Genomic DNA, 57,671 nt, shown 5'->3' on the forward strand with positions numbered 1-57,671 from the left:
CTCATGACCCGCCGCCTCACCGGCGAAACCACCCCGAACTGGCGCGGAGCCTAAACCCCAGGACCAAACACGAATCAACGGACCAAACGCTCAGTAAGTCCTCATCACACGGCCGCCCCTCGGAGTGCTAGGCAGAACGGGCCGAGGGGTGCGCGTATCTCGAAGACAGTGACCTGCAGACGGGCGACGCACCCAGGCCTCGTCGCTGCGCCGGCGTCGGCGCCCTGGACGTGGTGGTCACCGAACCGCATCTCACCGGGGTCGCCCCGATCGGCTGTGGGCCTGTCCCGGCTTGCGGCGACGGGAGTCGGCTACGCCTGCGCGCCGACCCGGGGGCTCCCTTGGCCTGTGCGGGATACTCGCCCGGGTCAGGAGGTACCAGATGCACCAGTCGGACAGCCTCAGCAGCACTGCCCTGCACGGCTCGGCTCCCCGGCCGGAAGTGGATCCGGCGCGGATCGCTCTGCGCAACGCGCGGGCGGACGCCCGCTACAGGTGGTCGCCGGCCCGCGGCGTCCGGGCGCTGCCGAGGCATAGGCGGCGCTCACCGCCGGTTGTCCTGAAGACGGTGGTGGAGGAACTCGCCGCGAGGATGGGACAGGGCGTACTGCTCAAGGCCACGCTGTTCGCGCACTGGTACGAGGTTGTGGGGTCGCTGGCCGATCACATCAGCGTCGTTGCGTTCGACCAGGGCAGGGGCGAGCTCGTGCTGCGGGCAGATTCGAAGGCGTGGACGACGCAGATCCAGATCCTGGCACCTGTGCTGGTCCAGCACCTCAACGCGCGCATGGCCGATGAGGTTGTGCGGTCGGTCCGCGTACTGGCGCATGGTCCCGCGCGGCCACCGCGTCCCGCGGCCGAGATCTGGTCCGACGGCAAGGGCGCCCCGCCGGCCCTCCGGCCCGCCGCGCGGGTCGCCGGGCCGCCGCCGGTGGATGCGGCGGTCGAGGCGGCCGACGAGCGGCAGGCCCGTTGCCTTCCCCGCGAGCCCACTGGCCGCTTCAGTGGATCCGTCCGTGGCATGCTTCCGGACGATGCTGGATTCCGCGGCCGCCGGGCATCGCTCGACGCGGTGCTCGTCCGCGCCCGGCTCCGGGCCTGTGCCGAGCAGCGACAGAAGACCTGAGCGCCCACCGCGGCGGCCTGGGCCACCGTGCAGGGCAGGAGGTCCTCCAGTCCGCGCACACCGCAGTCGGCCGGGATGCCCCAGAAGGAGGCTACGGTCAACAGCGGGCATCGGCACCAGGCACTGGCCGGTCGGGCACACCGTAGGCTGACCGCGCAGCCAGCGTGCGGAACGGTTTCCCGCCGGTGAGAAAGGACCCCCAGGTGAGCCAGGACGAGGACCAGCCGGCAGCCGGCACCCACGACGTCGATGCGGAGAAGGCGGTCCTGCGGGCCATGCTGCGGTCCACGGAGGCGATCGCCGACATCGTGGAGGTCCTGCGCGGCGACGATTTCTACCGGGCCGCCCACGAACTCATCTACAACGCCGTCCTCTCCCTGTACGCGGACGGCCAGACACCCGACGCCATCATGGTGGGTGCCAAGCTCGCCGAGCAGGACGAACTGGACAAGGCCGGCGGCCAGGACTACCTCACGGCCGTGGCCAGTTCCCCCTCGCGGGGCGCGAGCTGGCAGAAGGAGGCCGACCGGATCCAGGTCCTGGCTGTGCTGCGCCGCACCAAGGCCGCGGCCGTCCACATCGAAAACCTCGCCGACGAGGGCACCGTGGAGACCGCCGAGCGCATCATCAACGCCGCTCAGGCCGAGATCTTCGCCGCCACCACCCGACGGCGCGACGTCCTGCCGCCTCTTTACGCCCTCGGCGACGTCCTGGAGGGCACACTCGACACGATCGAAGCTGCCGCCTCCCCCCGGAGCGAGGCGTCCGGCCTGCCCACCGGCTTCACCGATCTCGACAGTCTGACCAACGGTCTGCAGCCTGGCCACCTGACCGTCATCGCCGCCCGGCCCGCGATGGGCAAGTCCACCCTCGCACTCGACTTCCTGCGTGCAGCCGCCATCCGGCACGGTCTCCCCGTGGCCCTGTTCACCCTCGAGGCCAGCCGGGACGAGGTAGCCACACGCCTGCTCGCCGCCGAAGCGCGCGTTTCCGTACACCGCATGCGTTCCGGAACCATGGAGGACGACGACTGGGCCCGTCTGGCCCGCCGCATGCCCGACGTCTCCGCCGCGCCTCTCTACATCCAGGACGGCGCCTACGCCAACCTGGTCGATCTGCGTGCCCAGTGCCGGCGCCTGCGCGCTCAGCAGGACGTCCGGCTCATCGTCGTCGACGCCCTGCACCTGCTCACCTACGGCACCCGCCCCTTCGCCTCCCGCTACGAAGAGATCTCCGAAATCTCTCGCTGCCTCAAGCTGCTGGCCAAGGAACTCCAGGTGCCCGTCGTCGCCATTTCTCAGCTGAACCGGGGCCCTGAACAGCGCGTCGACAAGCGGCCTCTGGTCAGCGATCTGCGTGACTCCGGCGCCCTGGAAGACAACGCCGACCTGATCATCCTGCTCCACCGTGAAGACGCCTACGAGAAGGAATCACCCCGCGCCGGCGAAGCAGACCTGATCGTGGCCAAGCACCGCAACGGCCCCACCGCCACCATCACCGTGGCCTTCCAAGGCCACTACGCACGCTTCGTCGACATGGCTCAGACATAAGCCTCGCGTGTGGGATCTCAAATGGGTGTAGCTCCTTTGGAGGGACGAGCTCACCAGTACAGACCTGCGGGTTCACAAATGACATGTGATCCTTCCGGCCCTTCTGGACATCCCGCTGCTCACCAGCAACGACCTGGCGGCTGACCTTGTTCACGGCCAGTGCGGCCACCTGCGGCGCTCTCCCAGTGCGCCGTCGCACCTCACGCGATCGACTTGGCAAACCCCCAGCTCACGTTGTCCCTCCAAAGGAGCTACACCCATCTTCGACCGTCATGGACGACGCACAGGGAAGGCCGGGGCCGGCCGACTGCCGCGTCGCTGAGAGTTACTGGGTAGTGGGGAACGCCCCACTACCCAGCAGAACACCCCGGTAGCGCGACCCCATGGGGCTTTACCTGGGTGTTTCTAATGGGGACCCCACTACCCACTAGACCCGCCTTTAACGAACGACGAACCAACCGACAAGTAGCTCAGCGCGATGGTTCCGGGGGTGGTGTCACTGACTGTGGCCTTCCGCGACAGCGGTTTCAGTGCCGACCTCCGATGGCCGACTGTGCTCTCCCGTTCGTCGGCTCCGGTCAGGAAAATGCCGGGCGTGGCAGGGGCCGCTCGAACGGCGGGCCCCCGGAATCGGGAGGGATCTTCCCATGCTGAAGAAGTTCAGAGCCCTGGTCGTCGCGACGGCCACAGTGGCCGCGCTCGGGACGGACATGGGGGCGGCGCACGCCTCCACGACACAGCCCGCGGTCAACAAGTGCCAGAGCACGCATACGTACGAGACCGGCGGCATGTACCTGGAGGTTCACGCCTGGGGCGGCAAGGGCGCGGTCGTGGACACCTGGGAGTACGCCAACCAGGACGGCCACGCTCAGGACAATGAACGCTGGTGCCTGGAGGCCGCCAACCAGGGCGGATGGTACTTCCACCCGAAATACAACACGAACTTGTGCCTGGACGTGCCCGGCGCCAACTACGCCGAAGGCACCCGCCTGGTGATTTGGAACTGCAACGGCCGGGAGAACCAGCGGTTCACAATCAGCAACGGCACCACCAACGGCTACATATCGCCGGTGAACGTCTCCAACCTCGGCAACAAGTACTCGCTGAACTACGGCGGGTACCACGGCCAAGTCTACCTGGATTGGAACTACTACCAGGGCAACACCACCTACTGGCAGTAGTAGAAGGGCAAAGGACGCGCTGACGGCCGTCGCTCGTCATGCCAGGCCCCCATCAGGGGCACCCTGGGCCGTGCGCGAACCAGGTGCGGTGGGTCGGGTTGGCTTTCAGAGCGGGGGCATGCGGTGTTCCGGGGCCGGCAGGCGCGAATCGACAAGTTAAGGGCACTGCGGATAGTGACGCGGCGCCCACATCCATCAGCGGGTGTAGCTCCTTTGGAGGGACAACGTGAGCTGGGGGTTTGCCAAGTCGATCGCGTGAGGTGCGACGGCGCACTGGGAGAGCGCCGCAGGTGGCCGCACTGGCCGTGAACAAGGTCAGCCGCCAGGTCGTTGCTGGTGAGCAGCGGGATGTCCAGAAGGGCCGGAAGGATCACATGTCATTTGTGAACCCGCAGGTCTGTACTGGTGAGCTCGTCCCTCCAAAGGAGCTACACCCAATCTCAAACTCCGTGTCGGAATCTCACGGTCGGTGTCGGATGAAAGTCGGATCCGACACCATGCTGAGACTCGCAGGTCGCAGTAGGCAAGAGAGAACGGGGTCAGTGGGTTGCTGCTTTTCTACGCTGGTGCCCACGTTCACTCGTTGGGGGACTCCGTTGCCAGCGGGATGCCGCACTGCAGGCAGCCGTTCGCGTGGTCGTCCCGGCAGACGTAGCCGATGGCACCATCCACGCACCATTCGGCGGCCTCCTCGGACAGCAGGTCGGGCCCGGCATGGAGCAGCCGACGAAGTTCCGTGGTGTCCGCAATGTCGACCGGGCGGTTGGTGAACCACTCGTCGAACCAAGGCTTGTTTCGGTGCACGTGCCAGTGCGCATTCTCCCGGTCGTCGACAGCCGTAGTGAACCGATCGACGATGCGCCCCCAACTCGGTGTTCCGAACCAGCCGTTGTCGGACGCGCAGAAGAATTCGATCAGGGTTCGCAGGCCGAACGTCTTCTCGCGAAGGCAGTACGCTCGCCCCCAAGCGATCGCGTCCTGTGCCATCTCCGCGAGTTCTTCGTGCGGATCAGCCTCGTGCGCCGGGTCGTCAGGATTGTGGCAGGCCAGCCCGAGCTCGAGAACAGACTGCCCGGTCGGTAGAACCCGGGACGGGTTGACGATCGCGAGACCGAGACCGATCCAGTCGACATGGTCGAACGACAGCATCGAGCGCACGAGTCGGGTGGTTGCCGTGTTGATCCGCATCATTGTGCCGTCGTGGAGCGGACTCTTCCCGGCATGCCAGTTCTCGACGGGTGTGTTGCGCCACACCGCGAGCGTGATGCGGGTGGCAGCGAGCCACAGCAGGGTGTCGTCGTCGAGGTGCCCGAACCGCTTGGCGCACTCCTGGGCGCCGTAGGTGATCAACTCTTCCGGTTTCGGCCACCTGTGGCTGTCGGGCCCTTCAGGCGCGTACTCGTAGTCGTCGGCGTACTCGTCGAGGATCGCGCTCAACTCGGCAGCGCTGTAAGCCTCGCTGTACTCGGAGCTGTCCGGCTTTTCGACGGTGTACATGTCGTGGTCCCAGGAGACGTACACGTCGCGCCAGAGCACTACGTCATCGCACTCGCCGGCGTTGTCCGTCACAACCGGCCTGATGGTGATCGGGGCAGTACGCCCGTCGGTTCGCTCGCCGTCCTTCTCGGCGGCCCATGCGGTGATGACCCCGAGCGGCTTCGGAAGGGGAGGACCGACCTCGGTGATGCTGAACGGCTCGTCGTCGTCATCGGTGTCGAACCGGCTGTTGACGAACGCGACCGCCTCGGAGGGCGTGCTGACGATGGACTGGCTACCACTCTCGTTGTCAACCACTCGCCACAACGGGCTGTTCTTCACGATGCTCTCCGATCGCGGTGAGTGCACCCGGGGCGGGTGCGATGCGCCGGGTCGCTCGGCACTGAATCCAATTATGGGCTGATCAACCCATCCGTAGTCCCAAAGGCGCTTGTCGGCGACAACGTTCGGTACGTTCGCGTGCAACCTGCTTTTCGCGACCGCGGCAACACAGCAGAGTCCCACAGCGGAGGAGGCGAAGATGGCGCTGAACAAGAAGGGCTCCCGGCGCATAACCGTTGACGGGATCGAGTACCGCTGGCGGATCCGCAGGAAGCCCTCCTACATGCAGGGCCTCTGCTGGACACCGCTGACCTATGCGGTTGAAGCGGCCAGCGGCAGCCAGCCGGGCACGACCTTGATCGTCACTAGCGGTCAGGCCCATCCCGGCAACTGGGTGGGCGTCGAGGCGGAGCCCATTCGTCCGGCTCACGTTGTTGCCAGCATTCGAGAGGCACGGGATCAAGGCTGGGATCCAACCCGGGTCGGTTCTCCTTTCCAGCTCGACCGATCCGCAGGATTCATCGCCCAGTCATGAGACAGAGCGGAGTAGGGCGGCGCCTCTGGCCCGGCATCATGGCCTGGTGACCACATGGCTGCGCTGCTACTGGGACGAGGAAGACATCTGGTTCTATTTCGAGGTCTACGCCGAAGGCTGGGTGATCCGGCAGGTCGAACTCGAAGGGCCAGAGCTGATCCCAATCGCAGCTGCTTCCCTCGCCGAGTGGCAGCGGGCCCGCGACGCAGGTCGCCTCGGTGATTACAACAGCAGATTCGGGATCACCGCCGAGCTGCCCGTCTCGGAATGGGAAGGCCACGACCCCGAACAACTCACCTTCGAGGAGTTCGAGGATGTCTGGGGCCCTGCCCGTCAGCAGATCGCATCCCGGCCCAGCTGACCTCTCGGCGCCGCACTGGCTTCTTGGCATCATCGCGACATGACCCCGGCCCTTCCCCGCACCGTCCGAGCCGTCGACACCGCTCAACTCCTGGACCTGGCCCAGGAGGCCGCCATGCATGGCTTCAGCCAGCGGCTCCCGGTCGACTGGCTACGAGAGCACCTTGCCGCAGAAGCGACGCACTACCTGTTCCCGACACTCGTGCAGCGGCTCACGCACCGTCCCGAGGTGCCGCTGCAGTGGAGGTGCCAGCAACTGCTGACCGTCAGTACCGGCGAGCAGATCTGGGGTCTCCTCGATGTCCTTCCCGACACCTTCGACAAGATCCCGGAGACCTTGGACACGGCGTCCAAGAAGGACATCGTCAACCGCATCGAGCAAGCAGTGAAGGTGCGGAAGTGGATGGAACGGACGGCCGCCGATGCAGGCTCATTAGGTCCGGCGCAGCCGGCTGGGCAGTCTGAGGAAATGACATCGATCTGAGACAGCCGCCTGCCGACACGTCGTGAGACTGGAGGGGACCGTCCAGGTCATAGCGCCGGTGCCTGACATCGAAAGTGAGAATCTACACGCGTATGGGATCTCAAATCCCGTGGCACAGTCTCATTCGGGAAGATGCGGGCCGCCCAGGCCGGGCACCGTGAGCGGCTCCGTGGCGGCGGCCCTGCCCGGGGCCGGGCGGCGTGATCATCGAGACTACGTCCTGGACACGGACACGCTTCTCGCGCTCGGCGGCAACAAGCAGGTCTCCGGTCTGATTCACCTCGCCAGTGGTGACCCTGCTGTTGCGGCTGTGGGTACCGGTCATCAGCGCTCTGGAAGCCGAGCGTCATCGCGCGGGCATCATCGACTACCTCGGCATCCTCGACACCCTCCACGTCCTGGACGCCGACTACGCAACAGCCCACGCCATCGCGGAGCTCCACCGCCGCGAGATCCCCTTCGGCGCCGCGGCCGCCGTCCATGCCTCCCGCCCCACACTCGACCGGCCGGACGGCGCGCTCATCGCCACGGTGGCCCCGCCTTCCTACGCGGGCCTCGGCGTGCCCGTCATGAACCTCAACAGCTGACCAACACCACCCACCGCGGAGAGATGCCGAAGCCCCCGCAGCCATTTCCAACGGAAACGAGCCAGGCACCGGACCTTGAATTCGCCGAGCTCCGACCGCAACGCCCTGGGGCCACTCCGCTCGCGTGACGAACTGCCCGATCTACCGTTTACCGGTCGATACAGCGCAACTTCGACACAGGTGGGCACGATGGGGAAGAGAGCGCAGCAGAAGCGGGCGGCCAAGCAGGGAAAGCGGCGAAAGGCTCCGGCGTCACCGATTGCCGTGACCTTCGCGGCTCTGGCGGCAGACCTGCCACGGCTGGCGTCGATGGACGACATTCTCTTCGGGCCGCTGGCCACGCCGTGGGGCGACTTCACCGACACCTATGCGACAGTCGCCGACGCCCTGGAGGCTGCGGAGGAGGCCGGCGGAATCCTGTCGTGCTTCTCCTTCGACGACTCCGGCGAGTACGAGCGCAGCCTGCGCCGGGACGCGGACGGCTGGCGGTACGAGGTGGCGCTGTACCCGCGGCAAGCCCTGCGGGAACTGGTCAAGACCAGCTGGCTCGACGCCGACGACCACGACCACGCTGCGGAACAGCTGCGCCACGCCCTGGCCGCGTACGTGCCCGAGAGCCTGCGCCGCCCCGGACTCGAGGCCGTGCAGAGGCAGTCGACCACGAGCGTGCCGCGCATCGGCTGGGCCCAGAGCCTGCCGGTGGCCGGGATGCAGACGTGGGAGGACGTGCACCTGGCGGAGAAGCAGCTGCCCCTGTTCGACCTGGCGCCGCTCGCCGACGGACCCGGCGGCATGTGCGAGCCGCTGCCCGAGGAGACCTTCGCGCTGTTCCGGGCGCACGGCCTGGCTGCCCGCGCGTGCGCCGGCTGCGGCGCGCCGGTGACCGACCGGCACCCGCACTGGCCGGGCGTGCTGGTCAGCGTGGAGAACGAGTTCGGGCCGGTGTGCGACCGTTCACGCCTCGGGGGCGAGTCCCCGCAGCGCGTCGGCCACGTCCTCGATGCCGCCCAGGCCCGCCCGGCCGGAGAGCTGACCGGCAAGGAGCAGAAGGTCCAGTGCCGGCACTGCGACGCGCACGTAACCGAGCAGCACCCCGACTGGCCGGAGGTGTGGACCGAGGCCGGCGGATACTGCCGCCCGGTCTGCGCCGTGGCCGGCTCCGGCTGCGACGACGCCAAGGAGTACGACCTGGTCGACTGCGTCTACCCGCACGTCCCCGCCGGTGGCGACAGCCCGGCCGCTGCTGCCATCGCCGCTGCCAGGCAGGGCGGTTACTTCCACCAGCCACGGCTGCCGAGCTTCATGGAGAGCTGGGCACAGTAGCGCGGAGGGAGACGTCAAGAGTCGTGGGCTCCTGGAAGACGTGAGGCCAGGTGGCCCGGGGCATCACCGGGAGCCCGGCCTGGCCCATCTGCGGCTGCGGCCCCCATCCCCCCGGCAGCGCAGGGCTGGAAGTTCAGCAACACGTGATCGGCACGGCTTCGGCATGTTGATGTGGCCCCGCCTCTCGCCCGGGAGGCTCCGCCGTGTGGGCAGGCACGTGAGGGGGCGTGAGGTGCAGTGGGCGGGCGGTATCTCGCCGGTGACCTGGAGCAGCGGCCTGTTCCGTCTGCTGTACCCCCTTCGCATGAACGTGCGTGCTTGTTGTCTCGCCCGGGTCGTTGTCGAGGTCACTGGGGTACGGCCGCACTGAAAGCGGAGCGGCGGCCTTCGTACGTGAGCAAAGGGATGTGCGGGTGCGGCCTGGTCGGCGTTGGACGGTACGGCTCGTCCCTTACGGGCGCCCTGCTGCCGGGGTGTGCGTGGTGGACTGCGCCGACCCGACGTGTCCGCCCGACGGCGTGCGCTACCGCGACCCGGTGCTGGCCCGGACCGCTGCCCTTCGCCATGTGCGCGAGCACGTGGGCCGTATCGAGGTCGCCCCCGGAACCGGCTGCCGCTGCCGGAGCGAAGACTGCACCTGGCACAAACCCGGTCATGCCCGCACACCGGTGAGCTGTTCGACGACGACAGCCCTGCTCCTCATCCCCGATCTGCTCGGCAGAGTGTGGGTCATCGCCGAAGCCTGCACGGCGTGCGCCCGGGCCATCCCTCGCTGCACGATCCTTCACAGCGGAACCCCGGCACGCCCGCCGGTGCCCCTTGAGGACGACCCCTCCTGGCAGGAGGAGCCATCCGGCTGCACTGTGTGCACCGGTTCCGTCTCCCCGGAGAGCACGGGCCAGGCACTCGTGGAGAACCAGGCGGCGGGGGAGGAGGGGCCGCGGGGCCTCGGCCCGCCGGCGCCCGGATGGGCACCGGCCGCCGCGTACACGCACTACACCGAGTCGGCCCTGAAGTACCTGGCCCACGCCAGGATCGGCCGCACGGCGGAGGCCCGGCTCCTCGCCCTGCTCCTCGCACTGCGCAGGCGCAAAGACGGCACGGTCCCGCTCATCGACGAAGACCTCTCGCGCGACCGCTCCGGCCTGCCGGACAGCGCTCTTGAGGAACTGGTCACCGACGGCTGGATCGACACCACCCTGGCCGCCGTGCGCGCCGCCGTCCCCGGCGCGCCCGCCGCCCGGTGCAGACTTTCCGGCCTTTCCGGCACCGCGCTTCCCGAAGGGGTAAGCAAACACGCCCGTAAGGCCTATAACGGCTGGGTCCAGCGTCTGGTCTGCCACGACCTGCTCACCGGACAGCCCGCGGGCGTCAGGCTCGCCGCCCTGTACCTCACCGCACTGAGTGACACCCACGGCCACGGACAGATCAGCGAGTGCGTGCTGGCAGCCCGCTGCTGCTTCACCTCCCCGCGGATCAGCGTGCCGGTCATGCAGACACTGCTGGCACGGGGCTGGCTGGACAGACTGCATCCCAACACCGGCTGGAACCGGCCCGCCTCGTACCGCCTCGCCACAGGCGTGCGCCACCTGATCCCCGGGGCCGCACCGACCACGGCCCGGCCGGCCATCACACCGATCGACCTCGCCGGCCGCGGACGCGACCTGGCCGGATGGGCCCACGACTACTACCTCCTCCACCGGCACGCCCCGCCGCTGCGCGAGGTCGTCGCCGCACATTGCCCGGAGAACCCCGCAGCCCCCTGGCACACCTCAGATCTCCGGGCCGGCATCGCCGTTCTGGAGCAGGAGGGCTGGCTGACGGTAGGCACGGCTGCCTGGCTGCCGGTCAGGCCCAGCACCCTCTACTGGCGAGCCGTGTGCCCACCCGCGCCTTCCACACCCCGCAAACGCCACGCGCTCTCACCCCGGCAAGACGGCCCGCCCACACGGCCCGCCCCGCAACGGACGCCTCGCATGCACCAGCCCCGCCCACGGGACAAGGGCCCGGACCTTCCCCTGGCACCTACCCGGATCTCCCCACCCGGCGAGCCGCAGGAAAGCCGCCCCCGGCTCCCCGACGGACTCTGGCTCATCCCCGGCGCCCGGGAAGCGCTCGGCCTCAACGACCGCTGAACCCTCACGTGCCCCGTACACCAAGGGCCAGCAAAGGTGGGGACGGTGGTCTGCCGGACCGTCACGATCGGCAGGCTGGTCACCGCAAACGCCTTGCGGCCCCAGCCCCAGTCGAACTGGAGCCAGAGCCCGGGCTCGGTGATCTTCTCTGAACTTGCCGGGGTGGTGTGGGCGAACGCTTTCTGACGGGGCGGATGAGGTGTTGCTCACGCGTCGTCGGAGCTGATTTCCGCGCTCAGAGCCCGCAAGGCGTCGTCGTATTGATGGAGGTCGAACTGGAATGGACCGAACGCTGTGTAGTCGCGCTTCGTGCGGTAGGGCTGCTCGAAGCAGTCCCAGATGACGAGATTGGCTGTCACGGTGATGCGGGCCATCAGCGGCCAACAACCCAGCTCGCCGCATTCACAGCCGAGCAAGGGCGTCTTCGCTCCCAACGCGTCGGTGGACCGTCCGTGGAAGTGGTCTTCCATCGGGCCGAACCGAAAGTACTCCGGGACAAGACCGCCGTAGGCATCGCCTGCGGGCTGCATCCCGGCATCAGTCTCGAACTTGTCGATCAGCTCGGTGAGCGGTACTCCGTTAATACGTGGGACGATCTCAAGCACGCCAAGATCATCGCGATGCTGGCGGTCGAACCGGATCTCATTTCTGGCCATCCCTTGATTGTCCCAGCGCACTCCTTCCGGCTGGGAGCCTGAGGTCGGTGGTGACGTGGCGTCCCGCGACGTCGGGGAAAGATGGGCATGCCAAGGTGGACGGCGACGGTGCGGCGGGTGATGAGGTTGTCGAGCTGGGCGCGGACCGGCCGCTGGGTACCTGGCTCCGCGCGCATCCGCAGGCGAAGGTGCACTTCGACGTGCTGTTCGCCGGGACCGACCGGTACAAGACCGACGAGGTCGCCGGCGACCCGCGCCTCCGCCTGGACCTCGTCGACCGCGTCGCCGTCGCCGCGGTCCCGAAGGGCCTGCGGATCACCGCCTGGCACCCGGGCGGCGGCGCACACACCTTCGTCGTCGATACCGGGCCGACCGCCCGCAGTCTGCCGGGTGATTGCGGCGCAATCACCCGGCAGGGCCCCTGGCCGCCACAAGAGACATTCCTCCGCCGCGCCCGGTGGCGGACCGCTACCGTGGTGGCATGGCTCGGGAAATCCGGATTGAGATCAGCGATGAGGCGTACGAGTAGCTGCAGCGCACGGCTGCCGAGAAGCATGTGCTCGCTGAGACGTACGCAGGCCAGGTGCTGGACGCTGATCTGACCAGGACCCGCTTCCGCGAGGGCGCCCGGTCCTTCATCGGCCAGCACGCCGAAGGCTTCGCCGAGCGCTTCGGCAGCCGCGCCGACGCCGCCTGAGCCGCGCTGGATGTTCCTTCAGATCGATCTGCCCTGGCTGCTCGACATCGCGCACCAGGAGCTTCCCGGTGACCCGGAGGTCGTGGACTGGGGCTCGCTCGAGGCCGCCCGGGCCCGGCACTGCTTCCGCGTGATGGACACACCCGTCGGCGGCACTGGCCGTCTGCGCGACATCCCGTGAGTCTCCCCGAGCCCTGCTTCGCCCTTGTCCCCGTGGCCAGGGTGTTCGGCCTCCTTGGAGGGTTCTTTGATCCGGTGACGGAGCTTCAGGATTCTCGAAGAGTTCTCATCTCGGCCGATCGATCTGCGGCCGGGATGAAGGCGAGGCGTCAGCCGCAACCGAAGACTGTGGGGTTGCTTGTGAAGTCCACGGGGAGGTGGGGGAGGCCGTGGATGACCCGATGCCGGTGGGTGGAGATCTCGTCGGGGGCGCAGGCCAGGCGTAGGTCGGGGAAGCGGCGCAGCAGGGTGGTCAGGAGGGTGCGGAGTTCGAGGCGGGCGAGTTGGTCGCCGAGGCAGTGGTGCGGGCCGTGCCCGAAGCTGAGATGCCGGGCGGCGCCGGGGCGGTCCGGGTCGAACCGGTCGGGGTCGGTGAACCGATCGGGGTCGCGGTTCGCGGCTGGCAGGTGGAGGACGACCCGCTCGCCCGCCGCGATGGGCTGGCCGGCGATGGTGAGGGGTTCGCGGGCGACGCGCAGCAGGCCGAACTGGAGGACGGTGGCGTAGCGCAGGGTCTCGTCGACGACGCCGTCGATCAGGTCGGGGCGCTGTCGCACGGTGTCCCAGAGGCGGGGTGGGCGGAGCAGGAGGAGCACGGCCAGACCGAAGACGTTGGCGGTCGTCTCGTGGCCGGCGATGAGGATGAGCTGGGCGAGCGCCGCGATCTCGTCGTCCGTCACGGCCGGGTCCGTGCGCTGTGTCTGGAGGAGACCGGAGAGCAGGTCGTCGGCGGGGTCGGTGCGCTTGGTGCCGATGAGGCTGAGCAGGTACGACTTCATCTCGGCTTTGCTGGCCAGGAGCTGGTCGCGGGTGCGGTCGAGGGAGAGGAGTTCGGCGGTCAGGCGCTGGTAGCGGTCCCGGTCGGCGAAGGGGACGCCGAGGAGTTCGCTGATCACCAGGGACGGTACGGGCAGGGCCACGGTGGTCATCAGGTCAGCCGGACGCGGTCCGGCGGCGAGGGCGTCGAGGTGTTCGTCGACGATGTCCTGGATGCGCGGTGCGAGCTGGTTGATCCGGCGGGCGGTGAACTCGCGGGTCACCAGGCGGCGCAGCCGGGTGTGTTCGGGCGGATCGCTGGTGAGCAGGTCTGAGGGGCGCAGCGCGGCCATCTCCGCGGGGGTGATGAGGCTGGCGCGGACGTGGGAGTTGAGGTGGGGGCGGCGGGAGCTGAGCCGGGGGTCGGCGAGCGCGGCGCGGACGTCCTCGTACCGGGTGACCAGCCAGCCGGGCGGGCCGTCGGGAAAGGCGAGCGGGGCGATGGGCAGATCGGTCCGCAGCCGCCGCAGGTCGGCGGGCGGTTCGAGCGGGGCGGGTCGTTCCACGGGCAGCGGCATCGGTTGGCGGATGTCCACGCCGGTTACCGGGTGCCGAGATTGTCGTCGTCCCCGGCTGACCCGAGCGCGAGGTTGCAGTAGAGGAGCGCTCCCCAGATCGTCGCCTGGAGCACCCCGGGGGAGGGCCGGTTGTCCACCAGGCCCCGGAACAACTGGTCGCCGACGCAGACCGCGCAGTGGGGGTTGACGTGCCCCTGCTCGACATCGATGCCCGGGAGGCGGCGGTGGTCGGTGAGCGCGTTGAACAGGCGGATCGCCAGCGCCTGCATGTCCGGGGGAACCTCCTGGCCGCCGTGCCGGGAGTGGAGCACGCTCAGCGTGGCCAGGCCCCAGACTCCGTCGGTGTACCGGGTGGGGCCTTCTCCGCGGCTGCCGAGCTCATGGCCGGGCAGCCGGCCCCGGATCTCCAACGTGGCCCGGGCCTCCGCCATGAACATCCTCTGCTGCTCGGGCGGAAGGTGGTCGGTTCGGGCACGGCTCCACTGCTCGATCCGGTCGGCCAGGTCGGCGGTGATGCCGGGACGGGATTCCCGCAGCACGCCCAGCAGCGCGCCGAACACGCTGACCTCGGCGACCCTGTCGCTCGGGTCTGCCCGGCCGCGCCAGACGGAGGTGAAGTTGGAGATCCACGACCCGCAGCGCACGCGCGCTTCGGTGATCTCCGGTGCCGTCATGTCGCCGGTGAGCTCCACCAGCTCGTCGGCCAGCCGGTCCAGCCGGGCGCTCAGGCGCGGGGTGTGGGCGCCGATCACCAGAGCGCGGGTCCGGGCCAGGCCGGTGGGGTGGTCCGGGGGATTCACCCAGGTGTTCACGTGCCGGGCCGAGCGCACCAGCAGGTCGGTCAGCTCCTCGGGCCAGCGGCGCCAGGTGGCGAACTGCCGGATCGATTCCTCCGAAGGAGCCTTGCCCCGCACCGTCCGGTCCCACCACCGGTGCGGGTGCCGGCCCCGGTAGCCCGTCCACGTGGCCCCCGCCATGTGGTGAGCCCCGACCACGGTGTGGATCCGGTACAGGACCTCGTCGTTGTTGGCGTCCTCGCCGCAGGCATCGACGGCCATGGCCAGGCTGACCAGCCCCCACATGGCCGTGCCTTTGCACCAGGCCTCGCCCAGGACGGGCAGCTCCCACTCGTCCACGCCGTCCGGCCGCAGCCACTTGAAGCCCTGGTGCACCATCGCCGCGCAGTACTCACCCAGGGTCTCGACCCACTCGGCGCCGCCGGGCGTGCGGCACAGACCGCGGAACGCCCCGTGCCGGTAGGCCGCGTCCAGGGCGGCCAGGGCCGTGAAGTCGTCCGCGTCAGCAAGTGGTGCGACGGGGGCTCGCCCGTGGGCGAGCCGGTGGCTCTCGAACTCGAGGAAGTCGACGATCCCCTCGACCCAGGGCCGGGCGCTGCCGTCCACCTTGTTCCGCAGCCGGATGATGCGCGCCGCCTTCTCCGGCTCCACCGCGCACTGGTCGATGGTCCGGCAGTCGTCGTAGACGCCGACCATGAACGCGTCCTTCTGACGGCCGTACAGCCAGTCAGCCCAGATGTACCCATACGTTCTTGTCACGGCCGGGACCTCCATCCCTTGCTCTCGCCGACCTCTCCCAGCAACATCGCGCCCAGGGCCCTGAGCTGGCAAGATGCCACCGTTGGCAAGCTCGGAACAGGTCACACGTGCTCCACTACCGCCCAGGGAAGACCGCTCTCTGTCCTACGGCTGAACGGATTCGGCACACAGCCGGCTCGCCCGCACTGCGCAGGGATCCACAACACGTCGTGCGCCGACCGCTCACGCAGCGATGGCTGGCGAACCGTCCTCCTCAGGCCCGGCGCGTGCCCCAGGTGGTCGCCAACGGGTCACCCGGGTGGGGCAATGACCGGCTTCGGCATCGGCTGGGATGACCTGACCCGACGGACCCGGTGGGGGCTGTTGGGCTCGTCCATGTATGTGCAGGGTCCGTACGAGAAGGTCCTCGTTGCCGCGCTGCTGCTGGCGTGGATCAGCCAGTACGACGAGGCGGGCTTCGAAGCACCGGCGGCCGACGGGGACCCTGCCCGTTCAGCCAGGAATATCTTGATGTGTCAGCAGATCATGGAGAACCCGGACCCGCCAGTCGGCGATGGTGACCCGTATCTGACCGTCTGACGGGATGTGCAACAGCGGCTGCATCGCATCGCCACGCCCGGCCAGGTGCGGCGGTACAACCGCGGCCTGCGAGGCGTTGTTCGAGACCGCCGGGCGTGCTCCGTCGTTGCCCGAGTATCTGGCGATCCGCCGCTTACGGAAGGCATCCGTTTTCATCAATGTCAGACCTGCCTGTCACCATCAGTGCCATGTTGCAGGTGTGTCTGAATGGTTCCCGCTCCTGGGAGCACTGCCCAGGGCTTCCGGTCACCGCCGCCGAACTCGCCGACGCGGCTCGTGCCGCCGTTGCCGCCGGTGCCGACGACATCCATCTACACCCCAAGGATCCCGACGGCGCCGACACCCTTGACCCCGGCATCGTCGCCGAGACCCTCACAGCAGTACGGGCCGCCGTCCAGGGGATTCCCATCGGCGTCACCACAGGCGCATGGACTGTATCCGACCCGGTGCGGCGTGCCGGCATGATCCGGTCCTGGACCGTCACCCCCGACCACGCCTCGGTCAACTGGCACGAGGACGGCGCCGACCTGGTGGCCGGGGCGCTCAAGGACAAGGGCATCGCCATCGAGGCGGGCATCTATTCCGGCACCGACGCCAGCACGCGCTTCCTCACCTCACCGTACGCGGACCAGGTACTGCGGGTACTGGCCGAAGTCACCGACACCGACCCGCAGACCGCTCCGAGAACAGCCCGGGAACTGCTCGGCCGGCTCACCCCCCATGTCACTGCCCCGATCCTGCTGCACGGCGAAGACGGCGGCGCCTGGCCCGTCCTCCGCACAGCTGCCCAACACGGGCTCCCCACCCGCATCGGCCTCGAAGACGTCCTCCACACCCCTGACGGAACCCCCGCTCACGACAACGCCACCCTCGTACGTCTCGCCCTTTCCTCAAACCGCCACGCCCCGGCCTGAGGAGCTCGAAGTGTCTGTCTGAACGACGGGCAGGCCGCGCTCCAGGAGCTCCGGGCCGACATCGCCCACCCAAGACGCCGTCGACGGCTGGCACTTCCCGCCCTTGATTCGCTCGTCACCGCCTGAGCCCGCGTCACGGCCCGGCGGGTGGACCTGGCCCTCGCGGCCGCCGGCACGGTGGACCTGTCGGTGGTTGGTGCTGGGCCGGCCGGGGTGGCCGCCGCGGTGATGGCGTCGAGCCTGCGGATGAAGTGCGTGGTCGTCGAGGCCGAGGGCCTGGAACGGCAATTCGCCGAGGGGTGCACCAGCGTCACCCGCCTCCACCGTGAGCTTCTCGCCGACAACGCGCCCGTTACCTACCAGATGGTGCGCGCCCACATCGCCACCCTGCGGATGTCTCCGGCCGACGCACCGCCACGGCCTCCGACGGTGCGGCAGGTGACCGGCTGGCTCACCCGTCACCCCACCGCCCTGACCGAGGAAGACAGGGCGAGCCTGAAGAACGTCCTGGCCCGCTGCCCCGAACTGGACACGGCCGCCGGACACGTCCGTGATTTCGGCGAGATACTCAGCGGCCGTCTCGGTAGCACGCTCCCTGCCTGGATCGACCCAGTCGATGCCAGCCCGCTTCCCGGGCTCACCGGCTTCGCACTTCACCTGCTCCGGGACCTCGACGCCGTGACGGCCGGGCTCACCCTGGACTGGAGTTCCGGCAGTATCGAGGGGGCCGTGAACCGCATCAAGAAGATCAAGAGGCAGCTCTACGGTCGAGCCGGCTTCCACCTGCTCCGGAAGATGATGCTGCAGTAGCACGGCAATAGTCTCTTGCTGATGCGGGTTCGGCGGGCTAGAACTTCGTGTGACTATTTTTGTGTGTGCCGCCTGCGCCCGCCCTCTGACCAGGTCTGTGCAACTGTCCGAGACACTGGTCAGGCCAGAGTTCGACGGGCGGATCGGACCCGGCGGGTATCGCCGGGCCCCGGCCACGATGCATGAGGGGCTCTATGCCCTGGAGCCCGAGCCATGGGGAGCACCGTTCCTGCCGACCGACGAACCCGTGGCGGTATTTCCTGGGGGGCCGTGTGTTCTCGATCCGGACGGAGACGGATTCCTAACTTCCGCAGGCCCCCGAAACACGATCGTTCTCCATCCCGACGACGCCCCCGACCTGCTGCCGGACCTTGAGGGGGACCACACAGGCTGCTGCGGCTCGCATGGCCAGGGCGGACTGAACCGACTGTGCCTATGTGGCGCTGCGGTGGGAACAGAGACCAGCGAGTGTTCCACCGCGTACGAGCTCCACCTCGACCCAGCACAGGTTCATGCACGAGATGCCAGCATCGTCGGACCACCGTCAAAGTTCGGTGAGGCAGAACATTAGGCACGGAGCTGAGGCTCAACCTGCCACATCATCGAACGCCACGATGACTCTCCGAGATCGCTCCCCAAGATATCTGTGCCAGAACCCCACCCTCAGTTACAAAGCCAGGCGGGGGTGGAGCCTGCGGTGGAAGACGCCCGAGCCGAATCCCACGAGCCCGGCACGGGACAGCTCGGCCAAGTCGGCCTCCTCGGGGGAGACAACCTTCGCGCCCAGTACCTGGGCGCGCGGAGGTTGCACAGCAGGCCACGTTGCACGGAACGGGCCACGGAGTGGAGCGGTGGCTTCTTCAGTTCTGGCCCGCAGACGCCTGAACCAGTGAGATACACGTACAGGAAGGCCCCCGCCTGGTGCGGGGGCCTTCCGCGCGATGCCCGCGGGTTCACCACCAGTACCTTCAGCAGGAGCTGCGCAGCGCAAACACCGGCCAGTACTCGGATCATCCTGTGGAGATGATGCGCCGCTGCTCCCTCAGCTTGTGCCTTAACAGCGGGCGGTCACTCTTTGTGTTGGGGGCTGTGATCGCTGCGGTCTGTTTTGGTCGCGTTCGATCAGCGTCTCGGGTCGCTTGACGGTTTTGCCCACGTCATGACGGGTCGGCCGTTGTCGGTTCGGGATGCCTGGGGGCCGTCCGGGGCCTGGCCTGGACGGTTGGGGCGCACGGGCCGGACTGCCCAGGTGCGGTCGGATGTTCCTGAACCCGCGGCGGACGCGGGTCGGGGTGAGCGCGGTGCCGGGCCGGCTTGTCTTCTCCCAGGGCTTGCGCTGGTCGGTCGCGAGCGGCAGCGCGAGGCGGAGCTGGGTGTGGGCTGCGATGACGAGCCATGTCCACCGGTCCGCCGCCCGCGGGTCGCGCAGCCGGGGACGGGTCCAGCCCAGGGACTGCTTGAACAGGCGAAACGTGTGCTCAAGATCGAATCTGCGCAGGTAGCACGACCAGACGAAGTCGACGTCGGCCTCGGTGGCGCCGGTCGCGGAGGACCACAGCCAGATGGGTGGCGCGTCGCGGTCGCCGGGGAGGTGGTCGACCTTCAGGTGGAGCAGGGTGCCCTCGACCAGGGGAAGCTCCCCGTTGTCGTCGATCCACGCGGAGCGGTGGGTCAGCAAGGGGTGCACCCGGTCCCATGCCTGGGTCTCGGCCTTGCCGTAGCGCGCGGTGTCGTTCCTGGTCAGCACGGTGGGCTCGGGCCAGGTGGCGGGGTCGGCGAGCTTGAACCGGGGCCCGTGCTTGGGCGGCCGGCCGCCCTTGGGGTCGTAGACGTAGGCCGGCTTCGCGAGCCGCAGGACGCGGTCCGAGCGCAGGCGTCCGGCTATCTCGACCGGCAGATCGGACAGGACGTGCGCCGGGCGCATCGGGTCGTAGCCGGCGTCCATCACGATCAGGATCTTCCTGTCGCCCTCCTGCCACTGCCCGGCCGCCATCAAGCGCTCGACCACGGCCCGCAGCTGGCGGGCGGTCACCACCGCCGTGTCGTCGGCGGGTCCGAGGCGGACCGCGTCCAGGACCTGCGTCCACGAGGTCCGGTCCGGGGTGAGCGCGGCGACGAACGAGTACGGCCAGCCCGGCACGACATGGTCCGATGAACGGCCGTTGCGGTCGTGGACCAGGCAGAACAGCCGCTCCGGCGAGCAGGCGGCATCCGGCCGCAGCCACGGCGAGACGTCCACCGTGAGCACGATCCGCCCGTCGAACCGCGGAAGAGGCAGGGAAACCAGCAGGTCACGCAGGGCGTTGGTGTCGAGCCGACCGTGGTTCAGGGCACCGTACAGCGAGCCGTAACCGCGCCGGTGCTCTGCCAGCAGCGACAGCTCCACCGGCGTCCGCGTCGGGCCGTCCGCACACAGCAGGGCGTCGGTCAGTTCGAAGAAGGCGTCGGCCCGCGCGGACAGACACCCGTAGAAGCGGGCGCGGAAGCGTGACAGGTCAGCGAGGGCATCCCGAGCGACGTCCTGGTCCAGCACACCCATCCCCACCGGCCCCCCCGTGAACTCCTTGATCACAACGCAGAGTTCAGGATCACGAGGAAGACCGCCCCACACCCTGCAGACACTCCAAAGAGTGACCGCCGATGTAAAGGAACAAGCTGAGTGGGGAAGTCTAGGTGGCGAATTCGGAGTTCGAAGGTGGCCGGGGTCAAAGGTTGCCCGGTTCGTCGGCCGGGGAAGGGCCATCGGGCGTCCGGGTTGGACGCGATCATGGTGTTCGGGCGTTGGCCCAGGTAGCTCAGCAGCCTTCCGGCGAAAGGTGCTGGGACGGGCGAGGGCGGGTCACCGAGCCGGACCAGGACCTCATCGTCCTCTTGGAGGACATCGTCGATGGTGAGCCGGGCGATCCGGGCGTATCTCCTCCAACCACCGTGGTGACCGAGTACAGGCTGCCGGCCTGGGCCCTCGGTCCTGGAGCTGCCGGTCGCCCCGCGACATGCCGGGCAAGGCCGCAGACTTCCTCCGCGCCGCCGGCTGCACACATGCCGGTGCCGGCCCGCCGGATCCAGTCAGCGCCGTTTCCTGCTCGACCTTGTCGCGATCAGGGCTTCCAGGAGGCGATCGGCGGCACGTTCGCCCTGGACCAGACTGCTGTTGGTGCAGGGAAGTCCAGCGAAGTAGTCTCCGGCTAGTTGGACGCGCGAGGTTCTACTGAGGCTATGGACGAAGGCGGTCAGGGCCTGGATGTCGCCGGGCCGATTGCTGACGACACAAGTGTTCCACCGCTGGACATGGGAGGTGACGAGGTGGCCGTCGACGTCAAGCGCCAGCAGACGTGAGGCCCCTTCGACGGCCGCGTCGACGAGGTATGGGTCATCGCGCTCCCAGTGCCTCTCGATCCATGGGGGGCTCCAGTAGATGCTGAGCAGGTCCTGCCCTGTCGGCAGGCGCCCGGGCCCCTTGTTGTGCTCGACCACGCCACCGATGATGCTCTTGCTGCCCGGCGCTGTCAGCCACAGTGTCTTGCTGGGCAGGAGGCGGTCGACACCCAGGTAGATGACGAGGTTTTTTTCGTAAGGCAGCTGGTTGAGAAAGTCGCGCTGGCCCGGGGGGAGCTGGCCGTAGAGAGTGGGGACATGGCAGCCGGGGACTGTGATGACGGCGCCGTCAGCGTGTTCAATGTGCTCGGCTTCCCCGGGGCGGTCCCAGGTGACGGTGACGCCTGTGCTGTTCTCCTCTACCGATGTTGCACAGGCCGACAGACGTACGTCGAGCCGGCGGGCGAGCGCGTCGGGCAGGAACTGAACACCGTTCTTCGTACCGAAACAGCATCCCCCGCTGATGATCTGGAAGATGCTGAACATCGTCGCCAGTGAAGCCGTTTCGGCGGGGGCGAGGTAGTAGTCGTTGATTGGGGCGCAGAGGGACTCCATGAGCTGCGGGGTCAGGCGCCGCTTGCCGTAGGCGGCGACGCTCTCCGTGTCGATCTGGTTTGCGGTGGTACCGTCGGTGAAGTCCAGGCCCTTGATCCGGCGCACGTCGCGGATGAGATTGATCAGGGCAAGCTTTGAGCGTAGCGACAGCAACCGGGTGAAGAGCAGGTCGGTGGCCTTGTCGGTGCGCAGGTAGTGGGGGCCGTTCGGGGTGTAGATTCCCGCCGTCGCGGCGACGGGGTGAATCTGGTCGGTGAGGTCGAGTTCGTCGATGAGCTGCAGCATGCGGTGGTACGTGGCGAACAGAATGGTCGCGGCGATGTCGATGCGGAACCCGTCGCGCTCGAGGGTGGTCATCTTTCCGCCGACGTGGTCGGCGCTCTCCAGGACTGTGACCTGGTGGCCTGCTTGCTGAAGGCGGTATCCCGCGGCAAGCCCGGAGATGCCGGCGCCGATGACGATGATGCGCTGGCCTGCATTACTGACAGTCATGCCTGGCTCCCTTTTGTCTGGTACCGGCTGGTGACCTGTGACCACTGGTAGTTGCCGTGCAACCAGCAGCGCAGCCCGTACAGGTAGCTGTTGAGCTCCGGACCTGCATTCTTGGCTACGGCTTCCTCCAGCCTCAGGTAGGCGTCCATCTCGGCGTTGTTGATACTGATGGCCTTCTCCACCGCTTGTGCCGTAGCGGCTTCGGTGTTGTCCGTGCGGAGGACCCAGACGAGGTTGACGTCGTACATGCTGCGTTCTTCTTCCACACGGAAGGAGAACAGGTCGTTGGTCCAAGCGACGACGGCGGTCGCGTGGGTGGTGAGCTGGAGAACGTCGGGATGGCAAAGCCGGTTCTCCTCGATTCGGAATCCGCCGATCGTGTCAATCAAAGAAAGCATCGGAAGGACGCCGGAACTCAGCAGCCGGCTGGTGGAGAATTCCTTTGCCGAGATGCTGCCGCCCGACTCGGCCCAGCATGCCTCCAGCAGTGCCCCAAAGAATGCCCGGGTCATCTCTGTGCAGAACCTGCGGGTCTGCAGATCCGTGGCAATCTCGCGGATGGCACTCAGAATCGAGGCAAAGGCGGCCAGCAGCCGGTCCCCTTCGGGGGAGCTGCCCGGCGCCCACGCCGCAGAACAACCCAGCAAGCGCTGATAGATGACGGAAAGCCTCGCCATCCGGGCAGGGCTGCCGCCTGTTTCCGCGTTGTCCAGCCACTCGTCATCCAAGACGAACATCCACGCCATGACCTTCCCGGCTACCACGACAGTGTGTTTGGGTCCGTAAGGGAAGGTCCAGGACGCAAGGAGCCCTGGATTGATGCCTGCCAGTCGGTCCAGGGATGCCCCCTCGGCCAAACCCACACGCTCGGCCCAAGCCTGGACTTCGCGCTCGATCTGCCCGTGTTCTTCGTGAAGCGGGGTTTGGTACGGGTAGTGCAGGACACAAGGCGCGAATGCGTCAGTGGACATGTGCTCAGTTCCTATTCGTAAGGCCTTTGTGAAGGAGGCAACCGTCACCGGTGACGGCGACCCCACGCCCGGCCGGCCTCGCCAGGGCTGCTTCCCAGCTCTTGGTCCGGCCTTGTATCTCCCGTGCGAGCGCTCCGAAGTCCCGAAGGTTCTTGGCACACTGGCTGGCGAAGGCCAGACCGGTCATGCCGCGACGACGTGCCGAGGAGAGCCGCTGTCGGGCCCACCGCCGACATCGTCTCGGCAGAACCCGCGTGGACGATCGGCGCGGCGCCGTACGCCGAGACCATGACGAGAAAACCTTCGGGCCCTCCGCCGTCTGCTCGACGAAGATTCGCGCCCTTTGTCCGAAGGGACTTGACGATGTACTTGTCGTGGACGATCTCGTGCCGGATGGAGACCGGCGCCCCGTACTGCTCCAGCGCCACCTCGGCGGCCTGGGTCGCACGTCCGGCACCGGCACAGAACCCACACGGTGAGGCCGACAGGTCGCGGCGGCGGGGGCGGGGAATGGTCATGCGTGTCTCCGCACCGCGGATTCGGCAAGAGAGTGAAGGGTTGCGGTGGCCACCTGCCCGAAGGGCGCGGTCTCCAGCGCGGCCAGGGCGCGCTCGTAGCGTTTGGTGATCATCTCTTCGACTCTGTCCGGGGCTCCGGTGGCCGTGATGATGCGGCGCGCGACTTCTGCCTGGTCTTCGGTGAGGGTGGGGCAGCCGAGGGAGAGGCGCAGTTGGCCGGCCTGGGCGCGGGATGCGTGCTTCAGGGTCAGGGCGGTCAGGACGGTGGCCTTGCCGTCACGGAGATCGTCCAGACATGGTTTGCCGGTCCGGCCGGGCTTGCCGAAGACGCCCAGGAGGTCGTCACGGAGCTGGAAGGCCTCGCCCAGGGGGATGGCATAAGCCGTCAGAGCAGCCTGAACAGCCGAGGTAGTCCCGGCAAGGGCGGCGCCGATGTGCAGAGGCCGCTCAACGGTGTATTTGGCGGTCTTGTAGCGCACGATGGTCAGTGCCAGCTCCACGTCGTCGGTGAGGGTGCCAGCGGCAGCCAGGTCGAGGTACTGGCCGTACATCACCTCAGTGCGCATGGTGTCGACCAGCGGCAAGACTCGGGTGAACTGTCGCGACGAGAGCCCTGCGGTGTGTAGGAGCTCGTCGGACCAGGCCAGGGCGAGGTCGCCGATCAGGATCGCGGCCCCGGCCCCCAGGTGGTCTGCCGCGGCGGTGCTGCGACCGCCCCGATGGCGTGCGGCGAGCTGGCGGTGGACGGTGGGGCGGCCGCGGCGGGTGGCGGAGTTGTCCATGATGTCGTCGTGGATGAGGGCGAAGGCGTGGAACATTTCCAGCGATGCCGCGACCTGGAGGGCGGGGGCGGGGTTTCCGTGCCCGCCTGCGGCGTGCCAGCCCGCCACGCACAGCAAGGGGCGCAGGCGTTTCCCGCCGCCGAAGAGGAAGTCGTGCAGAGTCCGGGGAACTTCCCCGGGCATCTTCTGTGCGCCCGCAGTGTGTGTCTTGTGGGTAAGGAAGTCGTCGAGGAGACCGTCGATGCGGGTGCGCACCGTTGCGAAACCGGGAAATTCAGCAACGGGGGTCTGTGCGGTCATCGTGCATCTCCGTCTTCTGGCATCCCCGTCTCGTGGGTCAGGCGGAGGGCTTCGTCGAGGAGGGCGTCGACGATCCTTGCCTCCGGCACGGTGCGCAGCATTTCCCCTTTGCGGAAGATCTGGCCTTTGCCGTTGCCGCAGGACACGCCGAGGTCGGCCTCGCGGGATTCGCCGGGTCCGTTGACGACGCAGCCCATGACGGCGATGCGTAGGGGGTGGGGGAAGCCGTCGAAAGCGGCTTCGACCTGGGTGGCGAGTGTGTGGATATCGACTTGGAGGCGGCCGCAGCCGGGGCAGGAGACGATCTCCAGTTTCCGGGGGCGCAGTCCGAGGGAGGCGAGGATGTGGCAGCCGGCCTTGACTTGCTCGACGGGGTCGGCGGACAGGGAGACGCGGACGGTGTCGCCGATGCCCTCGCCCAGCAGGATCCCGAAGGCCACCGCGGACTTGATGGCGCCCTGGAAGGCTGGGCCTGCCTCGGTGACGCCCAGGTGGAGAGGGTAGTCGCATTGCCTGGCGAGCAGCCGGTTCGCGGCGATCATCGTGAGCGGGTCGTGGTGCTTGACCGCAATCTTCAGGTCGGTGAAGCCGTGTTCCTCGAAGAGTGAGCACTCCCAGAGCGCGGACTCCACCAGCGCCTGTGGCGTGGCGCGGCCGTGTTTGGCGAGCAGGCGGGGGTCGAGGGAGCCAGCGTTGACCCCGACCCGGATCGGTACGTGTGCGGCCTGTGCTGCGGCGGCGATCTGTTTGACCTTGTCGTCGAACTTCTTGATGTTGCCGGGGTTGACGCGGACGGCGGCGCAGCCGGCGTCGATGGCGGCGAAGACGTAGCGGGGCTGAAAGTGGATGTCCGCGATCACGGGGATCGGTGACCTGGCCACGATCGTGGGGAGGGCGCCGACGTCGTCCTGGGTGGGGACGGCGACGCGGACAATGTCGCACCCGGCCGCGGTGATGGCGGCGATCTGTTGCAGCGTGGCATCCACGTCAGCGGTGTTGGTGGTCGTCATGGCCTGGACGGAGACCGGTGCGCCGCCGCCGACGGGGACATCGCCGACATGGATCCGCCGGGTACGGCGGCGCACCGGAGCGGGTGGGGGTGGGGTGGGAAGGCCGAGGTCGATAGCGGGCATGTCAGGCCCCCTTGGCTGGATGTGTAGGGCTCGGGGCCGGGCAGCGGACGGGGATGTGGGTGGGGTGGGTATGGAGGTGCTCTTGGGTGTGGTGGCGGGCCCAGGCATCAGCGGCGCGGACGGCGCCGAGGGTGAGCTCGCGGTCGGGGACGGGGGTGTGATGGGCAACGGCGTGTTCGATGGTCTGGGTGATGGTGGTGAAGGGGATGGCCCCTGTGAGGAAGGCGGTGACGGCTTCCTCGTTGGCGGCGTTGTAGACGGCCGGGGTGGTGCCACCGGTGCGACCGGCGTGGCGGGCGAGGGCGAGGGCGGGGAACCGGCCCTCGTCGACGGGCTCGAAGGTCCAGGTGTGGGCCTGGGTCCAGTCGAGGGGCTCGATGACGGCCGGTGGCGGGCGCTGTGGCCAGGCGAGGGCGGTGGCGATGGGCAGGCGCATGTCCGGTGGTGCGGCGTGGGCGAGGGTGGAGCCGTCGGCGTACTCGGCCATCGAGTGCACCGCGGACTGGGGGTGGATGACCGCGGTGATGCGGTCATAGCCCAGACCGAACAGGGCCTGGGCCTCGATGAGTTCCAGGCCCTTGTTGACGAGGGTGGCGGAGTTGACGGTGACGAGGGGGCCCATGTTCCAGGTGGGGTGGGTGAGGGCCTGGGCGGGGGTGACCGCGGCGAGTTGTGCTCGGGTGTGGGTGCGGAAGGGGCCGCCGCTGCAGGTCAGGACTAGGTGCTGGATGCCGGGGACGGGGCAGGCGTAGGCCCAGCCGGGCAGGCACTGCATGATGGCGCTGTGCTCGGAGTCCACGGGCACGATCTGTCCCGGCCCCGCCACCCGCGCGATCAGCGGGCCGCCGGCGACCAGGGATTCCTTGTTCGCCAGCGCCACCCGGCTCCCCGCCTGAAGCGCGGTGAGGGTCGCAGGAAGCCCTGCGGCGCCGGGGAGAGCGTTGAGCACGACATCGCACGGCCATCCGGCAGCCGCCGACAGCCCTCCCGTACCCGGCAGGACGGCCGGAAGAGACTGGTGAGGGGCGTCCGCCGCCCGTGCCAGGGCGGAGAAGGCAGCGGTGAAGGCTTCAACAGCCGACGGGTCGGTGACAGCTACGATCCGCGCTCCGGTCCGCAGGGCCTGGCGGGCCAGCAGCCCGGGATTTTCACCGGACGCTGCCAGCACCACCGCACGGAACCGGTCCGGGTGGGTGGTGATCACGTCGATTGCCTGGGAACCGACCGAACCCGTCGACCCCAGCACCACCACCGACCGTGCGCTGGCAGTGCCTGCCGAAGCCCCGTCCGGCACGGGCAACGGACGCCCGGCACCGTCCCGCTGCCCGTCCTCGCACAGCCCGGCCCGTACCTGCACGGCCGGTACTTGCACGGGTGCGGCCACAGGGAACAGGGGGGTGCGGGCCTGGTCCGGGGCTTGTCCTGTGCCACCGGACGGCGCCCGGCGAGGCGTATCGGGGGCGGCTGCTGTGCGGGCGGGTGCCGGGGTGTTGTGGCGGGCCGGTGGCCAGACAGACTGGGCGGGCCAATTGCGGGGACGCCAGTGGGCGGGCCAGGTGAACATCACAGCCCCCCGTCGTTGTGGGGGCGGTCGGCGCGGGCACGCAGGACGTAGCAGGCGATGCCCTGGGCGGTGAGCCCACAGGCGGCGAGGATGTCGGGACGGGTGCCGTGGGCGATGAAGCGTCCGGGCAGGCCCAGCACCCGTACCGGGACGCGGGAGCCGGCGTCGGCCACCGCGCGGGCGACCGCCGTGCCTGCCCCGCCGGCGCGGGTGTTGTCCTCCACCGTCACCACCAGCCGGTGCGCAGTAGCGAGTTCGGTGAGTTCGGGCGGTACGGGCAGGACCCAGCGGGGGTCGGCGACCGTCACCCCGATCCCCTGGCCCTCCAGATACCGGGCGGCTTCCACCGCCGGCTTGGCCAAAGGACCGACCGCTACGAGGAGCACGTCCCGTGTGCGGCAGTGATGCAAGTCCTCCACAGAACCCAGCCGCTTCAGGGCGGGGATGTCGTCGGTGACGGCGGCCTTGGGGAAGCGCAGGGCGGTCGGGCCGGAGGTGTGAGTGACGGCCTCGGTGAGGAGTTCACGGAGCCGGGTGGCATCCCGCGGGACACCGACCCGCATGCCCGGGACCGCGCCGAGGAGGGTGAGGTCCCACATGCCGTGATGCGAGGGGCCGTCGGGGCCGGTGATCCCGGCCCGGTCCAGGACGAAGGTGACCGGCAGCCGGTGCAGGGCAACGTCCATGAGGACCTGGTCGAAGGCACGGCCCAGGAACGTGGCGTAGACCGCGACAACCGGGTGGAAGCCGCCCAGGGCGAGTCCGGCGGCGGAGGTGACCGCGTGCTGCTCGGCGATCCCGACGTCGAAGAACCGGTGCGGAAAGCGCTCGCCGAAGCGGGCCAGGCCGGTCGGGCCGGGCATCGCCGCGGTGATCGCAACGATGTTCTCGTGCCGCTCCCCCAGCTCGCACAGTTCCCCGGCGAACACGCTCGTCCACGACGGAGTGGTGCTGACGGTGCTGGGGCGGCCGGTTGCCGGGTCGAGGGTGCCGACGGCGTGCATGCAGTCCGCCGGATCCGCCTCGGCGGGGGTGTAGCCGCGGCCCTTGGCCGTCACCGCGTGGACCACGACCGGGCGGCGCAGATCCCGCGCCATGGACAGGGCTTCCTCGAGGGAGGGCAGGTGGTGGCCGTCGACGGGGCCGAGGTAGGCGAAACCGAGGAGATGGAAGAGGTTGCGGGCCACTGGCAACGGACCCGGCAACACGATGCCGTCCCCATCCCCATCCCCGCTGGGCCGCGCGCTGCCGAGCCCGTCGAACAGGTCACCGCAAGTGTCCTGACCACTGCGGCTTCCCTCCTCCCGGCCGGTAATGGAGGCATTGCCGGGGCCGGTGGCGCGTACACCCGTGCGCTGTTCTGCCCTGATCAGCCAGTCGACGCTGTCAGGAGCAGCACCGCGCAGGTGCTGGAGATGGTCGGCGAGTGCTCCGATGGTGGGGGCGTAGGAGCGTGTGTTGTCGTTGAGGACGATCACGACGGGACGGTCGGGGGCGCCGCCGAGGTTGTTCAGTGCCTCCCAGCACATGCCACCGGTCAGTGCCCCGTCCCCGACCACGGCGACCACCGCCCGGTCGCTTTCGCCGGTGAGGTGGCGGGCTTTGGCCAGGCCGTCGGCGTAGGACAGGACGGTCGAGGCGTGGGAGTTCTCGATCACATCGTGCTCGGACTCGGCCTGGGAGAGGTAGCCGGAGGGGCCGCCGGCCTGGCGTAGCCGGTCGAAGCCTTCGGCGCGGCCGGTGAGGAGCTTGTGGACATAGCCTTGGTGACCGATGTCGAACAGCACCGTGTCCCGGGGGGAATCGAAGACCCGGTGCAGGGCGATGCTCAGCTCCACCACCCCCAGGTTCGGTCCCAAATGCCCACCCGTCGCGCACACCGTGCCGATGAGGAAAGCACGGATTTCAGAAGCCAGGGCCGAGAGGTTGTCGTGCGTGAGACCTCGCAGGTCCTTCGGTGTGGTCAGGGCTGACAGGAGGGGAAAGCGCGCGGGCGGGATACCTGGTCCGGTGAACGGAGCAGTACGAGCGGCAGGAGCCGGGGTCCGTGGTCCGGCAGAAGGCTGCGCGGTGGCCGGGGCGGGGCGGCCCGGTCGGGTAGTCATCGGGACCTCACCGCCGCCGGCAGCCCGAAGACCACTGTCTCGGTCACGGTGGTGTGCTCGCGAACCGTCACCGGGCCCAGACCCCCGAGCGCCGCGACCACGTCGTCGACCAGGGCCTGCGGGGCGGAGGCCCCAGCACTCAGACCGACCACGCCTGCGTCCTGGACCCACTCCGTGCGGATCCCGGTGACGTCATCGACGAGGTGGGCCGGGGTGCCACTACGCCGGGCCAGCTCCACCAGGCGTACCGAGTTCGAGGAATTGGCTGAGCCGACCACCAACACCACATCCGCCCGGGCGGCGACCGCCTGGAGGGCGTGCTGGCGGTTGGTGGTGGCGTAGCAGATGTCGTCCGAGCCCGGCCCGCGGATGCCGGGGAAACGCTTCTCCAGGGCAGTGATGATCTCGGCTGTCTCGTCCAGGGCGAGGGTGGTCTGGGTCAGGTAGGAGACACGGGCGGGATCCGGGACCCGCAATGCGGTCACGTCGTCGGGGCTCTGCACCAGGACGGTTGCCTCCGGTGCTTCGCCGAGGGTGCCCTCGACCTCCTCGTGTCCCGCATGGCCGACCAGCACCACGGTGTCCCCGCGGGCGGCGAACCTGCGGGCCTCGGAATGCACCTTCGTCACCAGCGGACAGGTGGCGTCCACCACCTCAAGACCCCGGCGAACCGCCTCCTCGCGCACCTGCGGGGAGACACCGTGCGCGGAGAACACCACCACCGCCCCGTCCGGAACCTCATCCAGCTCCTCCACGAACACCGCACCACGGGACTCCAGGTCACGGACAACGTGGGTGTTATGGACGATCTGCCTCCGCACGAACACCGGACGACCGGCCCCGGCATGACGTTCCAGCAGCGCCTCGACCACCTCGATCGCCCGCTCCACCCCCGCACACAACGACCGCGGCGACGCCAGCAACACCGTACGCGGACGCACCGCCCGCGCCCACTGCTGCACGATCCCCTGTGCGAAACCCTCCGCCCCGGGCAGCCCGGAGGCCGGGGCCGGCCCCGCGGCCAGTACTGCCGCACCGCCGGGCCGGGAACGGGCGCCGGCCGGTACACCAGTGGGAGCCTTGGGGGCTATGGCCACGTGGAAGCTGCTGGGTGTGCCCTCAGGCAGCAGGCACACGGGCCCGGTGCGCACCGGGTGTCCGGCGCGGGTGAACGTTCCCGCGAGCAGCGGGGCGGCCGGGCAGGGGACGGTTTCGTGGCCGGGGATGGCGAGTTCGGTGGCTACCATGACCTCGCCGCCGGCGAGGGCTCCGGCCGGGGGCACGGCCGGAGCCATGTGTACAGCAGGGTGGTTCATCGTCAGTCCTCGCGCAGATGGCAAAGTCGTTCAAGGTGTCGCAGTGGGTCATCAGGTGGGCAGGAGGTCTCGGATCATGTGCCGCCGCCGGGACGGCACCGACGCGAGAGGCCGGCGAAAGTCCGTCCGGCCCGGCCGCGCCAGGCGACGGTGATGATCTGTTCACGGGCTCGTGTCAGTGCGTCCGCACCGGCGAGGGGGCCCAACGCCGGGGGCGGGTGTGTGGACGGGGGCATGGTCATCGCATAACCTCCGCAGGCGCAAAACCGGGGGCAACGAGGGCCGGATACACCGGATACAAATGACCCGGCCGCCTGCGACAGGCCCCCGGACAGCCCGCCGGGCCGGGCGGAATGGGAGGAGGCTGCGACCATTCAGCGCCCTCCCTGGGCCCCGCACAACCCGCCCGACATGATCGAAGCGTGCACACGTCCAACACTTGCGTACTTGTGAAACCTGGAAGCTCTGTCACCACTGGCCCGCCCCAGGGGCCCGCCGACGCTGAGTGCCGGCGGGCGGCGCAGCGACGGCTTCCGCGATCTGGTGTTCCTCGCGGTCGGTCTGTGTGACGAGGTGACGGTGGGTCTGGCCGGCCGTGCGGGGGTGAGCGTGGCGGTGGCCGGTGACGGTGCGGGCCGGGTGCCGACGGACGGCAGCGCGCGGAGATCATCCCCCTGACACCGGGCGGCCCTGTCTCTTCTGCCAGTGCTGCGGACAGTGAACGCGCTCGCGGTTGTGGCGTACTCAGCTGTCCCGTGGGTCGCCCGCAACGGCTGCCGTCACCTCACACACAGCCTGTGGACCGGATGGCCGGTGACGGTGCGGGCCGGGTGGGCGGCCGACGCAGGCCGGCCGGCGGCATGGGGGCAGCTCGGTGTCCCCCGGAGGAGGCGCGAGGGCTCGTCTTGCTGTGGTGGCAGGGCATGCCGCGTCCTGCGCAGACGGAGCTGCGTTCCGTGCAGGTGATGCCAGCAGGCCGCGTCATGGTGTTGACGTGCTGGGAGCCCGGAGCGTTATCAATGGTGGCTGCATGTGCCCAGGTCATAGGTGGTGGGAAAGCGGCTGCCCTGGCCGTCCGGGCCGGTGTCGGCCGCGTTCGGCAGCACAGCGGGCCTGTTTCTGTCCACTGGCCAGGAACCCCGCCCCAGCAGTACGAGGAACGCACGCCCCATGAACAGTCGAACGAGGGACGATCTTCCGTCGAATGCCCGTGCAGGCCGCGCGGCGGTAGGACGCCAGAGCCCCGCACAGGCTGCGCATGCCGAACACTTGCTCGATTGCGAATGATCCTGCGCATGCCTCCTCCGCACCGCTTCCCCCCACTCCCCCTGAGGAAGCAGCTATGCCGCGTCAGCGACCCAACGCCGCCCTCGAAGCCCTGCTCATCGAAGCCGGCTGGAGTGCCGCGGACCTGGCCCGGGCCGTCAACGCCCTGGGCGCAGCTCAGGGCCTGACGCTACGCTACGGCCGGAGCTCGATAGCACACTGGCTGGCCGGCTCCCGCCCCCGCTCTCCGGTGCCCGAGCTGGCCGCGGGAGCGTTCAGCCGCCGCACCGGCCGCCTCGTCACCGCCCAGGACACCGGCCTCACCCCGGTCCCGCACCACCACGGACCACCGCTGCTCACTGTCCCGCCAGGGAAGGTGAACGCCATGCGCTACCTCACCGGCCTGTGCCGCGAGGACATAGACCCTGTACGCCGGGCCCGCCTCACCCGTACCCCGTACCGCCTGACCGCCCAGCCCTCCTGGAGACCCGACACCACCCCCGCACCAGGACCAGGAGCGGGGCTGGTGCCGGTGCAGGCCCGGTACGGGCGTACGGCCACGGTGGCCGATGCCCGGGCCCTGCGGGAGACGGCCCAGGCCTTCGCAGCCCTGGCCGACTGTCACGGCGGGGCGCCCGTCCGCCTGCCGCTGGCCGTCTACCTCGCCGACCACGCCCTCCGCCTGCTGGCCGCCCCCGCCCGCGAGACGGTGCACCGGGAACTGCTCACCGCCACCGCCCAGCTCACCCACCTCCTCGCTCGCATGACCGCCGACACCGGCCACCCCGGCCTCGCCCAGCAGTACTACACCGCCGCCCTGCACCTGTCCCGCGAAGCCGGAGACCGCCGCCTGTACGCCATCACCCTGCGCGCCATGAGCCTGCAAGCCCTGACCATGGGCCACCCCCACCACGCCCACCGCCTCACCGAAACCGCCCTCACCACCGCCGGCCCTGCCGCGGATGAGGCCACCCGTGCCTTCCTCCTCACCCAGCATGCCCTCACCAGCGCACGCACCCGCCAGCCCCGCCAGGCCCTGCACACCCTCACCACCGCCGAAACCCTCCACGACCAGGCCACCAGCCCACCCGGAATCTTCACCGCCTACCCCCGCGCCGGACTCGACTACCAGCGCGCCCAGACCCTCACCGCCCTCGGCCACCACACCGACGCCATCCAGGCCCTCCGCGACTCCCTCGCACACCGGCCCGCCGACGAACGAAGAGCCCGCGCCCTCACCCACGCCCGCCTCGCCGAAAGCCTCCTGCACACCGGCCACCTCGAAGAAGCCTGCACCCACTGGCACCACTTCCTCACCCACTACCCCCACCTCCACTCACACCCCACCGACCAAGCCCTCACCCACCTCCAACACACCCTCACCCCCCACCACCACAACCCCCACGCCCACACCCTCCTCCAACACGCCCACACCCTCACCACACACACATCCCCCCGAACACCAGGCACCGGCTGAACACACACCACCACCGCTCCCGCTGCCCAGACATTCTTCCGCCGACGCCCAGGAGCAGATCCCGCAGGAACACCGACAGCCAAGAACACCGAACGCGAAAGGATCATTCATACCCCCACACCTACGCGCTCCCGGCCCCCACCACCACACCAGACACACCCATCGCGTCGGAGAAGCCGCTGAACGGCTTCAGGTGACCCGATATCCCTTCGGGTTGTATCTCGGGGGCCCTCTACGAGCGGATGGGCTGCCTGGCCTCGCGCCGCAGCGACGACTGCCGCGCGACCCGCGCCCCCACCGCCACCGCACAGTCCAGGGCCGGGTCACCGGGCGGGGGCGGGGCGGGGTCATGTGCCGGTGTGCGGGGTGCGCCATCGGGCGCCGATGCTGCTGGTCGCCTTGTGGAGGATGGCTTCGGCGGCGGGGGAGGGCCATATCTGGAGGAGGTATTCCTCCTGCGGGGTGCCGGGGGTGTGGCGGTCTTCGCCGTCGTCGCGGTGCCGGCCGCAGACACGGATGCGGTAGCTGCCCGGCCCGGGGATGCTGATGGGCAGCTCCTCGTCCGGGGTGTAGCCGGCGCCCCAGACCTCCATCCGGTGCCCCGGCCAGATCAGGGTCATCTCGGCCACGTCCTGCCAGCTTTCGGCCTCGAGCGGCGGTGCGGTGCTCCAGCTCTCCGCGGTTACCGAGACCGTTCCTATGTGCGTGCCGCACAGCACGGCGGCCCCGCCGGTGACGGTGGTGAGGATGCCGGTCTCGTCGAAGTCGGCGGGAACGTCGTCCATGACGTCGGGGTCCAGGACGGTGAAGACGTTGCTCTCGATGAACAGCTCGCCCTGTTCCCGTCGCAGCAGTTCAGACACAGCCGATTCCTTGTCCAGTGGTGAAGGGCGGGGCGGCAGACGGGAGAATTCCCGCCTGCCGCCCTGGGTCTTGGGGGCAGGATGTCATCCGGGGCAGCGCGCGAAGTCCGGGGCGGGCGGCATGGCCGTCACCCCGGCCGGTGGCAGGACGATGTGCACCCAGAACGGGTCGTCCTCCAGGACCCGGTTGGCCTTGTACCAGGGCAGGCGGTAGTCGCGGCCCTCTCCGGTGTTCTGCTTCTCGGGCACCATGTGGCACGAGAAGTCCGGGTTCTTCGAGGCTCCCTGGTGGGTCGTCGCGAACGGGTACTCGTCACACGTCTTCCCCTCGGGGCGGGGCATGCTGGACGGGCACGCCGTCTCCCGGTTCCTGGCGATCAGATCCGGATCGGCGGTACGGGTCAGGGCCGGGCCACGGCCCTGGACACCCCACGCCTGCTTGAGGTTGTTCTGCGCCCAGTAGATGTGCCAGGCCACCTGGTCCACCTTGCCGTCGAGCGTCGACAGCTCGTACGTCGGCGTATAGAGCGGGTATACGCAGCCGCCCTTGCCCTGAGGACTGATGTAGGGGGTGTTGTCGCAGCGCACGGGGATGGGCGTGCCCACCGGGCCGGTTCCCGCCTCGGCGCCGGGCAGGTTCGGTATCACCGACACGATGGGCACCATCTTGTCGGTATTGATCTCCACCCCGGGCGAGGAGACGGTCATGGTGTACGTCTGTGTGGTGCCCGACGGCAGCGGCTTGATCCCCCCACTGCCGGCACGGCACGCGTCGCACTTCAAGGTGACGCTGCCGCTGAGAACCAGCGCCGTGCCCGTGGCGTCGTGCAGTTTGAGCGTGACCTTGTGCTCCCACGCCGTACGATCACGCGGGTTCAGCGTCGCCTCGGACTTCTCATCCAGCAGTGCCGTGCCAGTGACCTCTCCTGTCTTCTTCTCCGTGACCTCCACCGGCACCGTGGCGATGTAGCAGGACTCGGTGCGGTTGTAATCCGGATCCCCTCCCTGGCACATCCCGGCGGCCAGCTGCTGAGACTGTGGCAGCGGCTTCCCCAGCGTGACCACCTGCCCGCCCCCTCCCGGGGACGGAGCGGGGGAGGTTGCCTGGGCCTGGGCGGTGAGGAGCGGCACAGCCAGCGCGGCCGTGGCCAGAACAGCGGAGAGACGGATACGGCGTCTTAAGTGCCCTTTCAAGGTGCTGTCCCTTCGACGGGATGAGCGGACCCGTGCATGCTGGTACAGGACACGAACAGGGTCAACCAGCCTTGCAAATCCCGTAGTTGCCCCACAGCGGCTCACGGGCCTTCCCGTCCGCGAACACCTACGAGCGAGATCAGCGCGAACGCCTGCCGCTACGCCGGCGTCGGCCCGCGGTCCTGGGCGCGAGAGTCACCGAACGCCTCGCCAACGGACTGCCCCAGTGGAGCACAGGGGCATGGCCGGTAGCGATAGGGCCGGCCTGTGAATGACACAGCGGTACGGGAGTTAGCTCTTTCGTGAGGGTGGTGTATGCGAGGGACGGCTCCGGGCATACCGTCCCTCAGTATTTCTGTCGTCTATTCAAGGGAGGCGTTCCAGGTGACCAAGCCACGTCGAGCCTTCGTCGTTCTGGCAATGTCCATGGCAATGGCCGCCGCGGGTGCGGGAAGCGCCTTCGCCGACCAGGGGGGACCGGGCGACAACGAGGGGCTGCTGGGCGGTGTGCTGTCCAACGTGGGCTCCTTCAACGCGACCGGGCACGGAGCAGAGTGCGGCAGCAGCGCCGTAGGCATCCTGGTGCCCACCCGCTGTGTGTCCGAGCACAAGGGCGGTCCGGGCCAGGGGAGGGATAACGAGCCGCTCACCGGCGGCCTGCTGTCCAATCTCGCCAGTTACAACGCCTCCGGGCACGCCCTCAACTGCGGTAATCCGGCCGTTGGGGTTCTGACCACCACCACATGCGTAAGCAAGCACACCGAATGACACGTCGCGGAGAGGCGCGTCCGTCCCGCCTCTCCGGGCGGAGGACCGGCACAGTCGGCCGCGACTCGCCGACGGCGGGTCGCCGGGCAGGGAGGCCAGCGGCGGCGAAGGGCAGTACGTGCGGCCCGAGGTGTCGGCTGCCCCGCCGCCGGGGCATCGCCCTGCGGCGTGGATGAGCTCCATGGTCACCTTCCCGCCGGGACTCTCTCCCCCGGATCCGCCGCTTCGTGGCCGACCGGCAGCTCCCGACGCCGTACGCCGTCCTCGACGCCGCCCTCACGCTCCAGGATCAGATGATCACCGCGACTGGCGGCCGGATAGGCATTCTGCACGCGGTCAAGGCTGATGCCGATCCGCCCCTCCCGGCCGCCTGGTCCGTCGCGGCTGCGGCATGGACGTAGCCTCCCCAGCAGAGCTGCGGCAGGTCCTCACCTCCGGCTGCCCGCCCGAACACGTCTCGTACAGCAACGTCTTCCGCTCGCCCGAAGAAATCGCCTGGTCATGTCCCCTGTGGTGGTGTAACGGCGTCGGGTTGATCTCCCTGGGGGTAGATCGAGTCCATACCGCTCTTGGGGAGGTAGCTGCGGGGGAAAGCGATCCATTCGTCGTGCATCTCGATGAGGACGGCGGTGGTGAGTCGCTCCAGGGCGTCGGGTTGGGGAAGATCTGGACGACGTCGACGCGGTGCTTGATCTCCCGGTTGACCCGCTCCAGGGGGTTCGTGGACTGGATCTTCTTCCAGTGCCGGTTCGGGAAATCCGCGAAGGCGGTCAGGTCCACCTTGACTTCCAGGAGCATGGCTTTGACCTTGGGGAAGTGCCGTCCGAGCATGTCGGCGACGGTATCGAGCCGGGCCCGGACGGCCTCGGCGGTGGGCTGGGCGAAGATGGTGCGGATCGTCGCGGCGACCATTTCCGCGGCGTCCCTGGGGATCACCGCGAAGACGTTGCGCAGGAAATGGACGCGGCACCGCTGGTAGGCGGCGCCGAGCATGACCTTGCGGACGGCCTTTACCAGCCCGGAGTGATGGTCGGCGATGACCAGACAGACTCCGGTCAGGCCGCGTTCGCGCAGCGAGCGCAGGAACTCGCTCCAGAAGACTTCGGTCTCGCTATCGCCGACCACCACACCGAGGACTTCGCGTCCGCCGTCCTCGGTGATGCCGGTGGCGATGACCACGGCCTGCGAGACGATCTGGTGGTGCACGCGGGCCTTGCAGTACGTCGCGTCGAGGTAGATGTAGGGGAAGCGGATGTGGTCCAGGGGCCGGGTGCGGAAGATGCTCAGCTCGGCGTCCAGTGCACCGCAGATCCGGGAAACCTCGCTCTTGGAGATCCCGCTGTCCCCGCCCAACGCCTTGACCAGCTGGTCGACGCTGCGGGTGGAGACGCCGTGGACGTATGCCTCCATGATCACGGCGTAGAGGGCCTGGTCGATGCGGCGCCGGCGTTCCAGCAGCGACGGGAAGAAGCTGCCGGTGCGGACCTTCGGGATCGCCAGGTCCAGATCGCCGGCCTGCGTGGTCAACAGCTTCCCGCAGTGGCCGTTGCGCACCGTCGTGCGCGTCTCGGTGTGCTCACTGTGCTCCGCACCGATGTGCACAGTGGCCTCGGCCTCGATCAGTTCCTGCAGGATCCGCTGGGCCAGGGCCCTGATCAACTCGATCCCGTCCGCCGTACGCAGTGACTCCATCAGCCGGAGTAGGTCATGCTGGGACAAGGCCATCGCGCCACCTCTCTCAACGAGCACTCCTACTCGGAGAGTTGCGCGGTGGCCGCCCCATGACCAGGGCCTACACAGAGATCGCTGTTACACCACCCGACGGGACACCATCCGTCCGAGTGGCCGCCGCGCACACCGCGCACACCGTGGACGCGCTACAGGGCCTGCTCGGAGTGATCGCCGCTGGCGTGGGAGCGGTGTCAGGCGGTGGCCGATCATGGATCTCATGACAGCGATCATCCCTACGGCCTGGGGCCGAGACCCGATGCCGTGCTTGCCGCCTACCCGGACGAGGTACGACTGCCCCGCCGACGGGCTCGACCCCTTCGACGTGACCGAGCCGCGCACTCAGTACGTGCTCGACGCGCGCGGACTGGGCCGAGCCTGGGTCGCCCCGAGCGATCCCGAAGCCCGCTTCTACGGCCTGGATGAGAAGGATTTCGATGCGAAGATCCAGCCGGGCTACAAATACGTGCGCGTCCTGGAGAAACTCGCCGTCGTCTCCGGCGGGCAACTACTTCGTGAGTGGCCGCAGACCGCCCGCACCACGTACGAGGAGACGACCTACGCCGGCATGCTCGGCTTCGAAATCTACTTCCAGACCAAGCGCGCACTCAACCGCTACGAGCGCGACTGGCACACCGTCGCCCGCAGCCAGGACGGCCTGAACCGGGCCAAGTACCTGACCGGCGAGGGTCTGACCCTATCCCGCCCCGACTACGTATCCGCCCTCGCTCTCGCCCTGACGCTCCCGCCCGACATCGACACCTCCCCGCCCCGGTATCCGGGGAGCCCAACGGCACAAGGTCCGTCCGCTGCGGCTCATCACACACCCTCCGCATGACCGGCACGCTGTCCACACAGCCGCCGGGCAGCGGCGGCTATCAACAGGCGGTCGACCCCTCCACCCAGAGAATTCCGGACCGGCGCGACGATGGAAGCAGGCCCGACGGACGCGAACTCTCCCCATGTCGCTGAACGTAGAGAATTCCCGTGATCATAAAATTCGTGCCTGTCCTGGCGCTGACTTTGCCGAGTCCATGACCCTGTCGGCGGACGCCTCAAAGGCAGCCACGACAGCGAATGCCGCCTACGGGGCCCAGCGGGCGAGCGCCGTCGCCACGGCTTCCTCCGGCGTCGCGGTGTGGACCAGCCCTGCGACGGGAGTTCCCGCCTGCTCGGTCACCTGCCACCCGGCGAGGCAGACCACGGGGATCTCGCCGCGCCGCGCGGCGAGCGCGATCTCGCTGAGGGTGCCCCAGGAACCGCCGACGGAGATCACCGCGTCGGCGCTGGCGACGATCACCGCGTTTCTGCTCTCTCCCATGCCGGTGAGGATCACGGCGGACAACGCGTCGGGCGCTGCCGCCCGGTCCGTGTCCGGGCGGATTCCGACCACCAGTCCGCCTCTCGAGCGGGCTCCTTCTGCGGCAGCGGCCATGACACCTCCTCCGCCGCCGCACAGGACGATGGCATCGCGCTCGGCGAGGAGCCGGCCCACTTGCCGGGCGTGCAGCCGTTCTTCCTCGGTACACCGTCCCGGCCCGCAGACCGCGACCTGGAAGCGCACGTGACCTCCCGTGCCTATCGCAATGACCGGTTCGTTCGTGGGTCAGTACCGCTGAGTCTCCCCGAATGCCAGGAGTGGCGCAGCAGCTGACACGCGGGTCGCAGGGGCGTCCGTCAGGCCGCGGTGGTGGCTTCCCGGATCAGGTCGGCGGCTTTCTCGGCGATCATGATGACCGGGGCGTTGATGTTGCCCCGTACCAGTGTCGGCATGACCGAGGCGTCCACCACACGCAGTCCGGTGGTGCCGTGCACCCGCAGCTCAGGGTCGAGGACGGGGCCGATCGCGCAGCTGCCGGCCGGGTGGAAGAGGGTGTACAGGGCCCGTCGGGCATGCGCCAGCAGGTCCTCGGTCCGGTCCGAGGCCGGCACCAGGAGGTCACCGGTGCGGTGCGCGCGCAGTGCGGGGGCGTCGGAGATCTCCCGCAGCAGCCGCAGCGCGCGCACGGCGGTATCCCGGTCCTCTTCGGTGGTGAGGTAGTCGTGCCGGATGCGGGGCTTGGCGCCGGGCAGCGCGGAGCGCAGCCGGACCCTGCCCCGGCTGGTGGGGGTGAGCAGGGCCGCGCCGTGACTGTAGCCGTGCTGGTGTATCGCGCCGAGGTCTTCCGGCAGGGCGGCGAAGGGCATGGCGTGCAGTTGGATGTCGGGGGCGTGGAGCCCGGGTCGGCTGCGTAGGAAGCCGCCCGCTTCTCCGAGGTTGGAGCTGAGGGGGCCGCGTCCTTCATCGCGCAGCAGTGCCCGGTTCTCGGGGGTGTCGGCGGTCAGCAGAGACTCGGTGTCGGTGGTGTGGACGAAAGGGATATGGGGGTGGTCCTGGAGGTTCTCCCCGACGGGCAGGTCCACCCGAGGCGTGATGCCGTGCTCGGTCAGCTCGGCGGGCACCCCGATGCCGGAGAGCATCAGCAACTGCGGTGAGTTGTAGGCGCCGGCCGCCAGCAGTACCTCTCGCTCGGAGCGCAGCTCGACCGGCTCGCCGTGGCGTTCGGCGCGTACGCCGATGACCCGGGCGCCGTCCGGGTCGGCGAAGAGCAGTCCGGTGACCTGTACGCCGGACAGGACCGTGAGGTTGGGCCGGGCCAGCGCGGGACGGAGGTAGGCGTCGGCGGTGGACCAGCGCATCCCGTGGCGCTGGGTGAGTTCGTAGAAGCCGACCCCGTCCTGTTCGGGCCCGTTGAAGTCGGGGTTGAGGGGGTGCCCGGCCTCGTGGGCGGCGGTGACGTACGCGGCCGTCAGCGGGTGCCTGGAGCGGCCGGCGCTGACGGTGAGCGGACCGCCTGTGCCGTGCAGGGCGGTGGCGCCGCCGTGGTGGTCCTCGGCGCGCAGGAAGTACGGCAGCACCTCGGTCCAGCTCCAGCCCTTGGCGCCGGCCGCCGCCCAGGCGTCGTAGTCGCGCCGATTGCCGCGGATATAGATCATCGCGTTCATCGAGGAACAGCCGCCGAGGGTGCGTCCCCGCGGCAGCTGGATCTGCCGTCCGTCGAGCCCGGGTTCCGGCTCCGTGGTGTAGTCCCAGTCGTAGTGGGTGTGGAAGAGCCGGACGTATGCCGTCGGTGAGTGGATCTCGGGGGCGTCGTCGGGGGGCCCGGCCTCTACCAGCAGCACCCGGACATCGGGGTTCTCGCTCAGCCGGGCAGCCAGCACGCACCCCGCCGATCCCGCCCCCACGACGATGTAGTCGTGCTTCTGCCGTGCGGTTCGTGCGGTCATGGGGTTTCCTGTGCTTCCGGTGGAGTGCGCTCCGGCCGTGGGTGGGACCACCGCGGCGCCGTGATCCCACTGGTGCGAAGGACAGCGACATGCGACGTTACCCGCAAGGCGGAGGGACGGCATTTTCCCGGAGCCGCTTGCCTTCCAACCGCGGACGGAACCGGCGGGCTGGGCCCGTACCGCTTCCGTGATACCGCTTCCTGCCCTGCGGCGGTGTCCTGCGATCGGCCGGTCACATGGGGGAGAGCGGGCCGGAGCTGCCGCCTCCGATCGGCGGAATGCCAGTGGCTGTGACCGTCACCGGTGTTGGCCGGCAGCTGGCCGTCCTCAGGAGTTCCCCGGGCCTGAAGCGGGAGCTCACCCACTGATCGGGGGACCGGTACTCCCCCTCTCGTCCCGACTGTCGGGTGACCCTGCGCACACGCTCCCCCGCGCACACTGGAGGGCATGAACAGGAAGATCACCAAAGAGCTCAAGGATTCAGCCATCGCAACCGGAACACCCATGCTGGGGCGTGAGCACTACGAGGTCATCGTGAGCAACCAGTCGGCGCATGCGCTGGTACTGACGTCGAAGGCGGTGTCCGGGTCGTTCGACGAAGCCCCGGACGAAGGACACGTCCTCCACCCCCGGGAATCGGACATCTTCCGGGTCACCTCGGTCCACTTCCTCGGGGAGTCCGGCTTCCCCCGGGAGTCCAGCACAGCCGCAGTCCGCTACCAGATGGCCGACGCCCCCGTCACCTTCACCGCGACGGGCGGCCCGCCTGGCAGCCATGCGTCCAGCGGCAAGCTGGAGGGGCCGGGCTGCGAGCACTACGACTGCACCATCGGCAGCAGCCGCAACGGAAATACCCTCATCATGCTGGAAACAGCCATGGATCCCCACATGATGGGCATGTGAGCGACTTGTGTTCCGCCGCCATCCATCGGCAGCGGAAGACAACCCCGCTCAAACCCCGGAGATGGACCCCGCCGCGGGCCCCAGCAGACCCACCAGGACGCGGCGCTGCCGTTCCTCGCGGGCGATCTGCCGCGCGAGCATGTGCGATCGACGTACAGGTCGACCGCGGCGAGGACCAGACGCTGCGGCTCGTCCGACTCCAGGGCCCCAACCTCCCACTGCACGGGGTGCCGGGGGTCGAACCCGCAGCGGTCGGCGAAGGTCTTGATCATCGTGCGGAGCAGGTCGGGACTCGCCGAGGCGAGGTTCTTCGCATGGCCGACTGACCGCCCGATGGCGGCCAGACCCCCGCGGACGGATCGTCGAAGAGAGAGATCCACGGAAAGGACGGCCCGCCGTGTCCGAAGCCAGCCCGAACCGGCGCAACCTCGTACTGACGCTCTGCTGCGCCGCCATCCTGATGGTCGGCGTCGACGTCACCGCCCTGAACGTCGCCCTCCCCGCCATGGAGAAGGAGCTGGGCTCGTCCGTGGCGGGTATGCAGTGGGCCGTCGCCGCCTACAGCCTGGCCATGGCGACCCTCATGTTGCTCGCCGGCGAGACCGGTGACCGCGTCGGACGGTGCCGGGTCCTGCGGGCGGGCTTCCTGATCTTCACCGTCGCCTCGGCGCTGTGCGCGCTCGCGCCCTCGCTGCCCGCCCTGGTCGGCTTCCGGGTGCTCCAAGGCGTCGGTGCGGCGGCGCTCGGCCCCGTCTCGATGTCGATCGTCTCGCACACCTTCCCCGACAAGGGTGAGCGCACCTGGGCCATGGGTGTCTGGATCGGCGCCTACGGCCTCGGCCTGGCCCTGGGGCCGCTGGTCGGCGGGGTGCTGGTGACCGCCGTCGGCTGGCGGGCGGTGTTCTGGCTGAACGTTCCCCTGGGGATCCTGGCGCTGGCGATCGCGGCCCGCCACGTCCCGGAGTCGCGTGCCGAGCGGGTCCGGCGGCCGGACCCGGTGGGCCAGCTGCTGGTGATCACGCTGCTCGGGCCGCTGGCGTACGGCGTCATCGCCGCGCCGCACGCCGGGTGGGCCTCGCCGGTCGTCCTCGCTTCCTTCGCGGTGACCGTCGCCTCGTGCGCGGGGCTCGTCGTCTACGAGCGCCGCCGCACGGAACCGCTGATCGAGCTGGGGTTCTTCCGCGACGCGCGATTCGGCGGTGCGATGGCCTCCCTGGCGTGTGTCTTCGGAGCGTTCGGCGGCTTCTTCTTCCTCAGCACGCTCTACCTGCAGAACCCGCTGCGGATGTCCGCCATGGAGGCCGGCCTGTGGATGCTGGTGCCCTCGGCGGTCCTCGCGACCGCCTCCCTGTGCGCGGCCCGGCTGGCGGAGCGGTACGGCGTTCGGCCGCTGCTGGTCCTGGCAGGTGCCGCCCTCGCGGCGAGCGGGGTGATGATCGCGCTCCTGGCGGACGACTCCGCGCTAGGACTGCTCGTCGTGGAGTACGCGCTGTTCGGTCTCGGGGTCGGTCTGGCGACCCCGCTGATTGTCACCGCGGGCGTCTCGGGCCTGCCGGACGACCGTGCGGGGCTCGCCTCCGGGCTGCTGACCACCTGCGGCCGGTCGGCCTTCGGGCTGGGCGTCGCCGTGCTCGGCGCGATCCTGGCCGTCGGCCTGCACGGCGCCCCGCTGGCCGACGCCGCCGCCTTCGCGTCCGCGGTGCGGCCCGCCTGGTGGATCATCGGGGCGTGCGGCGTGGTCACCGCCCTGCTCGGCATGCTGGTCACGGGGGAGCGGGCGAAGGAGCCGCCCGCGCCGGGGGCGTCGGCGGCCTGAAGCGGGCGCGGCGCCGCACGGCGCTGAATCCCCCGACTGCCCGCGTGTCCATGGTGGGCACCCCGAAGTGGGTGATGACCGACTCCCTGCCGGAGCCGTCGACGGATCTGCGCCGTCCGCTGCCGACCGCCGGGATGCTGGTGACGGTGTACGCCCAGGTGGTCACAGCCGTCGGACCGCCGGGCACCGACCGACACGGTCTGCCGCTGATCTTGAGAGGCTTCTCGTCGCGGGCAGCGCCACCGCAGCGTCGGCCATCGGGCCAGGTGTCCTGGCAGCGGCGAGGATGCCGACCGCTCTGGCGCACAGCACAGCCTTCGCGAGGGTATTGGTGATCGCGGCACCTGGGTATCCGGTAGGACACCGCGGGGCGTGCCATCGCCCGGTCAGCCGGAATCTCGCTCCGGCCCTTGAGACTCCGTTCGGCGCCTGAATCGGCGACGATCACTACGGCTGGTGGATCACCTTTGCCGACATCACCGTCCTGGGCGCCCCGCCCACTCGCGCCGTTGGATGATGTGCCCCTTATGGCTCTCGTTCACAGACCGACGGGAACCGATACCACGGTCATGCGCGTACTCAAGGTTTCCAGGTGGATCATCCCGGTCGTGGCGGTGAGCGTTGCTGTTGGGCTGCCGCTGGCCGGGAACGCCTCCACGGGGACGCCGGCCGCCGCCGTGCCGGGGGTCCTGGTGCAGGAGCTGCACCAGGACCCCCGGCAGGTGCTGGACTTCTGGACCCCCGAGCGTATGCGGAGCGCGAGGCATCCGTCAGGGGAGGCCGACTCCCCGCACCCCGGCAGGACGGACAGGACCGATCGCCTGGACGGGCGGGGCACACCCGTCGTGGTGCAGCCCACCGTCCCCCGGACGCCGCCCCCGCGTCCGCCCAAGGGCCGGCTGCCGGGCGACTTCCCCGACGGCGGCAGCCCGTGGAAGGGGGACGGCCTGGTGAGCCGGACCGTAGGCACCGTCTTCTTCACCTCGCCCGCGGTCGTGGGCGCGGTCGCCTGCGACGGCGTCGCCGTCCAGAGCCACAACAAGAGCGTGGTGCTGACCAAAGGCTCCTGCACCGACCTGGTCGACATGTCCATCACGAGCTGGGTCTTCGCCCCCGGCTACCGCGACGGGCGCACCCCGTACGGCCTGTGGATGGCGACGCAGCTCTTCTCTCTGCCCGAATGGCACGAGAGGGAGGACGACAACTTCGACGTCGGTGCCGCCACCGTCATCGGCATCCCGGTCGGCACGCCACTCGTCGATACGGTCGGAGGGCAGGGAGTGGCCTTCAACCAGGTGATCCACCCCCACCCCAAGGTGTACATGTTCGGCTACTGGTCACAACGACCGAAGAACCTTTACTACTGCAGCGGACGCTCCGTGGACGACCCCAATCCGCCACCGCGCATGCCACAAGCGCTGTACTGCCCCGTAGCGGGCGGCGCGGCATGGGGCAGCCCCTGGTTCCTCGGTTTCGATGAGGAGACCGGTGTGGGCATCGTCAACTCCATTGACATCGGCAACAGCTACAACCTCGACTACCAGCTCGCCCCCTACTTCGGGGACCGCATCGAGGACCTGTACAACCAGGCCCAGAATTCGCCTGTCACCACACCCAGGAGAACTCGCTGAACGCTGGGTATGACCTTTTCGAGCTTGCCGGTTCGGACGTCGGCGCCGCGGTACTGGAGGGCGATCCACATCCAACCGGTCGTGTCGCGGTTGGTGCGTGCCCGGCCAGGATGTGTGTTGCGGGCGCCGGTTGGGCCGGCGCCCTACGACCACTGCTGCGCGAGCGCCGCCCCCTGGTCACTGCGCCCCGGAGCAGACGCCCTGGACCGTCACCCAGACGTTGTTGTCGGGGGTGGTGCCGAGGCGGCCCGGTGCCAGGGCATCGACATCCAGAGCTCCCAGGTCCGCAGAATTCTCCTGGCCGAGGGCGTGTGCTGGCCCGGTACCCGGTCCTGGATCACCAGCCGTGATCTGAAGTTCTGCCCAGAAGGAGGAGGATCGTCGGCCTGTACACCGGACCCGTCACCCGATGCCACGTGATCTGCGCGGGCGGGCTCGGCCCGGTGATCCCGCACGTTCCCGTCGGCCCCGGGCTGGTCGCCCGACGGCCACCGCATCAAGGCCGGACTCGACTATGTCCGCGGACCGGAGAAGACCTGGATCCACGGCGCCCTGCGGACGGCCGACGGGAACGAGATCACGATGGCCGCCCTCCCACAACAGCAAGGCCACACATGAGTGGTCGGAGGGCCCCCGAGGATCTCCCACGTCCTCATCCCCGGCGGAACCTCCAGGAGGGCTGGTGGCGCCTCTTCCGCATAGCGGCCCCGGCAGGAAAGTCCTTCGCCGACCCCGACGAGACCGACCATCCGCGCGACACCGGCTGATGAGACGCGTCAGCGCATTCTTGACGCCGCGTTACAGCAGTTGAGCAACGGTCCGACCCACGCGGTGAACCTGGAACAGGTGGCACGTGCCTCCGGGGTGGCGCGGTCCACCGTCTATGCGATCTTCGGTTCCCGTGCAGGTCTCTTCGACGTGCTTGCGCGCGATGTCCTCGACCGAGCCGGATACAGCCAGGTCCTTCAGGCCGCCGAACACCCCACGGCCGAAGGGTATTTGCGGGAAGTCATCGGCGCCACCGTGCGGATGCACGCAGCGGAGCGGGATGCGCTGCGCGTGATCTACTCGATGACGAGGTGTCACCCCGATGCGCTGGCCGGCGCCGGAGGGCGGCTGGAGCAGGCGCGCTCGGACGGCGTGCGCTATCTCGTCCAGAGACTGAAGGACGCGGGTTCCCTCTGCGAAAAGTGCACGGAGGGCGCCGTCGATGCCCTGTGGGTCGTCACGAGCTTCGACACCTTCGACCTGCTCCACACCGACCGCGGCCTGACAGTCGCAGCCGTCACCGAACGTCTCACCACCATGGCCGGCCACATGCTGGCCAGTGTCCACCATGGCTGCCCGGCGGATCGGCGCGGGCCGCGTTCGGACACCGCACCCCAGGACGCTCGTGGGCACGGCCGGGCACACCCCGGCCGTGCGCCGATACCCCGTGACGCGGTCGCCGCAGGCCGGGGGGCGCGGTGCGGCGGTTCCCGTTGTGCGGCACTTCCCGGGGTCTGGGGGAGTCTCAGCCGCCCTCGGTTTCGCGGGTGGTGGTGTCCACGAGCGGCCTCGGTTCCCGGTCCGGGGAAGTCGGGCGGATCCACGAGACGTTGCCCGAGGTGAGTGTGCGGCCACATTCGCTGCAGGTTTCGCTCCCGCTGCTTTCGCCCCCGCAGGCACGGCAGATGATCACCAGGCGCCGCGTGAGGCTTTCGGTCGGGGTGTGCTTCTCGGCCCAGAGCGCGTAGGCGTGCAGGATCGGCAGCGCGTCGGCCGCCGCGGCGGTCGGGATGTATTCGTACCGGGGCCGTTTGCCCTCCCGGTACGGCTCACGTTCGACCAGACCCGCCTCGACCATGTAGGCCAGGCGCTTGGCGAGGATGTTGTCGGCCACCTCCATCTGATCGCGGATCTCGTCGAAGCGCCTGGCCCCTGCGAGCAACTCGCGGAGCACCAGAAGCACCCATGGATCCCCGAGCGCATCGATGCCCCGCGCGATCGGGCACGGCCTGTCGGACCAGTCGGAACGTAGCGCCATGTCGGCATCATCCTCTATCGCGACCGATTTGACTTGCTTCAAGCAAGTCGCGCTTCTAGTCTAGCCGCCATGACAGACTTGTCTCAAGCAAGTAAGGGTCGGGGCGGTGAAGGGCCCTGGGCGCTCGTAGCGATCAGCGGTGCCAGCGTGCTGGCGTCACTGGACCTGTTCGTCGTGAACCTGGCGTTCTCCTCGATCAGCGCGAGCTTCCCGTCCGCGTCGCCGCAGGCCCTGACATGGGTGCTGAACGCCTACGGGGTGGTGTTCGCGGCCCTGCTCGTCCCGTCGGGACGGCTTGCGGACAGGTTCGGGCGCAAGCGTCTGTTCCGGCTGGGGTTGCTCGTGTTCGCCCTCGGGTCGCTCGGGGCGGCGGCCGCGCCCGAAGTGGCCGCCTTGATCGTTGCGCGGGGCTTCCAGGGAGCCGGTGCGGCGTTGATCGTGCCGACGAGCCTGGCCTTGCTCCTGGCGGCCTACCCAAAGGAACGGCACAAGCGGATGGTGTCCCTCTGGGCCGCGACCGGCTCGGTGGCCGCTGCCGCCGGGCCCGTCCTGGGCGGGGTGCTGACCCAGTGCGACTGGCGGTGGATCTTCGTGATCAACCTGCCGATCGCCGCCCTGAGCCTCTTCCTCGCCTCGAGCCTGAAAGAGACCGCCACGTCGCACACCAAGGTCCCGGATCTCGTCGGATCGGCCCTGCTCGTCGCGGGAGTCGGCACGCTGGTGACCGCCCTCTCCTACGTCACCGAGTGGGGCCTCGCGGATCCGTGGCTGTGGATCCTGCTCGCAGCGAGCGTTCTGCTGCTGGCCTGGTTCCTCCACAGATGCCTGGCCCATGTGGCACCCGCGGTCGATCTGCGGGTCTTCCGCGTTCCCTCCTTCGCCGTCGCGGCGCTGGGCATGACGTGCTTCTACGTCGGATTCTCGATCATGCTTTTGGGCTGCGGTCTGTTCCTGACGGACGTGTGGGCGTGGAACCCGGTCCTCGCCGGAGCCGGTTTCGCGTCGGGTCCCGCGACCGCGGTGGTGACCGCCTTGATCGCGGGCAGAGTGTCACTGGAACCCCGCTGGCTTGCCGGACTGGGCAGCGCGTTCTTCATCGCTGCCGGAATCCTGTGGTTTTTCCTCCTGACCGAACAGACGGGCTACTTCCCGGTGTACTTCGCCGGCACGGTTCTCACCGGTGCCGGTGCCGGAATCGCACAGACCGGCTTCCTGGCCGGAGGCGTCAGTGGCCTGCCCGCGCAGGAGTACGCGACCGGCACCGGGGTGCTCAACGCCGGCAGGCAGATCGGTGGCGCGATCGGCGTCGCGATCCTGATCACGGCCACCGGCGGCGCAAACGATGCGAGCAGCTACCGGATCGCCTGGGCCGTCATGGCCGTGACCGGCCTGATCGCCACACTGTCCGCACTCATCCTTCGCGAACCGTCGGCACCCTCCGCGTACAAGGCCGCCGAGGACCCCGGCACCGGACCGATGAATCGCTCCGAAGCGAAGGGGGACGCGATTCCCTGAAGTCGTCCGCCAGTGGGCCATGGACATGATGAAGACGGCGGCAGGGTGGGCGCGAAGGTGATGGTCATGGAGTTCCCCATGCTCTGTGAGCATTGGGGGAGTTCGTGTCCATCGCGCCCGCGTCCATCATCGCGCCGACCCGCAGGAAGCTCCCGGCACGGCTGCCGGATCGCGAGGACGCTCACCCACTGGGCCGCAACCTGCGGATCGACGACGCGGTGATCTTCGGCAAGCACCCCCAAGATGCCTTGGTGATACAGCCGTCCGCGGCTGACCCCATTGCGCGGCCTCATCCGCCGCGCCTGGAACGGCGCCGGGGACACCCGACCGGCCGCCCCCCGGCGCCTGATGGCCTCAGGCCGCCACCTGCCCGAGACGCTCTTGGCCATGGCCGGCGCCGACACACCGCACAACCGGCGCATGAGGCAACACCCCGGCACACTGCTGCCATGCCCGAGATCCTCATGCGCCGTGCGGTCGAGCGGGACCTGCCGCAGCTTGTCGGACTCCTGGCGGCGGACCGACTGGGAGCCGGCAGGGAAAACCCCCAGGACCTGACCCCTTATCAGAAGGCGTTCACCATCATCAACGCCTCGCCTCATCAAATGCTCGCAGTAGCCGAGACGGCTGGAACCGTGGTCGGTACCCTGCAGCTCTCACTGCTCCAAGGGCTGGCCTGGCGCGGCAGCTTCCGCGCCCTGGCCGAGGGCGTCTACGTCCACCCCGACCACCGCCGAACCGGCATCGGCACCACGATGATGCGCTGGGCCATCTGTCAGGCGAGTGCCCGCGGCTGTGCGGTCATGGAACTCACCTCCCACCACTCACGCACCGGCGCCCACCATTTCTACAGCCGGCTTGGCTTCACCCGCAGTCACGCCGGATTCAAGCTCTTCCTCCACGACACCCCGAAAACCCCGTAGCGGTCAGACAGGCCACTGCATCCGTGCAAAAAGTCATGGGCGCGCATGACGGACTACCACGAGACCTGTCGGACGTGCGAACGGTTGGACGGACTGAGAACGCCGCGAGAGATCCAAGCCGGCGATCAAGAAGCGTGCGGTGTCCGGCCACTTCTCCGAGCGAGGACCGATGACGGCCCTTCGGCCGGCTCCGCATCGTCACCGCCTGCGGCGCCCTCGCCGACCCCGTCGGCCCCCACGCCATGTGACCGCACGGACCGGCATGGAACATCCAGTGCCTGCCAGGGCTTCCCCTGGGACATGAACTCCCGAATGAACCGGGCTATGGTAGCGAAGTGACGCATATCGCCAGAAAACGTGTCGCAAGTAGTGGTCAGTGCGAAGGAATGCCGTTCGCGCTGGTAGTGGCTGCTTTCTGGTCAGCCTTCGACAGGTTCGCCGTCGCCCCGATGCTCTTCGCCGTCGCCGTGAGTTTCCACGCCCGGCTGTCCGAGGCCGTCGCCGTGGCGAGCGGCTATTTCCTCGCTTATGGCTGCCTGCAGCCCGTTTGGGGAATGCTGTCGGACCGGTTCGGCCGGGTGTGCGTCCTGCGGGCCGCGCTGGTGGGCGCGACCATCGGCGGAGTCGTGTCCGTCGCCGCCCCTTCGCTGGCCGTCCTGTTGGTGGCGCGCTGCGTCACGGGGGCCTGCTACGGAGGTGTGAACCCCAGCGTGATCACCTACGTCGGGGACACCGTGGCCCCTGACACCGTCAAGCGCGTGCTGTCGCCGTTCTACGCGGCGGGAGGGGCCGGGACCGCAGCCGGTATCGCGCTGGGCGGCATCCTCGCGGGTCTGGGCGATTGGCGGATCGCTTTTGCCTTGCCCATGGCCGCCGCGGCCGTGCTGTTCCTCGTGCTGCTCCGGCTGCCCGAACCCGATCACGCCCCGTCCGACACTCCCGCGCGGCAGATCGCGACCGTGCTGCGCTCCAGATGGGCCCTGCTGGTGATCGCCGCGGGCCTCTTGATGGGCTGCGTGGTGGTCGGCTGCGTGACTTTCCTCCCTTCCATGCTCCAGCACCACGGCAGTTCGGCCTCCGTGGCGGGGCTGCTGACCGCCGTCTACGGTCTCGCGGGCCTGGCCTGGGCACCGGTGTACAACGGCCTCTCCCGCCGCCGTGTGCCCCGGTGGGTCCTCGTCGCGCTCGGCGGCGTCCTCATCACCGCATCCATGCTGGTTGCCGCGGCGGGCCCCCACCTGGCCACCGTCGTGATCGCCGCCGTCCTGCTCGGCGGTGGCTGGATCTTCAACAACGTCTCCCTCGCCTCCTGGGCGACGGCAGTCGTACCGCACGCCCGCGGAACAGCGGTCTCGCTGTACGCCACCGGCCTGTTCGTCGGCGGTGGCGTGACACCCGTCCTCGCAGCCGGCCTGGCGGAGCGCGGCGACTACCCGGTCATCTTCCTGACCGGGGCGTGCGTCGCGGGGCTGACAGCCGCGGTGGCCAGTGTGGGCGACCGACGGTTCAGCGCACTCGGGGCCCGGGCGGAGGCGGCGGCACGGGAGGGCACGGTGTCGCGGGCACAGAGCCCGCGCTGATCCGTACGGCGTGCCTCGGCGGCGGGAGACCGCTCCCGTCCGCCGAACGGTGTCAGTAACCGGTCAGTGCTCCGGCTGTCGGATTTCTGTGTAGACGGTCGCGGCCGTCTTGGCGAAGGCGGGGAGGTCCACGGCATTCGCCGTCGTCTGCTTCGGGTCGGTGGCGAGCAGGAGCGCGGCGTCGGTCTTCTGTGCCCAGGCGCACACGGGTGCGAAGACACCCTCCCTGACTTTCACCGTCTCGCACTGCAGGTCCGGAGCGTTGGGGCCGGCAGGGGGGAACGTCTGGCGTGACGAGGAAGGGGAAGCCTGGCTGAATCCGAGGCTGCCGAACATCGCGTCCAGGACAGCGCGCGCGTCTCCCAGGTCCTTGCCGTAACTGCCGGACAGCGTCAGGGCCGAATCGGCGTCGTCGGGTTTGTTGTACACCGCGACCACCGAAGTGACACCCGCAGGCAGGCTCTTCTGCGCTTCGGCCCGCCGTTTCGTCAGCTCAGGGGTGTCGGCGGCCCGCTCGTACCTGCCGCTGGCCAGGCTCTGCGGAGTGGCAAGGGATACCGAGGAGGGCGCGGAGCGCGTGGGAGAGGCGGACGCCGCGGCAGGCCCGGAGGGGCTGTCGCACCCTGTCAACAGTGCGGACGCGGTAAGACCGGCCAGGACCATCGTGCCGGGGATGACGCGCAACTGTCTGTCCACGAGACCCGCCCTCGCTCCTTGGGATGCCGTGACGGCGCCGGCCGCGCAGGTGTGCACGGTCGTCCCGGGCACGCGTCACCGCTGATCAACCTATGCGTGTGGCATCGGAACCGCACTCCGGCGCGCACTCGGCAGCCTTGCCGGCCCAGGCGGCGACAACGTGACGTTCCCCCGATCGGTGGACACGGTGACGGAAACGCCTCGCCGATCGGAGGACCCGGCGGGGGCCCGAGGGACCACCGATCGGCCGACAACGCTCCCGGAACCCCCGCACGAGACTGGCTGTGAGAACCCGGCCCACGGGTAGCGCATCCCGCCCCGTGCCCGGTTCCGGCCCCGGTACACCACGGGCTGTCACGCCCACGGCGCAAGCCTGCCCCCTTGCGGACGGCGCGGCGCCGCGGCAGCTCGTGCGCGTACCGCGCAAGGCAACGCGGCACAGCCCCGGTCGTGCGACGCCGCAGCAGAGCGGATCCGCGTGCCACAGCAACGCGAAGGAGTCAGTCCCGTGTCCGACACCAGCGCCCGCTTCTCCGTGCTCGGGCTGATGAGCATCTCCCGGGGCGGGGAACTGGTCGTGCTGCCGGATTCCAAGCCGACCACCCTCCTGGCCGCCCTGCTGCTCAGGCCCGGCGAGGTCGTGTCCAGCGACTACCTGCAGCGCGCGGTATGGGGCGACGAGCCGCCGATCACCGCGCGGGCCACCCTGCACACCTGCGTCCTGCGGCTCCGCAGGCTCTTCTCGAAGTTCGGCATCGCCGACGACGCGATCACGACCTTGCCCGGCGGCTACCGGCTCCCCGTGACGGGGGAGACCCTGGACCTCGCCCGGTTCGAGGAACTGACGGCCGCCGCCGACCGGGAGGAGGCCCCGGAGAAGGAGGCCGCCCTCCTGCACGACGCGCTCCTGCTCTGGCAGGGGCCGCCCATCTCCAACATCCGCTCGGACACCCTTCACCGGGACGTCGTGCCCCGCCTTGAGGAGGAGCGGCTCCGGGCGGCCGAGCGCTGGTTCGACATCGAACTGGCCCTCGGAAACTGTGGCAGGGTTCTGCCGCACCTGCGGGCCGCCGTCTGTGCTCACCCGGGCCACGAACGCTTCTGGGAGCACCTCATCGAGGCGCTCTACCGCACAGGACGCCAGTCGGAGGCACTCGCCGAATACCGGGCTGTCAAGCAGTACTTGAGCGACGAGCTCGGCGTGGACCCCCGCCCCTCGCTGCGCCGGCTGGAACTGGCCATCCTGCGCGGTGAGGACCTCGGCACACCGTCACCCCTCGCCCTGTCGGCCGCACACGCCCCGCCGTCCCCCGATGCCTGTGAGCCCGGCGAGCACCGGCCCGTGCCAGGCACCCGCGTCACCCCTCTCCCGCCCGACCTCCCGCGGTTCACCGGGAGGGAGCGCGAGAACGCCGCGCTGATGTCGGCCGTCGGCCCCGACCCGGACGGTGCCAGCCTCACAGCCGTGGTCTCCGGTCTCCCGGGCACCGGCAAGACCGCCCTCGCCCTGCACACCGCCCACCTGCTCGGGGATGCCTTCCCCGGCGGCCGGTGGCTCGTGCGGGTCGGCGCGGAGAGCGACACCGGCCGTCTGCTCACGGACCTCGAGCAGCAGGGCTGGGACCCTTACGGACCGCGCTCCCTGCTGATCCTGGACGACGTCCGCACCGAGGCGGCCGCCCGCGGGCTGCCCGCCTCCTTCCACCACGCCACGGTGATCCTCACCAGCAGGACCAGCCTCGCCGGCTTCGCCGCCGCCACCGGCGCCTTCGTGCTCCGCCTCGGCGCGCTCGACGACCACGAGGCCCGGGCCGTCCTCACGTCCGTGCTCGGAGAAGAGAGGGCCGGCGCCGAACCGGAAGCCGTCGACGAACTCGCCCGCATGTGCCACGGCTCACCGCTCGCCCTGCGCATCGCCGCCACCCGCCTGCTTCTGCGGCCCCGGCACCGCGTCGCCGACGGCGCCGACTGGCTGCGCGACGACCCGGTCGGCCGGCTGAGCGTGGGAGACGACCCGGCGATGTCCGTGCCGTGCCGCTTCACGGAGTTCTTCGAAAGCCTGGACCCCTGGCTCGCGGACGCCTGCCGGACTCTCGCCGCCCTCCCGGATGAGGTGCTCTCCCCCGAGGAGTGCGCGGCCGCCCTGAAACTCTCGCCCCGCGACACCGCCGCCGCGCTTGACCGGCTGACCGACGCGGGTCTCCTCGAGGACGAGACCCCCGGGCGCTACCGCGTCCCCGGACTGCTCCGCGCGTACGCGCGCCACTGCCCCTGCACCCGGCGCCGTCCCGGCACGAGCGCCGACGAACCGCTGGAGGACCCCCATGACCGCCGGTGAGCCCCTGACCCCGGACGCGACCACGACCACGGCCCCCGCCGACCTCGGCGCGCTCGCGGAGACGCGCCCGCGCATCAGACACGACGTGCTGTTCACGCAGACCTCGGAAGGCGTGCTCTTCCACAACGCGACCGGCGGATTCCACCTCCGGTCGGCATCGGCCTACCGCTTCGCCTCCCTGATCGTCCCCTGCCTCGACGGCACCCACCGGGTCCGCGAACTGTACGCCGGGCTGCCCGAGGACCGCCGCTCCATGGTGACCGAGCTCGTCCGCACCCTCCTGGACCGGGGCTTCGCCCGCGACGCCACGGAGCCGGACGGAGCCGGACACCCGCTGCCGGACACTGTGGCGGAACGGTTCGCCCAACAGATCGCCTATGTCGACCACTTCACCGGCGGCGCGCAGGAGCGCTTCGCACGGTTCCGCGACACCCGCGTCGCCGTCCTGGGCCGGGACCGCGTCGCCCGGTGGTGCGCGCTGAGCACGGTCCGCAACGGCGGTGCGCACGTGGCTGTCCAGGGTCCGGACACCGCCGCCGGAGAGCCCGCGCGCGGGGAGGGTGCCTCGCCGGGCGCGCACCCGGAGACCGGGACGCGAAGGGCAGAGGAGGCACAGGAGGAACAGGCGCGGCGAGCGCCCGGGACCGGCGGGCCCGACGACGGCCTCGGCACCGTCCTGGCGGAGGCCGAACAGCACACGGCCCACGGTGCCCCCGCCGACGTCACCCTGCTTCCGCACACCGACACGCCGCTCGGGTGGGACGACCTGGCCGCGTACGACGTCGTCGTGTGCGCCGGATCCGGCGCCCCCCGGCAACTCGCCCACCTGCTGGAGGAGGGCGTGCCACAAGGCCGCGCCCTGCTGCCGGTGACCGTCCTCGCCGACCGTGTGGTGGCCGGGCCCCTGATGACAGCCGGCCGCGCGGGCTGCTGGGCCTGCGCCATGCTGCGCCTGGAGGCCAACGCCGAGGACAGCTCCGTGTCCGCCGTCTGGCGAGACGCCGGACTGCCCGGCCCTCCCGCACCGACCGCGGGACCCGGCCCCGGACTCGCCGCCATGATGGGCAACCTGCTCGGCTACGACATCTTCCGCAGGTCCACGGGCGCGTTGCCCGCCGAGACCGACGGGCACGTCGTCGTCCAGCTGCTGGACTCCATGGACACCTACTCCGAGACCTTGCTGCCCCACCCCGGCTGCCCCTACTGCGGCCCCGGGGACGGTCTCCCGGGACACGTGGAGCCCCGGCAGGCAGAGCCCGCGCCGGAGGAACCCGGCTCCGGCGCGCCGGGAGCCGGGGAGCCGCCGGCCGGACCCTTCACAGCCGGGGCGCCGCTGACCGAGCCCGCCCCCGTCGTCACCCCCGGCACCGCTGACGAGGCCGACCGGCTCCTGGCGGAACTCCACGAACGCGACATCCTCCTCGGCCCGTTCGCCGGCGTCTTCCACGCCTACGACGACGACGCGCTCACCCAGATCCCGCTGAAGGCCAGCACGGTCGTGCTGGGCACCGGCGACGGCCGGCGACGCGCGGTCAGCGCGTTCGACGTGCACCATGTCGCCGGCGCCCGGCTGAGGGCCTTGCGCACCGCGGCCGCCGTCTACGCCGAGCACGTCGCCCCGCTTCCCGGCGTCCTCACCGCGTGCGCGACCACCCACCCTGCCCCGCCGCTGACTGAGCCGGGCCGTATCACCACCGCCCGCGGCCTCCCCGCCCCGCCCGCGGCCGTCCACGACTGGGTGGCCGCCGTCTCGCTCCTCACCGGCGAACGGTCCTTCGTGCCCGCCGCGGCCGTCCGCACCTTCGGCCCGTACAACACGGCCGGCCTCTACGTCCCCACCACGGCGGGCACCGGCACCGGCACGTCCGTCCCCGAAGCGGCCTACGACGGGCTGATGTCTGCCCTGGCCTACGAGGCGCTCGACGAGGCGGTCCGCGGCACCCGGCAGGCCACCCGTGTCCCCCTGACACCGACCGGCGATCCGGCCGACCCCGAAGTGACCTTCCTGGTCCGTACGGCCGAAAACCTCGGCGCCGACGTGGAACTCCTCGACCTGAGCGACCCCGACCCCGCCCCGGGCGCCCCCTGCGTCCTGCTGGCCCGCGCCGCCGGCTCCTCCTGGGCGATCGGCAGCGATGTGTCCTGGCGGCGCGCCGCCGTCACCGCGCTGCGCGACCTGCTCGGCCGCCTCCAACTGGAGCAGGATCCCGAGCACCACGGACCCACCGACACCGGCGACCCCCTCATGCCCGACCTCGCCCCCGACACCCTCCCCGCCGACGGCGACCGGCCCCCGGCCGAGCGGGGGAGGGCCGGAGACCTCCTGGAACGGCTGCGGGCGGCCGGCCGGGACGTGCTGGTCGTCGACACCACCTCACCCGACCTGCGCGCCGGCGGCCTCCACGTCGTCCGCGCACTGCTGACCCGGGAGCGGACCCCATGACCGCGCCGGTCACCGCCACCGGACCCGCCGAGGCCGTGCCGGCCACGGTCCGGGAAGCGCTGCGACAGCGGATCGCCGCGGCCGGCCACCCCGGCGTCGACGTCCTCCTGCGCCCCCTGGGGATGCGCGACGAACTCGCCCCCCACCCCCCGGACGCCGCGGCCGGCCGCGGCACGGTCCCCGTACAGCTCTACGGGCACATGGCCGTTCTCGGCCCGCTGCCCGACGCGGGGCGGCAGACCGCCGCCCGCCCGTGCGGACA

The 57,671-nt window shown here is 69.6% G+C and carries 49 protein-coding genes and 2 pseudogenes (1 of these 51 running past the window's edge); 30 read left to right on the top strand and 21 right to left on the bottom strand.

The window, feature by feature from the left end; genetic code table 11:
• Nucleotides 1-382 precede the first annotated feature (382 nt).
• From ACH427_RS27350 to ACH427_RS27360, 3 genes are all read left to right on the top strand, one after another.
• Nucleotides 383-1,126, top strand: a complete 744-nt coding sequence (locus ACH427_RS27350; protein ID WP_398873561.1) for a DciA family protein — start codon at nt 383-385, stop codon at nt 1,124-1,126.
• 203 nt (nt 1,127-1,329) lie between these two features.
• Entirely contained in the window at nt 1,330-2,676 is a 1,347-nt protein-coding gene (gene dnaB / locus ACH427_RS27355; protein ID WP_398873563.1) for a replicative DNA helicase, read from the top strand.
• A 647-nt stretch (nt 2,677-3,323) separates the two neighbouring features.
• Nucleotides 3,324-3,857: an RICIN domain-containing protein gene (locus ACH427_RS27360; protein WP_398873565.1), complete on the top strand. Its 534-nt coding sequence runs from the start codon at nt 3,324-3,326 to the stop codon at nt 3,855-3,857.
• 576 nt (nt 3,858-4,433) lie between these two features.
• Here ACH427_RS27360 and ACH427_RS27365 read toward each other — a convergent pair.
• Nucleotides 4,434-5,675, bottom strand: coding sequence for a hypothetical protein (locus tag ACH427_RS27365; RefSeq protein ID WP_398873567.1), 1,242 nt, complete (start codon nt 5,673-5,675; stop codon nt 4,434-4,436).
• A gap of 199 nt (nt 5,676-5,874) precedes the next feature.
• Here ACH427_RS27365 and ACH427_RS27370 point away from each other — a divergent pair, with 199 nt between their 5' ends.
• The 6 genes from ACH427_RS27370 to ACH427_RS27395 all read left to right on the top strand — a co-directional run bounded on the left by ACH427_RS27370 (nt 5,875) and on the right by ACH427_RS27395 (nt 11,099).
• On the top strand, nt 5,875-6,210 hold the full coding sequence (locus ACH427_RS27370; protein WP_398873568.1) for a hypothetical protein: 336 nt from the start codon (nt 5,875-5,877) through the stop codon (nt 6,208-6,210).
• Between the two features lie 46 nt (nt 6,211-6,256).
• A complete protein-coding gene (locus ACH427_RS27375) occupies nt 6,257-6,571 on the top strand; it encodes a hypothetical protein (protein WP_398873570.1) in 315 nt (104 codons plus the stop codon).
• Nucleotides 6,572-6,610: 39 nt separating this feature from the next.
• Complete coding sequence (locus ACH427_RS27380) at nt 6,611-7,054, top strand: hypothetical protein (RefSeq protein ID WP_398873572.1); 444 nt, start codon at nt 6,611-6,613, stop codon at nt 7,052-7,054.
• A gap of 290 nt (nt 7,055-7,344) precedes the next feature.
• Nucleotides 7,345-7,641, top strand: coding sequence for a hypothetical protein (locus ACH427_RS27385; RefSeq protein WP_398873574.1), 297 nt, complete (start codon nt 7,345-7,347; stop codon nt 7,639-7,641).
• Nucleotides 7,642-7,905: 264 nt separating this feature from the next.
• The gene (locus ACH427_RS27390; RefSeq protein ID WP_398873576.1) at nt 7,906-8,964 is read left to right on the top strand and encodes a hypothetical protein; all 1,059 of its coding nucleotides are present in this window, start codon (nt 7,906-7,908) and stop codon (nt 8,962-8,964) included.
• A 482-nt stretch (nt 8,965-9,446) separates the two neighbouring features.
• Nucleotides 9,447-11,099 (top strand): hypothetical protein, encoded by a 1,653-nt coding sequence (locus ACH427_RS27395; protein WP_398873578.1) that lies wholly within the window; start codon nt 9,447-9,449, stop codon nt 11,097-11,099.
• Between the two features lie 206 nt (nt 11,100-11,305).
• On the opposite strand, the gene ACH427_RS27400 is transcribed toward ACH427_RS27395, so the two are convergent.
• Nucleotides 11,306-11,755: a hypothetical protein gene (locus ACH427_RS27400; protein WP_398873580.1), complete on the bottom strand. Its 450-nt coding sequence runs from the start codon at nt 11,753-11,755 to the stop codon at nt 11,306-11,308.
• A gap of 47 nt (nt 11,756-11,802) precedes the next feature.
• Here ACH427_RS27400 and ACH427_RS27405 point away from each other — a divergent pair, with 47 nt between their 5' ends.
• Both ACH427_RS27405 and ACH427_RS27410 read left to right on the top strand, forming a co-directional pair.
• A complete protein-coding gene (locus ACH427_RS27405) occupies nt 11,803-12,357 on the top strand; it encodes a hypothetical protein (protein WP_398873582.1) in 555 nt (184 codons plus the stop codon).
• A 105-nt stretch (nt 12,358-12,462) separates the two neighbouring features.
• Nucleotides 12,463-12,633: a hypothetical protein gene (locus ACH427_RS27410; protein WP_398873584.1), complete on the top strand. Its 171-nt coding sequence runs from the start codon at nt 12,463-12,465 to the stop codon at nt 12,631-12,633.
• 148 nt (nt 12,634-12,781) lie between these two features.
• Here ACH427_RS27410 and ACH427_RS27415 read toward each other — a convergent pair whose 3' ends face one another.
• Nucleotides 12,782-13,993: a cytochrome P450 gene (locus tag ACH427_RS27415; RefSeq protein WP_398873586.1), complete on the bottom strand. Its 1,212-nt coding sequence runs from the start codon at nt 13,991-13,993 to the stop codon at nt 12,782-12,784.
• A 35-nt stretch (nt 13,994-14,028) separates the two neighbouring features.
• Nucleotides 14,029-15,561 carry a hypothetical protein gene (locus ACH427_RS27420; RefSeq protein ID WP_398873588.1) on the bottom strand — a complete coding sequence of 511 codons (1,533 nt, stop codon included), beginning with the start codon at nt 15,559-15,561 and terminating at the stop codon, nt 14,029-14,031.
• Nucleotides 15,562-15,867: 306 nt separating this feature from the next.
• Here ACH427_RS27420 and ACH427_RS27425 point away from each other — a divergent pair, with 306 nt between their 5' ends.
• From ACH427_RS27425 to ACH427_RS27435, 3 genes are all read left to right on the top strand, one after another.
• Entirely contained in the window at nt 15,868-16,140 is a 273-nt protein-coding gene (locus ACH427_RS27425) for a hypothetical protein (protein ID WP_398873590.1), read from the top strand.
• 188 nt (nt 16,141-16,328) lie between these two features.
• Entirely contained in the window at nt 16,329-17,054 is a 726-nt protein-coding gene (locus tag ACH427_RS27430; RefSeq protein WP_398873592.1) for a 3-keto-5-aminohexanoate cleavage protein, read from the top strand.
• Between the two features lie 147 nt (nt 17,055-17,201).
• Entirely contained in the window at nt 17,202-17,864 is a 663-nt protein-coding gene (locus ACH427_RS27435) for a transposase (protein ID WP_398873594.1), read from the top strand.
• 667 nt (nt 17,865-18,531) lie between these two features.
• Here ACH427_RS27435 and ACH427_RS27440 read toward each other — a convergent pair.
• The 10 genes from ACH427_RS27440 to ispH form a co-directional block, all read right to left on the bottom strand.
• Entirely contained in the window at nt 18,532-18,675 is a 144-nt protein-coding gene (locus ACH427_RS27440; protein WP_398873596.1) for a hypothetical protein, read from the bottom strand.
• Nucleotides 18,676-18,918: 243 nt separating this feature from the next.
• Complete coding sequence (locus tag ACH427_RS27445; RefSeq protein WP_398873707.1) at nt 18,919-20,403, bottom strand: NF041680 family putative transposase; 1,485 nt, start codon at nt 20,401-20,403, stop codon at nt 18,919-18,921.
• 527 nt (nt 20,404-20,930) lie between these two features.
• Nucleotides 20,931-22,286, bottom strand: coding sequence for a protoporphyrinogen/coproporphyrinogen oxidase (locus ACH427_RS27450; RefSeq protein ID WP_398873598.1), 1,356 nt, complete (start codon nt 22,284-22,286; stop codon nt 20,931-20,933).
• Entirely contained in the window at nt 22,283-23,257 is a 975-nt protein-coding gene (locus tag ACH427_RS27455; protein WP_398873600.1) for a hypothetical protein, read from the bottom strand. Before ACH427_RS27455 ends, ACH427_RS27450 begins: the two co-directional genes overlap by 4 nt.
• Nucleotides 23,258-23,301: 44 nt before the next feature.
• A complete protein-coding gene (locus ACH427_RS27460; protein ID WP_398873602.1) occupies nt 23,302-23,775 on the bottom strand; it encodes a hypothetical protein in 474 nt (157 codons plus the stop codon).
• A complete protein-coding gene (locus ACH427_RS27465; RefSeq protein WP_398873604.1) occupies nt 23,772-24,857 on the bottom strand; it encodes a polyprenyl synthetase family protein in 1,086 nt (361 codons plus the stop codon). The genes ACH427_RS27460 and ACH427_RS27465 overlap by 4 nt, the downstream gene beginning before the upstream one ends.
• Nucleotides 24,854-25,990: a flavodoxin-dependent (E)-4-hydroxy-3-methylbut-2-enyl-diphosphate synthase gene (gene ispG, locus ACH427_RS27470; protein WP_398873606.1), complete on the bottom strand. Its 1,137-nt coding sequence runs from the start codon at nt 25,988-25,990 to the stop codon at nt 24,854-24,856. Before ispG ends, ACH427_RS27465 begins: the two co-directional genes overlap by 4 nt.
• Nucleotide 25,991: 1 nt before the next feature.
• A complete protein-coding gene (dxr, locus tag ACH427_RS27475) occupies nt 25,992-27,362 on the bottom strand; it encodes a 1-deoxy-D-xylulose-5-phosphate reductoisomerase (protein ID WP_398873709.1) in 1,371 nt (456 codons plus the stop codon).
• Between the two features lie 191 nt (nt 27,363-27,553).
• On the bottom strand, nt 27,554-29,554 hold the full coding sequence (locus ACH427_RS27480; RefSeq protein ID WP_398873711.1) for a 1-deoxy-D-xylulose-5-phosphate synthase: 2,001 nt from the start codon (nt 29,552-29,554) through the stop codon (nt 27,554-27,556).
• 101 nt (nt 29,555-29,655) lie between these two features.
• Nucleotides 29,656-30,975, bottom strand: coding sequence for a 4-hydroxy-3-methylbut-2-enyl diphosphate reductase (gene ispH, locus ACH427_RS27485; protein WP_398873608.1), 1,320 nt, complete (start codon nt 30,973-30,975; stop codon nt 29,656-29,658).
• Between the two features lie 1,342 nt (nt 30,976-32,317).
• Here ispH and ACH427_RS27490 point away from each other — a divergent pair.
• Nucleotides 32,318-33,718, top strand: coding sequence for a tol-pal system YbgF family protein (locus ACH427_RS27490; protein ID WP_398873610.1), 1,401 nt, complete (start codon nt 32,318-32,320; stop codon nt 33,716-33,718).
• Nucleotides 33,719-34,065: 347 nt separating this feature from the next.
• Here ACH427_RS27490 and ACH427_RS27495 read toward each other — a convergent pair whose 3' ends face one another.
• Both ACH427_RS27495 and ACH427_RS27500 read right to left on the bottom strand, forming a co-directional pair.
• Nucleotides 34,066-34,581 carry a hypothetical protein gene (locus tag ACH427_RS27495; protein WP_398873612.1) on the bottom strand — a complete coding sequence of 172 codons (516 nt, stop codon included), beginning with the start codon at nt 34,579-34,581 and terminating at the stop codon, nt 34,066-34,068.
• Between the two features lie 84 nt (nt 34,582-34,665).
• Entirely contained in the window at nt 34,666-35,646 is a 981-nt protein-coding gene (locus ACH427_RS27500; protein ID WP_398873614.1) for a hypothetical protein, read from the bottom strand.
• Nucleotides 35,647-36,159: 513 nt separating this feature from the next.
• On the opposite strand from ACH427_RS27500, the gene ACH427_RS27505 reads away from it, so the two are divergent.
• From ACH427_RS27505 to ACH427_RS27515, 3 genes and pseudogenes are all read left to right on the top strand, one after another.
• Nucleotides 36,160-36,543 (top strand): hypothetical protein, encoded by a 384-nt coding sequence (locus tag ACH427_RS27505; protein ID WP_398873616.1) that lies wholly within the window; start codon nt 36,160-36,162, stop codon nt 36,541-36,543.
• A 227-nt stretch (nt 36,544-36,770) separates the two neighbouring features.
• Nucleotides 36,771-36,944, top strand: a complete 174-nt coding sequence (locus ACH427_RS27510; RefSeq protein ID WP_398873618.1) for a hypothetical protein — start codon at nt 36,771-36,773, stop codon at nt 36,942-36,944.
• Nucleotides 36,935-36,979: pseudogene (locus ACH427_RS27515) on the top strand (hypothetical protein); the annotation flags it as partial. The gene ACH427_RS27510 and the pseudogene ACH427_RS27515, both read left to right, overlap by 10 nt.
• Nucleotides 36,980-37,042: 63 nt before the next feature.
• Here the strand turns inward: ACH427_RS27515 and ACH427_RS27520 are convergent.
• A pseudogene (locus tag ACH427_RS27520) lies at nt 37,043-38,268 on the bottom strand (IS256 family transposase).
• Between the two features lie 223 nt (nt 38,269-38,491).
• Between ACH427_RS27520 and ACH427_RS27525 the strand changes: the two are divergent.
• On the top strand, nt 38,492-39,109 hold the full coding sequence (locus tag ACH427_RS27525) for a hypothetical protein (protein WP_398873620.1): 618 nt from the start codon (nt 38,492-38,494) through the stop codon (nt 39,107-39,109).
• Between the two features lie 246 nt (nt 39,110-39,355).
• Here ACH427_RS27525 and ACH427_RS27530 read toward each other — a convergent pair whose 3' ends face one another.
• The gene (locus ACH427_RS27530; RefSeq protein WP_398873622.1) at nt 39,356-39,835 is read right to left on the bottom strand and encodes a TIGR00725 family protein; all 480 of its coding nucleotides are present in this window, start codon (nt 39,833-39,835) and stop codon (nt 39,356-39,358) included.
• 113 nt (nt 39,836-39,948) lie between these two features.
• The gene (locus ACH427_RS27535; RefSeq protein WP_398873624.1) at nt 39,949-41,538 is read right to left on the bottom strand and encodes a GMC family oxidoreductase; all 1,590 of its coding nucleotides are present in this window, start codon (nt 41,536-41,538) and stop codon (nt 39,949-39,951) included.
• 447 nt (nt 41,539-41,985) lie between these two features.
• Here ACH427_RS27535 and ACH427_RS27540 point away from each other — a divergent pair, with 447 nt between their 5' ends.
• The 5 genes from ACH427_RS27540 to ACH427_RS27560 all read left to right on the top strand — a co-directional run bounded on the left by ACH427_RS27540 (nt 41,986) and on the right by ACH427_RS27560 (nt 47,499).
• Nucleotides 41,986-42,441 (top strand): hypothetical protein, encoded by a 456-nt coding sequence (locus tag ACH427_RS27540; RefSeq protein WP_398873626.1) that lies wholly within the window; start codon nt 41,986-41,988, stop codon nt 42,439-42,441.
• 397 nt (nt 42,442-42,838) lie between these two features.
• A complete protein-coding gene (locus tag ACH427_RS27545; RefSeq protein WP_398873628.1) occupies nt 42,839-44,257 on the top strand; it encodes an MFS transporter in 1,419 nt (472 codons plus the stop codon).
• A gap of 569 nt (nt 44,258-44,826) precedes the next feature.
• Nucleotides 44,827-45,888, top strand: coding sequence for a trypsin-like serine peptidase (locus tag ACH427_RS27550; protein ID WP_398873630.1), 1,062 nt, complete (start codon nt 44,827-44,829; stop codon nt 45,886-45,888).
• A 614-nt stretch (nt 45,889-46,502) separates the two neighbouring features.
• The gene (locus ACH427_RS27555; protein WP_398873632.1) at nt 46,503-46,655 is read left to right on the top strand and encodes a hypothetical protein; all 153 of its coding nucleotides are present in this window, start codon (nt 46,503-46,505) and stop codon (nt 46,653-46,655) included.
• A gap of 64 nt (nt 46,656-46,719) precedes the next feature.
• Complete coding sequence (locus ACH427_RS27560; protein ID WP_398873634.1) at nt 46,720-47,499, top strand: TetR/AcrR family transcriptional regulator; 780 nt, start codon at nt 46,720-46,722, stop codon at nt 47,497-47,499.
• On the opposite strand, the gene ACH427_RS27565 is transcribed toward ACH427_RS27560, so the two are convergent.
• Entirely contained in the window at nt 47,402-47,956 is a 555-nt protein-coding gene (locus tag ACH427_RS27565; protein WP_398873636.1) for a winged helix-turn-helix transcriptional regulator, read from the bottom strand. The genes ACH427_RS27560 and ACH427_RS27565 overlap by 98 nt on opposite strands.
• A gap of 105 nt (nt 47,957-48,061) precedes the next feature.
• On the opposite strand from ACH427_RS27565, the gene ACH427_RS27570 reads away from it, so the two are divergent.
• The 3 genes from ACH427_RS27570 to ACH427_RS27580 all read left to right on the top strand — a co-directional run bounded on the left by ACH427_RS27570 (nt 48,062) and on the right by ACH427_RS27580 (nt 51,932).
• On the top strand, nt 48,062-49,429 hold the full coding sequence (locus ACH427_RS27570; protein ID WP_398873638.1) for an MFS transporter: 1,368 nt from the start codon (nt 48,062-48,064) through the stop codon (nt 49,427-49,429).
• Between the two features lie 449 nt (nt 49,430-49,878).
• Nucleotides 49,879-50,352, top strand: a complete 474-nt coding sequence (locus tag ACH427_RS27575; protein ID WP_398873640.1) for a GNAT family N-acetyltransferase — start codon at nt 49,879-49,881, stop codon at nt 50,350-50,352.
• A 386-nt stretch (nt 50,353-50,738) separates the two neighbouring features.
• A complete protein-coding gene (locus ACH427_RS27580) occupies nt 50,739-51,932 on the top strand; it encodes an MFS transporter (RefSeq protein ID WP_398873642.1) in 1,194 nt (397 codons plus the stop codon).
• Between the two features lie 63 nt (nt 51,933-51,995).
• Here the strand turns inward: ACH427_RS27580 and ACH427_RS27585 are convergent, their stop codons facing one another.
• The gene (locus tag ACH427_RS27585; protein ID WP_398873644.1) at nt 51,996-52,628 is read right to left on the bottom strand and encodes a hypothetical protein; all 633 of its coding nucleotides are present in this window, start codon (nt 52,626-52,628) and stop codon (nt 51,996-51,998) included.
• A 508-nt stretch (nt 52,629-53,136) separates the two neighbouring features.
• Between ACH427_RS27585 and ACH427_RS27590 the strand changes: the two genes are divergently transcribed.
• The 3 genes in view from ACH427_RS27590 to ACH427_RS27600 are tightly spaced (each overlapping or abutting the next) and all read left to right on the top strand, a layout consistent with a single transcriptional unit that may run on beyond the window.
• Complete coding sequence (locus tag ACH427_RS27590; protein ID WP_398873646.1) at nt 53,137-54,966, top strand: BTAD domain-containing putative transcriptional regulator; 1,830 nt, start codon at nt 53,137-53,139, stop codon at nt 54,964-54,966.
• Nucleotides 54,953-57,409: a TOMM precursor leader peptide-binding protein gene (locus ACH427_RS27595; RefSeq protein WP_398873648.1), complete on the top strand. Its 2,457-nt coding sequence runs from the start codon at nt 54,953-54,955 to the stop codon at nt 57,407-57,409. Before ACH427_RS27590 ends, ACH427_RS27595 begins: the two co-directional genes overlap by 14 nt.
• Nucleotides 57,406-57,671, top strand: the start of a protein-coding gene (locus tag ACH427_RS27600) for a TOMM precursor leader peptide-binding protein (RefSeq protein ID WP_398873650.1). It continues 1,723 nt past the right edge of the window; only the first 266 of its 1,989 coding nucleotides appear in the window; it begins with the start codon at nt 57,406-57,408; the stop codon falls past the right edge of the window. The genes ACH427_RS27595 and ACH427_RS27600 overlap by 4 nt, the downstream gene beginning before the upstream one ends.

The organism is Streptomyces sp. NPDC020379 (assembly GCF_044387105.1).
Lineage (GTDB): Bacteria > Actinomycetota > Actinomycetes > Streptomycetales > Streptomycetaceae > Streptomyces.

Bases quoted from the DNA above. Each gene is read 5' to 3' on its own strand.
- ACH427_RS27350 (WP_398873561.1), top strand. From the start codon at position 383: ATGCACCAGTCGGACAGCCTCAGCAGCACTGCCCTGCACGGCTCGGCT.
- ACH427_RS27360 (WP_398873565.1), top strand. From the start codon at position 3,324: ATGCTGAAGAAGTTCAGAGCCCTGGTCGTCGCGACGGCCACAGTGGCC.
- ACH427_RS27370 (WP_398873568.1), top strand. From the start codon at position 5,875: ATGGCGCTGAACAAGAAGGGCTCCCGGCGCATAACCGTTGACGGGATC.
- ACH427_RS27380 (WP_398873572.1), top strand. From the start codon at position 6,611: ATGACCCCGGCCCTTCCCCGCACCGTCCGAGCCGTCGACACCGCTCAA.
- ACH427_RS27400 (WP_398873580.1), bottom strand. From the start codon at position 11,755: ATGGCCAGAAATGAGATCCGGTTCGACCGCCAGCATCGCGATGATCTT.
- ACH427_RS27410 (WP_398873584.1), top strand. From the start codon at position 12,463: ATGTTCCTTCAGATCGATCTGCCCTGGCTGCTCGACATCGCGCACCAG.
- ACH427_RS27425 (WP_398873590.1), top strand. From the start codon at position 15,868: ATGACCGGCTTCGGCATCGGCTGGGATGACCTGACCCGACGGACCCGG.
- ACH427_RS27430 (WP_398873592.1), top strand. From the start codon at position 16,329: ATGTTGCAGGTGTGTCTGAATGGTTCCCGCTCCTGGGAGCACTGCCCA.
- ACH427_RS27445 (WP_398873707.1), bottom strand. From the start codon at position 20,403: ATGGGTGTGCTGGACCAGGACGTCGCTCGGGATGCCCTCGCTGACCTG.
- ACH427_RS27450 (WP_398873598.1), bottom strand. From the start codon at position 22,286: ATGACTGTCAGTAATGCAGGCCAGCGCATCATCGTCATCGGCGCCGGC.
- ACH427_RS27455 (WP_398873600.1), bottom strand. From the start codon at position 23,257: ATGTCCACTGACGCATTCGCGCCTTGTGTCCTGCACTACCCGTACCAA.
- ACH427_RS27460 (WP_398873602.1), bottom strand. From the start codon at position 23,775: ATGACCATTCCCCGCCCCCGCCGCCGCGACCTGTCGGCCTCACCGTGT.
- ACH427_RS27465 (WP_398873604.1), bottom strand. From the start codon at position 24,857: ATGACCGCACAGACCCCCGTTGCTGAATTTCCCGGTTTCGCAACGGTG.
- ispG (WP_398873606.1), bottom strand. From the start codon at position 25,990: ATGCCCGCTATCGACCTCGGCCTTCCCACCCCACCCCCACCCGCTCCG.
- ispH (WP_398873608.1), bottom strand. From the start codon at position 30,975: ATGAACCACCCTGCTGTACACATGGCTCCGGCCGTGCCCCCGGCCGGA.
- ACH427_RS27490 (WP_398873610.1), top strand. From the start codon at position 32,318: ATGCCGCGTCAGCGACCCAACGCCGCCCTCGAAGCCCTGCTCATCGAA.
- ACH427_RS27525 (WP_398873620.1), top strand. From the start codon at position 38,492: ATGACAGCGATCATCCCTACGGCCTGGGGCCGAGACCCGATGCCGTGC.
- ACH427_RS27535 (WP_398873624.1), bottom strand. From the start codon at position 41,538: ATGACCGCACGAACCGCACGGCAGAAGCACGACTACATCGTCGTGGGG.
- ACH427_RS27540 (WP_398873626.1), top strand. From the start codon at position 41,986: ATGAACAGGAAGATCACCAAAGAGCTCAAGGATTCAGCCATCGCAACC.
- ACH427_RS27550 (WP_398873630.1), top strand. From the start codon at position 44,827: ATGCGCGTACTCAAGGTTTCCAGGTGGATCATCCCGGTCGTGGCGGTG.
- ACH427_RS27555 (WP_398873632.1), top strand. From the start codon at position 46,503: ATGAGTGGTCGGAGGGCCCCCGAGGATCTCCCACGTCCTCATCCCCGG.
- ACH427_RS27575 (WP_398873640.1), top strand. From the start codon at position 49,879: ATGCCCGAGATCCTCATGCGCCGTGCGGTCGAGCGGGACCTGCCGCAG.
- ACH427_RS27580 (WP_398873642.1), top strand. From the start codon at position 50,739: ATGCCGTTCGCGCTGGTAGTGGCTGCTTTCTGGTCAGCCTTCGACAGG.
- ACH427_RS27595 (WP_398873648.1), top strand. From the start codon at position 54,953: ATGACCGCCGGTGAGCCCCTGACCCCGGACGCGACCACGACCACGGCC.